This is a genomic window from Actinomycetospora chiangmaiensis DSM 45062 (assembly GCF_000379625.1).
GTDB lineage: Bacteria > Actinomycetota > Actinomycetes > Mycobacteriales > Pseudonocardiaceae > Actinomycetospora > Actinomycetospora chiangmaiensis.
The window spans coordinates 447497-496619 of the sequence record NZ_KB903229.1 but is presented as its reverse complement, the minus strand read 5'-3'; the positions used below and the strand labels follow the sequence as shown (position 1 = coordinate 496619).

Here is a 49123-nt window from a genome sequence, read left to right as displayed (position 1 = left end):
TCCCCGACCAACGACGCGGCGCCCGCGCCCCCGATCGTCCCCGCCTGCTCGTAGATCCTCTCCAGCGACAGCCGCGAGTCCCCGACCAACGACGCCGTCCACGCCCGCTGCGACTCCACGATGTCGTTGAGAGTGCGCTGAAGCGGCGAGGTCATCGGGAGATGTTGCCTGGCCGTCGGCTCCTCGGGTGGTCTCGACGAGGTCACGCTGGAAACGGTACGCCGACAGTGCGACGGGTCCGCCCGCCGGACGTCGGTGGTTGCCGCGCCAACCACATGACCGGGCACGCTGCTACACCCGGTGCTACATCTCGATCATGGTCTGCCCGGGAGACCCCGTCTGACCTTGAGCCGGCGCGGGGAATCGAACCCCGGACCTTTCGCTTACAAGGCGAGTGCTCTGCCGATTGAGCTACGCCGGCACTGAGGCACCATCGTAGGCGAGGGCCGGCTCACACCGCCGGTCGCCCGGTCGGACGGCAACGCCGTCCGCCCCGCCCGCGTCCCACGAGGTGCCGAAGATGAAGTTTCCCGGCCTCGGCCCCAGGGATCACCCTGCGGCCGAACCGGACCCCGAGGAAGTGGAGAGTCAGCCCGTGGGGGTGACCCAGCGAGCGCGCGGCTCGCTCCGTCGTCACGTACCGATCCCGACCGCGGAGGACCTCCGCCGGCGGGCGGCGCTCGACGCGCCGACCGTGCGCGAGAACCTCCTGCCCGCCGTCACCGGACCACAGGTCGCCGACGACGCCCTGGTGCTGCGCGTGCTCGACCTCGCGCTGCGCATCGGGGAGGTCCAGCTCGCGACCGGTGCCGGGGCGGCGGCCGCCCACGACACGATGCTCGCCATCGCGTCCGCCTACGGCCTGCCGACCTGCGACGTGGACATCGCGTTCTCGACGATCACGATGTGCTGCCACCGCGGCGTCGAGGCCGGGCCGGTCACGACGATGCGCAACGTCCGCTACCGCACCCAGGACTACACGCGCCTGGCCACGGTCGACGCGCTGATCAAGGACATCGTCGACACCGACAACCCGGTGTCGTCGTCAGAGGCGCTCACCCGGCTCTCGGCGGCCGTCGCGGCCAACCACCCGTACCCGCGCTGGATCGCCGGGCTCTCCCGGTCGGTGTTCGCCAGCGCGGTCGCCGTGCTCATCGGCGGCGGCTTCGGCGTGGCGCTGGCCGCGTTCGTCCTCACCGGCGTCGTCTGGGGGCTCGCCCGGTGGCTCGGCCGCCACGGCGTCCCCATGTTCTTCCAGCAGGTCCTCGGCGGGGCGCTGGTCACGACGACGGCCCTCCTCCTCGCCTCCTCCGGCGTCCTGCTCGACTCCCCCAGCCTCGTCGTCGCGACCGGCCTGATCGTGCTGCTCTCCGGGTTGTCACTGGTCGGGCTCGTGCAGGACGCCATCACGGGCTTCCCGTTGACCGCGGCGGGCCGAGCCGTGGAGGTGGTGCTGGCGTCGGCCGGGCTGCTGGTCGGCGTCGTGGTGTCCATCAAGGTGATCGGCCAGATCGGCGGCGACGCCGTCTTCTCCCTCGCCCAGGACTTCTCGAACCTCACCCCCCAGCCCGACGCGACGTCCCTGATCGCGGCCGCGGCCGCCGGCGTGTTCTTCGCGCTGTCCGCCTACGCGCCGCTCGCCTCGCTACCCGTCGCAGGCCTCGCCGGGGCCGTCGCGTGGGGGCTCTACGCGTACGGGTTCGGCACCGTCGGGATGGGCCAGGTCGTCGCCAGCGCCGCCGCGGCGGGCGCCCTCGGCCTCATCGCGATGCTCATGCCGTCGCGGGCGCAGATGCCGCCGCTGGTCCTCGTCATCGCCGGCATCACGCCGCTGCTGCCCGGTCTGCTGCTCTACCGCGGCTTCTCGCAGCTCGCGATCGTCGGCCAGAGCTCCAACGTCCAGCTCAGCAACGGCAGCCTCGCCACCGGCTCCGTGACGATCCTGCTGGCTCTCACCGTCAGCATGGGCATCGCCGCGGGCGTCTCGTTCGGCGAGCAGATCGGCTGGCCGATCTCGCGCATCTGGCGTCGGCGGAACCCCTCCGCCCCGCGCCGCGCCCGCCCGCGGATCTTCTGACCCGTTCCCGACGACGGGTGCCGCGGCACCCGTCGTCGGGAAGGCTCTGGCGTGTCAGCGGTGGCACACGGTGGACGCTCGACGTCAGCAGGCCGCCACGCTCGCGACGGTGTGGTTTTCCTGCCACTGGACGACAGCAACGACGCTTCGCTGTCACCCGGGAACGGCTACCGCGCCGGCGGACCCGACGTCCCGCGCACCATCAGCTCCGTGGGCAGGAGCAGGGTGCGCGAGCGCTGCCGGTCGCCCCGGTCGAGCAGGAGCTCCCCGGCGGCGCGGCCCTTGTCGAGGGAGGGCTGGCGGACGGTCGTGAGCCCGGCGCGCTCGGCGGCGGGGACACCGTCGAAGCCGGTGATCGTGAGGTCGCCGGGAACGTCCCGGCCTGACGCGCGGGCGGCGCGCAGCGCACCGAGGGCAAGGATGTCCGAGGTGCACACGACGGCGGTGACGTCGGGGTGCCGCTCGGTCAGCTGCTCGAAGGCGTTCGCCCCGGCGGCCTCGGTGTGGTCGAAGCGCTCGACCACGGGGACTCCTCCCCAGTCGACGCCGGCAGCGGTGAACCCGTCGCGCAGGCCCGCGAGGCGACGGCGCTGCACCTCGTAGCGGGCGTGGTCCTGGCGGGAGACCGCGGCGAACCCGTCGTTGCGGTCGGTCGAGAGTCGCATGCAGAGCACGCCGACCCGACGGTGCCCGAGGCCCGCGAGGTGCTCGGCGAGCTCGACCATGGCGGCCTGGTCGTCGATGCCGACGCGGTCGACGTCGGGGACGTCGGTCGGCTGGTCGCACACCACGACGGGAACGGGGCGCTCGAGGACGGCGGCGAAGTGCTCGTCGTCGTCGGGCATGGAGTAGACGACGAAGCCGTCCACGCCGGCCCGGGCCACGGCGCCGACGTCCTCGGCCTCCGGGCTCACCGGCACGAGCAGCAGGCCCGAGCCGTTGTCCTCGCAGGCCAGCGCGAGGCCCTCGAGGAACTGGATGGCCACGGGGTCGCGGAACGCGTAGGACAGCGCCTCGGTGAGCAGCAGCCCCACCGCGCCGGCCTTGCGGGTGCGCAGGGAGCGTGCAACCGGGTCCGGTCCCGGGTAGCCGAGCCGCCGTGCCGTGTCGAGAACCCGGCGTCGCAACGCCGGGGAGAGCTGGTCCGGCCGGTTGTAGGCGTTGGAGACCGTCGTCCGGGACACCCCGAGCTCAGCGGCCAGTGAGGCCAGCGTCGCCGTGCGCCGCGTGGACCTCCGCCCCTCGAGTGCCTCTGCCACCTGCGCAACGTAGCGACTGTTTCGATCTAGGGCCACCGGTCGCGACCGAATGCGAAGTCCGTTCGTGTCACGGATGCCACCAGCGGGCACCCTCGCCAGCGATAACGGCAACGGTTATCGTTTGCCCTCTCGCCCTCCTGGGCGACAGCAACCGCTTGCGCCCCCCGAGGAGCCGCCCCCATGCCCGTCGTCCGCCGTGCCGTGCTCGCCGCAGGGGGCGCCGTGACCGCCCTCGCGCTGGTCGCGGGCTGTTCCGGTTCCGGGAACTCCGCCGCGCCCTCGTCGTCGTCCGCCGCTCCCGGCGGCACCCTCACCGTCGTCGCGACCACCAACGTCTGGGGTGCCGTCGCGCAGGCCGTGGCGGGCCCCGACGCGAAGGTCAAGGCGATCATCAGCGACCCGGCGGGCGACCCGCACTCCTACGAGAGCACCCCCGCCGACGCCGCCGCGATCACCTCGAGCGACATCACCATCGCCAACGGCGGGGGCTACGACACGTTCGCCCAGAAGATCGCGGCCGCCGACCCGGCCGCCAAGGCCAAGATGATCACGGCGTTCGACCTGCGGCCCGACAGGTCCGACGACAACGAGCACGTCTGGTTCGACCCGACCACCGTGAAGGCCGTGGCCGGCCAGATCGCGCAGCGGCTCTCGCAGGCCGAGCCGGGCCAGGCCGCGGGTCTCGCGCAGCGCGCCCAGGCGTTCGACGCCCGCGTCGACCAGATCGCGCAGCAGACCGCGGCCATCGGCACGTCGCGCCCCGGCACGAAGGTCATCTCCACCGAGCCGATCGCCCACTACCTGCTGAAGACCGCCGGGGTGGCCGACGTGACGCCGGAGTCCTTCGTCGCGGCCATCGAGAACGAGACCGACCCCTCCGCGGCGTCCCTCGTCGAGGTGCGCAACGCCCTCACCGCGAAGCAGGTCACCGCCCTCGTGTTCAATCCGCAGACGCAGACCCCGGTCGTCTCGGGCCTGCGCGACACCGCGAACGGGGCCGGGGTGCCGGTCGTCGAGGTCACCGAGACGCTGCCCGCCGGCGTCACCGACTATCTGCAGTGGGTGGACGGCACCCGTGCGGCCCTGGCCCGGGCCGTCGGCGCGCCGGCCTGATCGGCCGACGCGGCGGAGCGGAGCTCGACCATGGAGGAGAGAACGAGATGAACCCGGCCGTCGAGCTGTCCGGTGCCGAACTGCGCCGCGGTCCCCGCACCCTGTGGTCCGGCCTGGACCTGCAGGTCCGGCCCGGGGAGTTCATCGCCGTGCTCGGGCCCAACGGCTCGGGCAAGACGACGCTCCTCCAGGTCCTGCTCGGGCTGCTGGACCTCTCGGCGGGATCGGTGGCGATCCACGGGTCTCCGCCGCGGCGGGGCAACCCCACGGTCGGGTACATCCCCCAGCAGCGGGCCCTCGACCCGCTGACGCCCCTGCGCGGGCGCGACCTCGTCGGCCTGGGCCTCGACGGCCACCGGTGGGGCCCCGGGTTCCGCGGCAGGACCCGTCGTCGGGAACGGGTGGCGGAGGCCCTCGCGCAGGTGGACGCGCTGGAGTACTCCGACGCGCCCGTCGGTTCGCTCTCCGGCGGCGAGCAGCAGCGGCTGCGGGTGGCGCAGGCGCTGGTCGGCGACCCGACGCTGCTGCTGGCCGACGAGCCGCTGCTCTCGCTCGACCTGGCCCGCCAGCGCACGGTGGTCGACCTCGTCGACCGGCGGCGCCGGGAGCACGACACCGCGGTGGTGTTCGTGACCCACGAGCTCAACCCGGTCCTGCCCGTCGTCGACCGGATCCTCTACCTGGTCGAGGGGAAGTTCCGGATCGGCACGCCCGCCGAGGTCATGACCTCCGAGAACCTCTCGGAGCTCTACCGCACCGAGGTGGAGGTCGTGCGCGTGCGCGACCGCATCCTGGTCGTCGGCGCGGAGGACTCCCCGGTGCACCACCACGACGAGCCGGTCGAGGTGGGCGCCCGATGAGCACCACCCTGGAGCTCCTCCAGCTCGACTTCGTCCGCGACGCCCTCATCGCCGGCGGCGTCCTGGCGCTGCTCGCGGGGCTGCTCGGGCCGCTGATCGTCGGGCGCGGGATGGCGTTCGCGGTGCACGGCACCTCGGAGCTGTCCTTCGCCGGCGGCGCCGGGGCGCTGCTGCTCTTCGGCGCCGGGGCCGTCGGCTGGGGCGCGCTGGTCGGGGCGGTCCTCGTCGCGCTGGTCTTCGGCGCCCTCGGGCTCGCCGCGCACGAGCGCGACTCCGTGATCGGCGTCCTGCTCTCCTTCGGTCTCGGCCTGGGCGTGCTGTTCCAGTCGCTCTACACCGGACGGTCGGCGAACAAGTTCGGGCTGCTCGTCGGGCAGATCGTCGGGATCGACACCGGCGACCTGATCTCGCTGGCGATCACGGGCCTCGTCGTCGTCGGGGTGCTCGCGCTGACCTACCGGCCGCTGCTGTTCGCCTCGCTCGACCCGACGATGGCCGCCGCCCGCGGTGTCCCGGTCCGGGCGCTCTCGGTCGCGTTCGCGGTGCTGCTGGGCGCGACGACGGCGCTCGGCGTGCAGATCGTCGGCGCGCTGCTGGTGCTCTCCCTGCTCATCACGCCCGCCGCGGCCGCCGCGCGGGTGACGGCGTCGCCGCTGCTCGCGACGGTGCTGGCGGTGCTGTTCGCCGAGGTCGCCGTGCTCGGCGGGATCGTCCTGTCGCTGGCACCCGGGCTGCCGATCAGCCCGTTCGTCGCGGGGATCGCGTTCGTGACCTACCTGATCTGCCGCGCGGTCGGCTCGGTGCGCACCAGGCGCCGCGCCAGCCGCACCGTGGTGCCCCCCGGGCCCGACGCCACGTCGACGTCGTCGCAGAGCGCCCTGGCCAACCAGAGCCCGCGCCCGCGGTCCTGATCCACGGGCGGGGGCACCACGCCGGGGAACGGGTCGGTGATGCGGCCGCCGTCGGCGACCTGACAGACCACCTCGTCGTCGTCGACCCACGCCCACGCCGTGCCGGTGCCGTCGCCGTGCTCCACGGCGTTGGTGGCGACCTCGCTGCAGGAGTAGACGAGGTCCTCCCCGCCGTCCTCGTCGAGCCCGGAGGAGCCGACGACGGCGGCGAGCTCACGCCGCAGCGTCCCGAGGTCCTCCGGCCGGAAGGTCCAGCGCCGCGCGTGCGCCGGGGGCGGCGGGATCGCGGGGGCGGGGGTCTCCTTCACGACGTCGGCCGGGGCCCGGTAGCGGGGATTGGGGTGCGGCTCGGCCATCGGGCCCACCTCGGCGTGGCACTGCGCGTAGGCCGGCGCGCCGGTGCGGTAGGCGCACCACAGCGTGGCGGGCAGGCCCCGCAGCGCGACGTCGACGGCCGCCTCCAGCCGGAGCCAGTAGGCGTCCGAGCGGCCCAACGAGGGCTGGTGCTGCGTGACCAGCAGGCTCGCCGTGCCTGCCCGCGCCGACCGGGCGGCGAACGTGGCGATCCGGGCCGCGATCTGGAAGGCGTCGGTCCGCGCCGGTCGCGTCACGTCGAGGAACCGGATGGCGTCCGCGTCGGAGCCGAGGGCGTCGCACAGGGAGCCGACGGTGTCGTCCTCGAGGGCGACCGTGACGGTGCGGCCCTCCGCGAGCGCCTCGCCCACGGGCGGCGCGAGGGCCGCGCCGAGCGCCGCGGAGTCGGTGTAGGCGATCCCGCGGTGCACGAGGGCGGGCACCGGCATGCCCGCATGGTAGCGATCACCCGTCCGGAGCTGCGCTCGGCCGAACGGAGTCGGGGGTGGTCGCTAGGGTCCGCGCATGACGCAGGGTCGGACTCCCCGGGGCCTGAGCCCGTTCACGCGGCTCGCGCTCGTGCTGAACGTCGTCGTGCCCAACATCATCGGGGCCGGCGTGGTGCTCGTGCTGGCCGCGTGGGTGCTGCCCACGGAGACCCTGTCCTCGGACCCGGACGCCCTGGTCCGCAACCTCGTCGTCTTCGGCCCCTACCTGCTCGTCGCCGTGCTCGTCGGCGCGTGGTGGGGGCACTACCGGATGCGGGTGCCGGCGCTGCCCGAGGACGCCGACGACGAGGCCCGCGAGCAGCACTTCCGGCGGCTCCGCCGGGTGGTGCTGCGCGGGCCGCTGCGCCTCGCGACCGTGCAGGCCGTGCTGTGGGCCGTCGCGGCCGCGCTGTTCGTGCTGCTCAACGTGTTCTCCTCCGGGCGCCTCGGGTTCCAGGTGGGCGCGACGGTGGTGCTGGGCGGCATCGCGACGGTGTCGATCACCTACCGGCTCGTGGAGGTCGTGCTCCGCGGGGCGGCGCGGGAGGTGCTGACCATCCGACCGCCGTCGGGCTCCGTGCTGCCGGGCGTGCTGATGCGGACGCTCGGTGGGTGGGTGTTCGGCACGGCCACGCCGCTGCTGGGCGTGCTGCTCGCCGGCGTCGCCGCGCTGGCGTTCGGCGGCTACACCCTCGAGCGGCTGGCGGTCGTGGTGGTGGTGCTCGGCGGGGTCGCACTGCTCCTGGGCGGCGCGGTGATCACCCTGACCGCGCTGTCGACCGCCGCCCCCGTCCTCGCGGTGCGGCGCGCGTTGAAGAAGGTCGAACGCGGCGACTACGACGTCGACGTCCCCGTCTTCGACACCACCGAACTCGGCCTGCTGCAGGCCGGGTTCAACACCATGGTCTCCGGGCTGCGGGAGCGGGAACGGGTCCGCGACCTGTTCGGCCGCCAGGTCGGCGAGGACGTCGCCCGCCACGCCCTGGAGAACGACGTCGAACTCGGGGGCGAGGTCCGCGAGGTCGCCGTGCTCTTCGTCGACCTCGTCGGCTCCACCACCCTGGCCGCGACCCGGCCGCCGAACGAGGTCGTCGAGCTGCTCAACGAGTTCTTCGCGGTGGTCATCGACGTCGTGGAACACCACGGCGGGTGGATCAACAAGTTCGAGGGCGACGCCGCACTGGCGGTGTTCGGCGCACCCACCGACATGGCCGACGCCGCAGGATGTGCGCTGGCGGCGGGGCGGGTGATGGCGGTGCGGCTGGCCGAGGAGGTGTTCCCCGGCTCCGACGGGCTCGGCGCCGGCATCGGGGTCTCCGCCGGGGAAGCGGTCGCCGGGAACATCGGCGACCGGCGCCGCTACGAGTACACCGTGATCGGGGACCCGGTGAACGAGGCCGCCCGGCTCTGCGACCTGGCCAAGGACGTCGAGGACCTGGGCGAGCGCAGCGACGGGAGAACCGTGGGCGTCGTCGGCTCCGGCGCCGCCGTGTCGCGGGCCGGGGACGAGGCGTCCCGGTGGACCTCCATCGGCTCCCGCACCCTGCGCGGACGTACCGAGGAGACGGAGATCCTGGTGCCGACCCGTCTGGGCGGACGGACGGCCCACCGGTCCGAGTCCGAGTCCGACGACGACGCCGCTCAAGAGTCACACCAGGCAGCCTCCGAGGCCCACGAACCTGCGTAGCTGACACTCGCGGCCAGCCGACCCCGCCGTGGCGCGCTCGGCGCCGTTCCGAGCGAAGGGCCCCCTCGCTCAATAGATTCGCCCGTGGGCGCCCATCGCCAGGGCGACCCGCCACCGTCGTCGGGAAGGAATCCCATGCCTGTGCTGCCGGAGCCGTTCACCTACCGGCGGGTGGACGCGGACGGGGTGTCGATCAACGTCGCGGTCGGCGGGACGGGCGACCCGGTGCTGCTGCTGCACGGCTACCCGCAAACGCACCTGATGTGGCGGGACGTCGCGCCGGAGCTCGCCCGCGACCACACCGTGGTGGTCCCCGACCTCCGCGGCTACGGCGCCTCCGACAAGCCCACGCCCGACGACGACGCCCGCAACTACGGCAAGCGCGCCATGGCGGCCGACCAGGTCGCGGTGATGCGGTCGTTGGGCTTCGACCGGTTCGACCTCGTGGGCCACGACCGCGGCGCCCGGGTCTCGCACCGGCTCGTCCTCGACCACCCCGACGCCGTCGCCCGCCTCGCCGTGCTCGACATCGTGCCCACCCGGCACGTGTTCGCGAACGTCGACCGCGCCCTGGCGTTCGGCTACTTCCACTGGTTCTTCCTGGCCACCGGCGGGGACGTGCCCGAGACGCTCCTGCGGGGCGCCCCGGAGTTCTGGATCCGCACGATGGTGGAGCGGCTGCTGGCGCCCGGCGTCACGATCGAGCCAGAGGTCATGGACCACTACATCGCCGCGTTCTCCGACCCGGCCACCATCGCGGCCACCACCGCCGACTACAAGGCGGGCGCCGGGATCGACCTCACCGACGACGAGGAGACCTGGAACGCCGGGCAGCGCATCGAGTGCCCCACGCTCGTGCTGTGGGGCGAGCTCGGCTTCGTCGGGAAGAGCTACGACCCGCTCGCGGTCTGGGGCGAGTACGCCCGCGACGTCACGGGCCGCGCGATGCCCAGCGGCCACTTCATCCCCGAGGAGGCGCCCGCCGAGACGCTGGCAGAGCTGCAGAGGTGGCTATCGCCTCGTGAGTACTGACCCGTGTCAGGGCACGGGTGAGTACTCACGAGGCAGAGCCACCTCGGCGGCGCCGGGCCACCTCGGCCAGCGCCACCGCGGCCGCGACCGAGGCGTTGAGCGACTCCACGTCGCCCGCCATCGGGATCGCGACCGTGCCGGTACACGTCTCGCGCACGAGCCGCGACAGGCCCTTGCCCTCCGACCCGACGACGAGGACGAGCGGTCCGCGCGCCGCGTCCGGGCCGACGACGGCGTCGAGGTCGTCGATCGTCGCCGACACCTCCCCGTCGAGCCCGACCGTCACGAACCCGTCGTCGTTCCAGGCCCCCAGCGTCCGCGAGAGGTTGGTGGCGCGGCCGATCGGCATCCGGGCCGCCGCACCCGCCGAGGTCCGCCAGGCGACGGGGGTGACCCCGACCGAGCGCCGCAGCGGCAGCAGCACCCCGTGCGCCCCAAAGGCGGCCGCGGAGCGGATGACGGCGCCGAGGTTGCGGGGGTCGGTGACCCCGTCCAGCGCGACGAGCAGCGGCGCGACCTTCGCGAGGTGCGCCGCCTGCCGGGCCTCCTCGAGCAGGTCGTCGGGGTGCAGGTACTCGAACGCCGGCACCGAGAGCGCGAGGCCCTGGTGCACCGAGCCGTCCGCCAGGCGCTCGACGTCCGCGCGCGGCACCTCGAGCACGCTGATCCCGCGGTCGCCCGCGGTGCGCAGCGCCTCGCGGACGCGGTCGTCGATGTCGATGCCCTGCGCCACGTGCAGCGCCGTCGCCGGGATGTGCGCGCGCAGGCTCTCGATCACGGGGTTGCGCCCCACCACCACCTGCGGGCCGTCCGGCGCGTCCCGTTCCCGACGACGGGTCGCGCCGCCCGACGACGCCGGGCCACGGGACGTCCCCGGGCGCGGCTGCGACCCGGCCGGCCGACGAGCGGCCGCACCCTGACCGGACTTGCCGGTCTTGCCGCCGCCCTCGTACGACTTGTGGTTGGGACGGTTCTCCGCCTTCGGGGTCGGGCCCTTGCCCTCGAGCCCCTTGTGCTTCTGCCCGCCGGAGCCCTTCGTGGGGCCCTTCTTCGAGCCGGGGTTGCGCCGCGCACCGGGGCGGCGCGAATTTCCTGCCATCGTTACTGCTCGTCGTCCTTCAGGGTCCAGACCGGTCCGTCGGGGGTGTCCTCGATCCCGACGCCGGCGGCGGTCAGTTGGTCACGGATCGCGTCGGCGCGCGCGAAGTCGCGGTCCTTGCGGGCCGCGGTGCGCTGCGCGAGGAGGTCCTCCACGAGCGCGCCGAGCGCGGAGCGGGTGGTGGTGCCGGCCGCGCCGGTCCCGTCCCGCCCGGCCCACTGCGGGTCGAGCGGGTCGAGGCCGAGCACGCCGGTCATCTCGCGGACGGCCGTCGCGGCCGCGCGGGCGCCCGCGTGGTCGCCGTCGGCGAGGGCGGTGTTGCCCGCCCGCACCTGCTCGTGCGCGGCCGCGAGCGCGGACGGAGTGCCGAGGTCGTCGTCCATGGCGGCTGCGAACGAGCTGATGTCCGCCCCCGAGGCCGGCACCGGTCCGACGCGCTCGGCGACCCGCTGCACGAACGTCTCGATGCGCCGGTACGCCGACGCCGCCTCGGCCAGCGCCGCCTCGGAGTACTCGACCGTCGAGCGGTAGTGCGGCGCCACGAGGTAGTAGCGCAGCTCCACCGCCCGCACCCGCTCGAGCACCGCGGGGATCGTCAGGGTGTTGCCCAGCGACTTCGACATCTTCGCCCCGGCCATCGTCACCCAGGCGTTGTGCAGCCAGAAGTTCGCGAAGCCGTCGCCGGCGGCGTTGGACTGGGCGCGCTCGTTCTCGTGGTGCGGGAACACCAGGTCGAGCCCGCCGCCGTGGATGTCGAACGACGGCCCGAGGTAGCGGGTCGCCATCGCCGAGCACTCCAGGTGCCAGCCCGGGCGGCCGCGTCCCCACGGCGTCGGCCACGACGGTTCGCCCGGCTTCGCGGCCTTCCACAGCGTGAAGTCCCGCGGGTCGTGCTTGCCGCGCGAGGCCGCCTCGCCCTGCTCCATCTCGTCGGGCTTCTGCCCCGAGAGCGACCCGTAGGTCGGCCAGCTCCCGACGTCGAAGTACACGTCGCCGGAGCCGTTGTCGCACGGGTAGGCGTGCCCCGCGTCAATTAGCCGCGAGATCAGCTCGATCATCTCGGTGACGTGACCGGTCGCCCGCGGCTCGACGGACGGCGGCAGGCAGCCCAGGGCGTCGAACGCCGCGGCGAACGCGCGCTCGTGCGTGGCCGCCCACTCCCACCAGGGACGACCCGCCTCGGCCGCCTTCGCGAGGATCTTGTCGTCGATGTCGGTGACGTTGCGGACCAGGCTGACGTCGAGCCCCTGGTACATCAACCACCGGCGCAACACGTCGAAGTTCACACTGGACCGGACGTGCCCGACGTGCGGTACTCCCTGCACGGTCGCCCCACACACGTACATCGACGCCCGGCCCTCGTGCTGCGGGTGGAACTCCCGCAGCGCGCGTGCAGCGGTGTCGTACAGGTGCAGGCTCACCACGCGGATCCTACGGACCGCAGGTCACGAGCCGTGCGGGCCCCTGCGCCGGATTGGCCCGCCGGGCCAGTTCGCGGACGATCGCGACCCGGTCCGCCGGTCGGACGCGGACGGTGTCGCCGTCGAGCTCGACGAGCGCCCGCCCCTCGGCCCCGTCGACGACGGTCAGGGGCCCGACCCGCCGTCGCCCCGCCCGCGCCCCGAGCTGCAGCCGCCGGCGCGGGGGCTCGGCCCGCAGGGCCTCGATCCGCTTCCCGACGGCGGGTGGGAGCCGGTGGGTGGGTGCGCCCGCGAACAGCACGTCCGTGGGGACCTCCATCGCGGTGCCGGTCGGCCGCTCGTCGGGGAGTCGGGTGAGGACGAGGCGGGCGAGCGCCGCCACCAGGTCGGGTGCGCCGGTGCCGGGTGGTCGGGCGACGAGGTCCAGGCACCACGCGTGCCCCGGTCGCGTCTCGACCACGACCGTCAGCTCCCCGGACACCGCCGCCAGGAACCCGCGCGGTTCCGGGTCCCAGCAGCGGAGGTCGACGTCGACCTCCGGGCGTTCCAGGACGCGCAGCGCGTCGGCGAGGTCGGCGACCGGGACCGGGGCGCCCACCTCTGCGCCGTCCGCCAGCCCGCGGTCACGGAGCCCGTGCAGGGCGGCGTGGTCGGCGGCGTCGCGGTCCGGCAGCGTCGCCCCGTGATCGGGCACGTCGATCAGCACCGGCCGGTCACCCAGGCCCAGCCGACGCCACGCGGCCACGACCTCGTCCCGGCTCAGCACGAGCCGCCGCGTCGGCATCACCCCCCGATCACCGGCGGGGCGACACGTGGCAGCTCCCCGGCCAGGGCGTCGGGATCGTCCTCGACCAGGTAGGACGCCCGCGACAGCCGCTGCTCGACCGGACCGGTGGCACCCATCCCGCCCATGGGCGCGAACGGCACCCCGGCGTTCGTGGTGGTGCCGCGCGAGGCGAGCGCCGGTTCCAGCACGGACGCCCCGCCGAGCCGGGTGGGCTCAGCGGCGGCCCGGGTGAGAGCGGTCCCGGCCGTGCTGCTCCCGGCCGACCCGGTACCGCCGACCCCGGCGCCGAGGGAGCCGGAGCCCGGAGTTCCGCCCGCGCCGGCACCACCGGCACCGGTGCCGCCGACACCGGTGCTGCCGACACCGGTGCTGCCGACACCGGTGCTGCTGCCGAGGGAACCGGTGCCCGAGGCACCGCTCCCGACAGCGCCGACGCCGTTGCCGACCCCGCTCGGGCCGGTGCCGGCGAGCCCGCCCCCGACGACGCTGCTGCCGCTCGCGACGGTGCCGGAGAGCCCGCTGCCGACGGTGCCGGCGAGCCCGCCCCCGACGGACCCGGTGCCGCCACTCGGCCCGAAGACCGGCGCTGTGCCCACCCCTCCCGGTCGTGGCGCGGCGCCGGTCCCGGTCGACGCGGCGCCGGGCAGTCCGGGCCGTGAACCGGCCGCCGTCCCGCCCGGCCCTCCGGCGCCGGGACCCGGATTGGCCCCCGGCAGGCCGGGTCGCGGTGACCCGGTCGGTCCACCGCCACCGGCTGCCGAACCGGGCCCGAGAGACGGAACCGCTCCCGTGGAACCGGGTCGCGGCGACGCGGTCGAAGCATCGCCGATCGGACCGGCACCCGGCCGCGCCGACCCCGGCGTGGCCGCCGCTGCACCCGCGGCCCCACCGCCAGGCGTCGGGACACCCCCGCCCGGAGCCGTGCCGCCCACGCCACCGGGTCCCCCACCGACGCCCGGGGGTGCCGCGGAGCCACCACCCGCCGTCGGGACGGCTCCCGACACCAGCTCGATCCGGGGCGCGCCCTGCCCGGGCGACGAGAACTGCGGCAGCCCGGAGGCCCGCAGCGAGCTGAACTCCTGGTAGCGCCCCATCGCGGCCCGGGCCCGACGCTCGGCGTCGGCCGAGGCGTGCTCGGCGGAGTCGACGTCGAGGGCCGCCAGGGCACCGACCCCCTCCCACGTCTGCAACGTCACCGGCGGGCGCGGCACGGGCGGGCCCACCGCACCGCGCGTCGCCGCCAGCGCCCGGTTCTGCTCGTGGGACGCCGACCCGACCGCGTCGCTGAACCCCCGGATCTCGTCCGCCCACGGCCCCATGGGCCCGACCGCACCGCCCGCCGCCTGGGCCGCGGGCCCGGTCCGGGTGGCGGCGATGCCGGAGGTGGCGCGCTCGACGGAGCCCGCGACGTCGCGCAGTCGGGTCGCCAAGGAGTTCCACGCCCCGCCCGCGTCGGTGAACCCGGCGCCCCGCCCCTGCAGCTGCGCGTGGATGTCCGCGTGCGACCGCGTGTCCCAGTTCACGTCGAACACGCCCGCCTCCCCTCGCCAGGATCAGGCAAGCACGCGGTCCGCAGCCGTGGGTGCCGTTCCGGAGAAGTCCGCGGCGACGTGCACACCGGACATGCCGGGAAGCGTCGGAACCTGCGCCACGTGACACTCGCTACAGCGAGCCGCCGACCGCACCCGCCCGAGGTTCACCGCAGGCATCCCGGCCGGCCGGAGAACCTGTCGCCCTCGCGCCGGGCGACAGCTCTCAGCGAGGCAGCAGCAACGCCGTCGCGACCGCCGCGAGGCCCTCGCCGCGCCCGGTCAGCCCGAGCCCGTCCGACGTCGTCCCGGACACCGACACGGGACCGCCGACCGCCTCGGAGAGCACCTGTTCGGCCTCCCGACGCCGGGTGCCGATCTTCGGTCGGTTCCCGATGACCTGGACCGCGGCGTTGCCGAGGGACCACCCGTCGTCGTGAACGAGCCGACGCACCTCGCCGAGCAGACGCACGCCCGAGGCGCCGGCCCACTCCGGGCGCCCGGTGCCGAACACCGCGCCGACGTCGCCGAGACCGGCGGCGGAGAGCATCGCGTCACACAGTGCGTGGGCCGCGACGTCGCCGTCGGAGTGGCCGGCGCACCCGGACTCGCCCTCCCACAGCAGCCCGGCGACCCAGCAGGGCGCGTCGGCGGTGAGGGGATGCACATCCGTGCCGATGCCGATCCTCATGGGTCGAGCCCCGCTGCGCTCCGTCGCCCGGCCCTCACAGCGCTCTCACCAGGGCCTCCGCCATCGCGAGGTCGAGCGGCGTCGTGATCTTGAACGCGCGAGGGTCGCCCGGAACGGTGACGACCTCGCCGCCCAACGCCTCCACGAGCCCGGCGTCATCGGTGGCCCGGTTGTCACCCGCGGCCGCGTGCGCACGCCGCAGCAGCCCGACGTCGAACCCCTGCGGGGTCTGGACGGCGAGCAGACCGGTGCGGTCCACGAGCTCCACCCGACCGGTCGCATCGGCCCGGCGCACGGTGTCGGCCACGGGGATCGCCGGCACGACGGCGGGGTGGCCGGCGCGCACCGCCTCGACCACGGCAGCGACGACCGCCGGCGGGCACAGGCACCGTGCGGCGTCATGCACCAGCACCACGTCCGCGTCAGGGACCTCGGCGAGCCCGAGCGCCACCGACGCGACCCGATCGTGCCCACCCGGGACGACCCGACCTGCCGTCGGGACCGCCTTCGCCATCTCGTCGAGATGCTCGGGCGGGGCGACGACGATCACGTCGTCGACCACCCCGGACGCGAACAGACCGTCGACGGCACGGGTGACCATCGCGACTCCGGCGACCCGCACGAGGGCCTTCGGCAGCCCGGCTCCGAGACGTTCCCCGGAGCCGGCCGCCGGGACGACGGCCGCGACCCTCACGTCAGGAGGCGAGTACCTGGTCCAGCAGGGACTCGGCGGCCACCTCGTCGGTGCCCTCCGCGAGCGCGAGCTCGCTCACGAGGATCTGCCGCGCCTTGGCGAGCATGCGCTTCTCGCCGGCGGACAGTCCGCGGTCCTTCTCCCGGCGCCACAGGTCGCGGACGACCTCGGCCACCTTGTTGACGTCACCCGACGCGAGCTTCTCGAGGTTCGCCTTGTACCGGCGCGACCAGTTGGTCGGCTCCTCGGTGTGCGGGGCCCGCAACACCTCGAACACCTTGTCCAGACCCTCTTGCCCGACGACGTCGCGGACGCCGACGATCTCGGCGTTGTCCGCGGGGACCCGGACCGTGAGGTCGCCCTGGGCAACCTTGAGGACGAGGTACTTCTTCTCCTCGCCCTTGATCGTCCGGGTCTCGATCGCCTCGATGAGAGCGGCACCGTGGTGCGGGTAGACGACGGTCTCGCCGACCTTGAAAACCATGTGTCCTCTAGCCCCTTTCGCTGCTTCCAGGTTAACACGTCCGCGACATGTCGTCGGAGGGGGATTGCGCCGTAATCGCAGGTCAGGGGGTTGACAAGTGGTGTCGGACCGTGCTGGCCCAGGTCGGGAGGGTCGGGCGGGAGCCCGACGGGGCACGTCGGACGCGCCCCCGGACCCGTCCTGACGCTAGGGTGACGCCGATCCGACCGGCGCCCGGCGCGGGGCGGAGCCGAGCAGCTGATCGAGGAGGACCACGCGCCATGACCCGCCGATCGACGGGACGTCCGCGGACCGCGTTGCTCGCCGCCACGCTCCTGGGCGCGGCCGCGCTCGTCCTCTCGGGCTGCAGCGCCGGCGCCGTGACCCAGACCGACACCACCGTCTCGTCGGTGGTCGGCACCGAGGGCCAGGTCGGGCAGGTCCTGCTCCGCAACGTCACGCTCGACCCGGGCGCCAGCCCCGTGGTCCAGGCGGGCTCGACGGTGGCGCTGCGCGGCACGATCATCAACCAGGCGCTGCAGGACGACCAGCTGGTGTCGGTGTCGACGCCCTACGCGGGCCCGGCGCGCGCCGAGGGCTTCACGACGATCGTCGGGAACTCCTCGACCGCCATGGTCGGCGCGGACCCCGTCCCGGTCGGCCCGCCGTCGCCGACCAACCCGACCGCCTCGATGCGGATCACGCTCCCGCAGGTGTCGCAGGTGCTGCACGAGGGGCCGACCTACCCGGTCACGTTCACGTTCGCGCGGGCCGGCTCGGTCACGCTGCCGGTGTTCCTCAACACCACCACCGCGGTCCCCGCGAGCTGACCCTTCCCGACGCCGGGTCGTGCCCCGACCCGGCGCCGCGCGTGACTGTCGGGGGGTCGTCCTAGTCTCCGGCCCGTGAGCACGAAGACCCGTCCCCGCCCGTTCGAGTGCACGGCCTGCGGCTACACCGCGGCCAAGTGGCTCGGCCGCTGCCCGGGGTGCGGGGGCTGGGGGACGATCGAGGAGGGCCTGCCGCCCGCGGCCGCCGTCGGCGCGCCCGGTGGGGCCCCGAAGGCCGCCGCCCGGCCGTCGAGCCCGGTGCGGGCGATCGGCGAGGTCGGCCTCGAGACCGTCACGTCGCGGCCCACCGGCGTAGGCGAGCTGGACCGGGTGCTGGGCGGCGGGCTCGTGCCGGGCGCCGTCATCCTGCTGGCGGGCGAGCCCGGCGTCGGCAAGTCGACGCTGCTGCTCGAGGTCGCGGCACGGCGCGCCCGGTCGGGCGGCACCGTCCTCTACGTCACCGGCGAGGAGTCGGCGGGCCAGGTCCGGCTCCGGGCGGAACGCACGAACGCCGTCGTGCCGCACCTGTTCCTGTCCGCCACCGCGGATCTCGAGGAGGTCGCCGCGCACGTCGAGGCGGTCGACCCGGGGCTGCTCGTGGTCGACTCGGTGCAGACCGTCGGGTCGGCCACCGTGGAGGGCACGGCGGGCGGGGTGTCGCAGGTCCGGGCGGTGACGTCGGCGCTGGTCGCGCTCGCCAAGCAGCGGGACCTCCCGGTGGTGCTCATCGGGCACGTCACGAAGGACGGTGCGGTCGCCGGCCCGCGCACCCTGGAGCACCTGGTCGACGTGGTGCTGAGCTTCGAGGGCGAGCGGCACTCGACGCTGCGCATGGTCCGCGGGCTGAAGAACCGGTTCGGGCCGTCGGACGAGGTCGGCTGCTTCGAGATGTTCGACGGCGGGATCAGCGAGGTCACCGACCCGACGGGCCTGTTCGTCGGGACGATGACCGGTGGGGTCGCCGGGCAGGCCGTCACCGTGACGATGGAGGGCAAGCGGCCCCTCATGGCCGAGGTGCAGGGACTGGTGACGCCGGTCGGGAAGGACGCCCCGGCGCGCCGCACCGTGTCCGACCTGGAGTCCTCGCGCGTCCTCAAGATCCTCGCCGTGCTGCAGCAGCACGGTCGGCTCTCGCTCTCGCAGTCCGACGTCTTCGCCGCGACCGTCGGCGGCATGAAGCTGCGCGAGCCCGCGGCCGACCTCGCGATCGCCCTGGCCGTCGCATCGGCCGCCCGGAACTCGCCCCTGCCCTACGGCGTCGTCGTCCTCGGCGAGGTGGGGCTCACCGGCGAGATCCGGCGGGTCACGGCCACCGACCGCCGGCTGGCGGAGGCGGCCCGGCTGGGCATCCGGCAGGCGATCGTGCCGTTCGGGCCGGGCACCGTCGCCCCCGCCGGGATGACGCTGACCGAGGTCGACGACGTCAAGGGCGCCCTCGCCGCCGTGGGGCTCGCGGGAGGTGCTAGGGAACGAGGGTGAACGTCGCCGGGTCGCTGATGGTCCCGTCGAGGCGCGTCAGCAGCTGGTAGGTGCCCGCCGGCACCGCCTCGCGGCCCGACGGGCAGCCCGGCGCCGACGTGCGGCCGGCCCAGCGCAGCGAGAGGACCTGCTCCTGTCCGGGCACCAGGGTCCGGACGTCGGGGGCGCCGCCGGGAGCGCAGTCGTCGCTGCCCCACAGGCCGTCGCCCGGCTTGATCACCACGGCCATGGCGGTGCGGGCCGGTCCGAGGTCGCGGGTGCAGGGCGTCTTGCCGGTGTTGGTGACGACGAGGCTGAACAGCGGGCGCTCCGCGAGCGTGTAGCGCGGCCTGTCCGTGCGCGCCGCCACCTTGAGCGCCGCGTCCTGGCAGGGCGGCACCACCGCGGGGGCGGGCGGCGGGGCCGGGGCCGCGGTGGTCGGAGTCGGGGTCACGGAGAGCTGCTGCGGGTCCGTCGAGCCGGCACCGAGCAGCGGCGGGGTCGCTCCGCCCGGGAACACGGCCGCGGTGGGGGCGCCGAAGGCACCCAACGACCCCGCACCGCCCGGCGGCACCGCCAGCGCACCGCTGGAGGCGACCGGGGACGGCGGGGCGCTCGGGGTGGGGGCGGGCGCGGCGACCTGCTCGGTCCCGTCGGCCGACGCCGCGGCGCTGACCGCCCACACCACGAAGGCCAGGACGAGGACGACGACGATCGCAGCGACGGCCCGCCGTCGCCAGTACACCGACGGCGGGAGCGGTCCCACCGGCTCCAGCATGTGACGGACGGTAGAAGTGAGGTTGCGCCGTGCGATCACCCCGCGCCGGTCCGTTCCCGGAACTCACCCCGTCGAGGCACCCCGCGGACCGCGCGGCAGGATCGGGCGCGATGCCCGACCGTCCCCCCGTCGCTCCGCTCGCCCCGACCCTCGCCGACCGCCTGCTCCCCTGGTTCGCCGCGAACGCCCGCGACCTGCCCTGGCGCGCACCCGGGACCACCGGCTGGGGCGTCCTCGTCAGCGAGATCATGCTCCAGCAGACCCCGGTCGTCCGCGTCGACCCGATCTGGCGGGAGTGGATGGCCCGCTGGCCCCGACCGTCGGACCTGGCCGCGGCGCCGACCGCCGAGGTGCTGCGCGCCTGGGGCAAGCTCGGCTACCCCCGTCGGGCGCTGCGTCTGCAGGCCGCGGCGGCCGCGATCGCGGCGGAGCACGACGACGTCGTGCCGCACGACGTCGACGTCCTGCTCGCCCTGCCCGGGATCGGTACCTACACCGCCCGCGCCGTGGCAGCGTTCGCCTACGGCCGCCGCTGCCCCGTCGTCGACACCAACGTCCGCCGCGTCGTGGCCCGGGCCGTCCACGGTCGGGCCGAGGCCGGCGACGCCGCCGCGCGCGACCTCCCCGACACCGAGGCGCTCCTGCCCGCCGACGAGGCCGACGCCGCACGCACGTCGGCCGCGCTGATGGAACTCGGCGCGTGCATCTGCGTCGCCCGCGGGCCGCGCTGTGCCGACTGCCCCGTCGTCGACCTCTGCGCCTGGCAGCAGGCCGGCCGCCCCGCCTGGGACGGCCCGGTGAAGAAGGGCCAGCGCTGGGCGGGTACGGACCGCCAGGTGCGCGGCCGCCTGCTCGACGTCCTGCGCGGCGCCACCGGGCCGGTCGACGCGACCGCGCTCGAGGCGGCGTGGCTCACCGACCCGGCACAGCGCGCCCGCTGCCTCGACTCACTGCTCGTCGACGGCCTCGTCGAACAGCTCGCCGACGGCCGCTTCGCCCTGCCCGGGGAGACGTAGGCTCGGGACATGGCCGTCGTGAAGATCAATGCCATCAAGGTCCCCGAGGGCAACGGCCCGGAGCTCGAGCGCCGGTTCGCCGCCCGTGGCGAGGCGATCAAGGACACCCCGGGCTTCCTGGGCTACGAACTGCTGCGCCCCAGCGCGGGGGACGACCGGTACTTCGTCTACACCCGCTGGGAGTCCGAGGAGGCGTTCGCCGCCTGGCGTGACGGTGGCGCGGCCGCCGCGGCGCACGCCGGCGAGCGCAAGCAGCCGGTGTCCTCCGGGGCGGACCTCATGGAGTTCGAGGTCGTGCTGTCCGTCGGCAAGCCCGGCGGGGAGTCCTGAGCGAACCCGACGTCGAGCGCGCCGCGGAGCTCCTCCGCGGCGCCTCGGCCCTGGTCGTCGCGGCCGGCGCCGGGATGGGCGTCGACTCGGGGCTGCCGGACTTCCGCGGCCCGGAGGGGTTCTGGCGCGCCTATCCGCCCTACCGGCGGCTCGGCCTGCGCTTCGAGGAACTGGCCGACCCCGAGCACTTCGACGACGACCCCGAACTCGCCTGGGGCTTCTACGGCCACCGTCTCGCGCTCTACCGCGCGACGGTGCCGCACGCCGGCTTCGGGGTCCTCCTCGGGTGGTCCCGCCGCCTCCCCACGCGGGTCTTCACCTCCAACGTCGACGGGGCGTTCCAGGCCGCGGGCTTTCCCGACGACGCCGTGGTCGAGTGCCACGGCGCGATCGGCTCCCTGCAGTGCAGCCGCCCCTGCTCGGACGCGACCTGGCCGGCCGACGACGTGGAGGTCGCCGTCGACGAGGACACGATGCGGGCCCGCGAGCCGCTGCCCGCCTGTCCGCGGTGCGGGGCGGTCGCGCGGCCGAACATCCTCATGTTCGGCGACGGGTCGTGGGTGCCGGGCGTGCACGCCGAGCGCCTGGCCGCCCACCGGGACTGGCTCCGCCGACACGACGACGTCGCCGTGATCGAGCTCGGCGCCGGCACCGCGGTGCCCACCGTCCGCCGGCACGCCGAACTGGCGTCCGCCGCGTCCGGGCGCCTCGTGCGGGTCAACGTCCGCGAGCCGGAGGTCCGGCACGGTCGTGGCGTCGGACTCGCGGCGGGCGCCCGGGACACCCTGCTCGCCCTCGACGGGCTGCTCGTCGACGCCTGGGCCTGACCGGCGGCCCGCAGCGGAGCCTCCCACCGGGACCCTGGTGCTGCTGCTCTGCGCGTTCATCACCGGCGTCGCACTGCTCGCCGGGATCGCGGTGTCGGCCCAGCTCGAGGCGGTGCGGGCCGGGGTCTCCGACCCGCTCCTCCTCGACGCCGACGACGACGGTGTCCCCGCCGCCCGCGCGGCGGCGGGTAGCTGACATGGCCTGTCAGCTCATGGGGTAGGACTGACGCGTGCGCGCCAGTCGGTTGCTCTCCGTGCTGCTCCTCCTGCAGACACGTGGGCGTATGACGGCGCGCGAGCTCGCCGACGAGCTCGGGGTCTCGATCCGGACGATCTACCGCGACATGGACGGGCTGGCGGAGTCGGGGGTCCCGGTCTACGCCGACCGTGGTCCCGACGGCGGGTACTCGTTGCTGGAGGGCTGGAGCACCCGCCTGACGGGGATGTCGGCCGAGGAGGCGGACTCGCTCGCCCTGGCCGGCATGCCCACCGCGGCCGCCGAGCTCGGTCTCGGGCGGGTCCTCGCGGCCGCCCAGCTCAAGGTGCACGCGGCCCTCCCCGACGAGCTCGCCGAGCGCTCCCGGCGCATCGCCGAACGCTTCCACCTCGACGCGCCCGGCTGGTTCCGCGAGGCCGACCAGGTGCCGACCCTCACCGGGATCGCCGACGCCGTCTGGAACCAGCGGGTCGTACGGATCCGCTACCGCCGCTGGGGGGACGAGGAGGTCGACCGGGACCTCGAGCCGCTCGGCGTCGTCCTGAAGGCGGGCGTCTGGTTCCTCGTCGCCCAGCCGTCCGGCGACGGGACGGCGCACACCTACCGGGTGTCGCGGGTCGTGGCGTTCGAGACCCTCGACGCGCACTTCGAACGACCCGACGACTTCGACCTCTTCCGCTACTGGACATCAGCCGCGGAGTCGCTGACCGCCGCCTTCTACCAGGCCGAGGCCGCCGTGCGGTTGTCCCCGGGCGCGATGGAGTTGGCACCGGTGGTGCTGCGGCCGCACACGGCGCGGGCCCTCGCGGAGCGTTCCTGGCCCACCGACGACGCGGGCTGGACCTGCGCGGTCATCCCGATGGAGTCGATCGCCGCGACCCGGTCGGAGCTGCTGGCGCTCGGCCCCGAGGTGGAGGTCGTCTCGCCCGCGGCGCTGCGCGAGCAGATGTCGGAGGCGGCGAAGGGACTGGCGGCGCTGTACCAGGCCTGAGCGGTGAGGCCTCCGAAATGCGACGCGCGCGCGGCGCTCCGGCCACCCCGCCACCCGGCGCTGGCGACCCCTGCGCGTCCCGCACACACTCCGACTCCCGAGCCACCCGCCTCGCGCGACTCCTACGCGCGGCGCACACACGTCCGCTGGCGACGCGACTGCCTGGGCCGGACTATGTGCGCGACGCGCAGGAGTCGCGACAGCCCTGGCTGCCTCCGGCCGAACTGTGTGCGCAACGCGTAGGAGTCACCTGCGCACTCGTCCCTGCCGGCGGACGTGTACGGCGCTCAGCTGAGCATGATCACAGTCGAGTGGACGCCCATGGCTGTTGTCGATCTTCGGAACAGCCATGACGGTCCCCCCGAGGTGATCACGGTCTTGGTCGGGGTCGCTCGACGTCACGCACACCGGACGATCACGACACACCGGCGTCAACCTCCCTCCGCTACCGTCGAGCGGGACGGTGGACGGGCCGCCGGGGGATCGGGGTCGACGTGGCCGAACGGGACGAGGCGTCGGCCGCACCGGAGCCCGCGACCGAGGACGCACCCCGACGCTCGGGGTGGCGGCGTCAGTACTCCCCCGAGGAGATCGAGGCCGCGAAGCAGCAGTGGCGCGACATGCGGCCGTGGGACAGCCCGATGGCCCGGGCCGACAAGGTCCTGATCGGCTGCATGGTCGGGGCGTTCGTGCTCGCCATGGCCACGCTCCCGCTGCGCCCGTTCCTCCTCGCGTCCCACCCGACGGTGCTGGCCGCGGTGACGGGGAGTTCCTCGGCGATCGGCGCGGGGGCCGCGTTCGCGCGCATCGGTCAGGCGGACCTGTGGCTCGTGATCGTCGCGGGCATCGTCGGGAAGGCGAAGTTCGACTGGCTGTACTGGTGGGCCGGTCGCCGCTGGGGCGCCAAGGGCGTGAAGTTCTTCGTTCCCACGGATCGGGCGCAGCGCTTCGTCGAGCGGGTGCGGTCGTGGCCGATGTGGGCGATGTTCCTGCTCGTGATCGCCGCGGCCCTCCCCGGCGTCCCCGCGCTGCTGGTGTACCTGCTCGCCGGACTCGCCGGCTCGTCCTTCGTCGCGTTCCTCGCGGCGAGCATCATCGGCGCGGGTGTGATGACGGGGCTGGTGGCCGGGCTCGGGTACGCGCTCGGGCAGTCGGCCGTCGACGTGGTTCTCGTGGTCGACCGCTACGCCCTCTGGATCAGCCTGGCCGTCGCCGTCGTCATCGCGGTGCAGGCCGGCCGCTCGCAGGGCAGACGGCAGCGGCGGGCGGCCGCGACCCGGAGCTGACCGTCAGCGACGGCGCAGCGTGGCCCACACGCCCCGCGCCACGCCGGTGACCGCGGCCCGGGTGACGTCGGCCCAGTCGAAGTAGTCCCGCCACAGGACGATGCGCCCGTTGCGAACCTCGAAGGTGCCACAGACCCAGAACGCGATCCGGACGCGGCCCGCGATCGCCACGTCGGTGCGCTCGGTCAGCACCGTCGAGCCGTTCGCCGCCAACCGGTGCGTGTGGATCTCGAACCCGGTGAGCGGCCGGGCCATCGAGCCGAGGACGCGCATCGTCGCCTCGCGCCCGCGGGCCGGCGGCAGCGAGACGTTCTGGTAGACGACGTCGGGGTCGAGCAGCTCCCCCACCGCGTCGACGTCGAGACGGGCGAGGGCGGCGAGGAAGGTCTCGACGACCTGCGCCTCCGTGCTCGTGGGTGCGCTCATGTCAGACCTGTGCCCACCACGCCGGACACACGAACGCCCCGGTCACCACGAGGGTGACCGGGGCGTCGTCGCCTGCGAGGACTACTCCGAGGCCGTCGCGACCTCGGGGGTGTCCGGCACCGGGGTGGGCTTGGCCTCGCCCCGGAACGTGAACTTGGCCGACTCCGGAGCGGGCTTGGTGACGCCCTTGTCGTCGAGCTCGGGGGTCCAGCCCTCGACGTCGACGAGCACGATCTGGCCGGGCTCGATCTCCCCGAACAGGATCTTCTCCGAGAGCTGGTCCTCGATCTCCCGCTGGATGGTGCGGCGCAGCGGACGGGCACCGAGCACGGGGTCGAAGCCGCGCTGCGCGAGCAGCTTCTTCGCGGCGTCGGTGAGCTCGATGGACATGTCCTTGTTCTGCAGCTGCTTCTCGGTGCGACCGATCATCAGGTCGACCATCTGCACGATCTCGTTCTCGCGCAGCTGGTGGAACACGACGATGTCGTCGATGCGGTTGAGGAACTCGGGCCGGAAGTGCTTCTTCAGCTCGTCCGTGACCTTGTTCTTCATGCGCTCGTAGTTCGACGACGTGTCGGCGCCGGACTGGAAGCCCAGGCCCACGGCCTTCGAGATGTCCTGGGTACCGAGGTTCGACGTGAACACGATGACCGTGTTCTTGAAGTCGACGACTCGACCCTGACCGTCGGTCAGGCGGCCGTCCTCGAGCACCTGCAGGAGGGTGTTGTAGACCTCCGAGTGGGCCTTCTCGATCTCGTCGAAGAGGACCACCGAGAACGGCTTGCGGCGCACCTTCTCGGTGAGCTGGCCGCCCTCCTCGTAGCCGACGTACCCGGGAGGGGCACCGAAGAGCCGCGAGGCGGTGTAGCGGTCGTGGAACTCGCCCATGTCGATCTGGACGAGCGCGTCGTCGTCACCGAACAGGAACTCGGCGAGCGCCTTGGTCAGCTCGGTCTTCCCGACGCCCGAGGGCCCCGCGAAGATGAACGACCCCGACGGACGCTTCGGGTCCTTGAGGCCGGCCCGCGTGCGGCGCATCGACTGGGAGACCGAACGGACGGCCTCCTCCTGTCCGATGATCCGCTTGTGGAGCTCGTCCTCCATGCGGAGCAGACGGGTCGTCTCCTCCTCGGTGAGCTTGAAGACGGGGATGCCGGTCCAGTTGGCCAGCACCTCGGCGATCAGCTCGTCGTCCACCTCGGCGACGACGTCGAGGTCACCGGACTTCCACTGCTTCTCGCGCTCGGACTTCTGGCCGAGGAGCTGCTTCTCCTCGTCGCGCAGGCGCGCGGCCTTCTCGAAGTCCTGCGCGTCGATCGCCGATTCCTTCTCGCGACGCACGTCGGAGATCTTCTCGTCGAACTCGCGCAGGTCCGGCGGCGCGGTCATGCGGCGGATGCGCATGCGGGCGCCGGCCTCGTCGATCAGGTCGATGGCCTTGTCCGGCAGGAACCGGTCGTTGATGTAGCGGTCGGCCAGGGTGGCCGCCGCGACCAGCGCCGGGTCGGTGATCGAGACGCGGTGGTGCGCCTCGTACCGGTCGCGCAGGCCCTTGAGGATCTCGATGGAGTGGGCCACCGAGGGCTCCCCCACCTGGATCGGCTGGAAGCGGCGCTCGAGCGCGGCGTCCTTCTCGACGTGCTTGCGGTACTCGTCGAGCGTCGTCGCACCGATGGTCTGCAGCTCACCGCGGGCCAGCATCGGCTTGAGGATCGAGGCGGCGTCGATCGCGCCCTCGGCGGCACCGGCACCCACGAGGGTGTGGAGCTCGTCGATGAACAGGATGATGTCGCCGCGGGTGCGGATCTCCTTGAGGACCTTCTTCAGGCGCTCCTCGAAGTCACCGCGGTAGCGCGAGCCCGCCACGAGCGACCCGAGGTCGAGCGTGTAGAGCTGCTTGTCCTTCAGCGTCTCGGGGACCTCGCCCTTGACGATGGCCTGGCCGAGGCCCTCGACGACGGCGGTCTTGCCGACGCCGGGCTCGCCGATGAGGACCGGGTTGTTCTTGGTCCTCCGGGAGAGGACCTGCATGACCCGCTCGATCTCCTTCTCCCGGCCGATGACCGGGTCCAGCTTGCCCTCGCGGGCGGACTGGGTGAGGTTGCGACCGAACTGGTCGAGCACGAGGGACGACGACGGGGTGCCCTCGCCGCGCTGGCCGCCGGACTCCGCGGGCTCCTTGCCCTGGTAGCCCGAGAGCAGCTGCAGCACCTGCTGGCGCACCCGGTTGAGGTCGGCCCCGAGCTTGACGAGGACCTGGGCGGCGACGCCCTCGCCCTCACGGATCAGCCCGAGCAGGATGTGCTCGGTGCCGATGTAGTTGTGGCCGAGCTGCAGCGCCTCGCGCAGCGACAGCTCCAGCACCTTCTTGGCGCGCGGGGTGAACGGGATGTGCCCCGAGGGGGCCTGCTGACCCTGGCCGATGATCTCCTCGACCTGCTGACGCACGCCCTCCAGGGCGATGCCCAGCGACTCGAGGGCCTTGGCGGCGACGCCTTCGCCCTCGTGGATCAGTCCGAGCAGGATGTGCTCGGTCCCGATGTAGTTGTGGTTGAGCATCCTGGCCTCTTCTTGGGCCAGGACGACCACCCGCCTCGCGCGGTCGGTGAACCTCTCGAACATTCGTCACTCCTGACTGCTGCGCCGGCGGACTCCCGCGCACTCCCCCGCCGTCACCGACGACGGGAACCCCGCGGACCCTGGCTGGTGCTCACACCGTGACCGAGCACCGTACGACCATCCTAGTCGCCGGGACCGACACCACCCGGTGTCGGCGGTTGCCGCACCGTGACGCCAGCCACGTCGGTCTCGGATGACCGATTCTGCTCGCACGACCACCATGCGTGGTCGTACTCGCTCCAACGATGCCCGTTCCACCGCTGTTCCGGGAAGGCGTTCGCTACCGGAGAAACCCCGGATCGGGCGATCCCGACGGGTTTCGGCGGCCCGGGGGCAGATGTTGCACGGCCGGGAGGTCCGTGAGACCGACGAGCACCGGTCACCGCTGGTGTCCGACGATCACGACGCGAACGCCGCCTCGTGCGCCCGCGCCCAGTCGGCGAAGCTCCGGGGCTCCCGACCGAGCACCGTCCGGACCGCCGGCAGCGGCGCAGCGCCCTCGTCCTGGCGCAGCGTGCGCGCGACGATCGCGTCGACCACCTCCGGCGCCGTCCCGCCCGCGCGCATGCCCCGGGCGGCGTCCTCGACGGACAGCTCCCGGGCGCGCAGCGGGCGACCCAGCACCTCGCCCAGGACGCGGAGCTCGTCGAGCGGGGTGAGCGACGCCGGACCGGTGAGCCGCGGCGCCGCCCCGACGAGGTCGCCCGCGAGCGCCCGCACCGCCACGGCGGCGACGTCGGCCGGGTCGATCCCCGCGGCGGCACGACGGGCGAACCCGACGGGCACCGTGCCGACGTCCACGAAGCGGCGCCAGGCGAGCGCGTTGGAGAAGAACCGCCCGGGGCGCAGGAGCGTCCACGGGACGCCGCTGTCGACGACGAGGGACTCGCATGCGGCGTTCCACCGGCCGATCGCGTCGTCGCCGTCGGAGCCGCTGTACACGCTCAGGAGCACGAGCTGCTGCACGCCCGCGGTGACGGCCGCCCGGACGAGCGCCGCCAGGACCGCCGGCCAACCGCCGGGGACGATCGGCTCCGCCGTCATGAGGAAGGCCGCCCGGGCACCGGTGAACGCCCCGGGGCCACCGACGTCCGCCACGTCGACCGGCGGCCCGTCCCACCGCCCGGGACGACGGGTCAACGCCCGGACCGGCTCCCCGGCCGCAGCGAGCTGCGCGACCACCTCACCGCCCACGTGACCGGTGGCCCCGACGACGGCGACCGTCACGCCGCGACCGCCGGCTCGGCCGTCCGGCGTCGACTCACCGGCAGGATGGCCGAGAACCACAGCAGCCAGATCAGCCCACCGAACCGCACGACCGGCAGCAGGTACTGCAGCGGCGGGACCACGAGCCCGAGGACGGCGACGACGCCGACGGCCGCGAGCACGAGCCCGGCCCAGGCGAGGCCCCGCGGCACGAGGCCTCCCAGCAGCGTGGGCACCGAGCAACCCGCCAGGAGCAGGCCGAACAGCACGGCGAACGCCGGCCCGCCCAGGGCGAAGGCGAGTGCTTCCATCCCCACGACCGCCGCGTCACCGCCCGGGACGGCCGTCGCGACCGCCGCCCACTGCGCGGCACCGGAGACGACGAGCACCGCCGCGACGAGGAGCCCGCCCGCGAGGCCGAGCGTCGGGCCGGCGACCCGCAGGCCCAGCCGCTGCAGCCGGTGGTGCACCGCGCCGACCCACACCGCGAACGGAGCTGCCGACGCGATCAGCACCAGCGCGGAGAGCTGACCGGCGACCGGGTGGTCCCGCAGCAGCGCGAGGGTGGTCGAGGGATCCGCTCCGGGCCGCGTGCCGGGGTGCAGCACCCCCGCGGCGACCGTGAGGACGGCCCAGGCGAGGGCGGGAGCGAGCAGGGGCGGACCGCCGCGGCGGGCGTGGGGCAAGGACATGGCGGGCCTTCCGGACGAGTAATCGTTACAAGTTGTCATCGTCTCCGTCCAGTACGGTTTGTCAAGGCTATCGTTCCCGACGTGGACCGACCCTCCGGCGCCGCCTTCCTCCTCACCCAGCTCGGCACGCACGCGGCCCGGCGCTTCGGCGAGCGGGTGGCCGCCGTCGACCTGACCCCGCCCCAGGCCGGACTCCTCCGCGCGGTCGCCCGCGAGCCGGGGCGCAGCCAGCAGGCGCTCGCCGCGCAGCTCGGCACCCCGGCGACACGCCTGGTCGCCCTGGTCGACGCCCTGGAGGGGCGCGGGGTGCTCGAACGGCGCCGCAACCCCGACGACCGCCGGCTGTACGCGGTCCACCTCACGGCCGCCGGCGAGGACCTGGTGCGCGACCTCGGTCGCCTCGCCGCCGAGCACGAGGACGCCCTCCTCGCGAGCCTCGACGCCGACGAGCGCCGCACCCTCGCCGACCTGCTCGGCCGCGTCGCGGCCGCGGAGGGCCTCACCGCCGGGGTGCACCCGGGCTACCGCGACCTGCCGTCGTGACCCGCACCCTCGTCGTCGGGCACGACGCCGTCGCCGGGCTCGGCTGCCTCGACCTCGGCGAGGTCGAGTGGTTCACCGCCCTCCCGGACGTCGACGTCGTCTTCCCCGACCCGACGCCCTACGACCGCGTCGTCGTGCTCGGCGCGCCGTGGCCCCGGTCCGCCATGGGCTGGCTCGACCGCGAGCGCCGCTTCCTGACGACGGCCCACGACGCCGGTGCCCACGTGCTCGGCGTCTGCTTCGGTGCCCAGCTGGTCGCCGAGGCGCTCGGAGGGACCGTGCGCCGACTGCAGCAACCGCGCGTCGGCTGGTTCCCGGTCGTCCCGCACGACGACCGCATTGCCCCTGGCCCCTGGTTCTCGTGGCACGCCGACCAGCTCCACCCGCCGTCGGGAAGCGAGATCCTCGCGACCGACGACGCGGGCGTCGCCGCCTTCCGCCACGGCCGCTGGGGCGGCGTGCAGTTCCACCCCGAGATGACCCCGGCCCTGCTCGAGCGCTGGTTCGCCGTCCCGGCGACCCGCGCGGACGACGGGCTGCGGACCGCCACCGCGCGGCACGCCCCCGCGGCCGTGGCAGCCGCGCCGCGCCTGCTCGACGCGCTCCTGGACTGAGGATCAGGGGCGTGCCGCGTCGGCGGGGTCACAGACGTGCACCTGGAAGGTCGGGTCCACCGACCGCTGCGCCCGGCAGTGCTGCGCGACCCACACCAGCCGTGGATCGCTGCTCGGGAAGGACAGCACGACGTGGAAGCGGCCCGCGGCCACGTCCTCGCGCACCTGGGCGAGGGTGGGGGTCGGGCCGGTGCCGGTGAAGCCGCCGATCGGGAGCACCTCGTCGCCGGTGGGGTAGGCGAACACCGAGGCCACCGCGGACGACTGCACGGCCATGAGGTCCGGCGCCCCCGCCCGGGACCGCTCCAGCCCGGGCAGCGTGCCCGCGGCCAGCCGGGGCGCCGCCACCAGGAGGACCCGCACGGCGCGGACCTCGCGGACGGGCTCGTAGGGCGTGTCGAAGGCGCCGCCGCCGAGGGCCAGCAACCACCCGGTGGCCGCCACGGGGAGGACCAGGACGGCGACCAGCGCGGTGACGAGGGCGCCCCGGCGCGCGGTCATCACGAGGCCGACCGCCACCGCACCGAGGACGGCTGCGACGACCACCGGCGTCACCAGCGGGTGTTCGGAGCGCAGGACCAGGCTCGCCCCGTAGGCGATGGTCACGACGACAGCCGCCGCAGCACCGACGCGCGCGCCCCGCCGCTCCCGCTCCGCGACCAGGTGCGCGAACGCCGTGCCGAGCAGGCCGGCGATCGCGGGGGCCAGGGTGGCGACGTAGTAGACGTTGACCACCGCGCCCGCGCTGAAGGCGACGCCGTAGACCAGCAGCCAGAGCCCGAACAGCAGGTAGGCGGCCCGCCGGGGGTCGGTGCGGGGTGCGCGTCGCGTCGCCCACAGGCCGACCGCCAGCGCCAGCAGCGCCGCGGGCGCCAGCCACCCGGTCGCCCGCCCGAGGTCGCCGACGAACAGCCGCAGCGCCGAGGGGCCCTCGCCGCCGGTGCCCGGGGCCGTGAGCGCGAGGCCCTGCCCCACGAGCTCCTGGAGCGGGTTCTGCGCGCCCAGCCGGCCCAGCCCGTTGTAGACGAACACCTGGGCGAGCTCCGAGTCGTCGGTGCTGCCGTCCACCCACGGTCGCCCGGTGGCCGGCACGAGCGACACGGCGCCGATCCAGGCGAGGGAGACGACCGCGGTCACGGCCCCACCGACCGCGGTCGCCGTCACCCGGCGGCCCACGGGCACCGGGGCCGCCACCAAGAAGGCGACCGCCAGGGCGGGCAGCACGAGCCAGGCCGCGAGCATCTTCGCCTGGAACGCGAGCCCGACGGCGAGGCCGGCCGCCGCGAGCCAGCCCACGGAGCGCTCGGTGCGCAGCGCCCGCGCCACCGCCCACGCGGCGGTCACCAGGAGCAGGATCATCAGGGGGTCGGCCACGTTGCCGCGCGCGACCCCGACCGCGGCCGGGCTCACCGCGAGCACGAGCGCCGCGACCACCCCGGCGGCGGGCGACCGAGTCAGTGACCGCACGGCCACGGCGAGGACGACGACCGCGAGGACCATCTCGACGACCTGCGGGAGCACCATCGCCGACGGTGAGGGCCCGGCCACGGCGACGACGAGGGCCTGCACCCAGAAGGCACCCGGCAGCTTGTCCATCGTGAGCGTGGCGGCCGGGTCGAAGGCGCCGAACCAGAACGCGTGGGCGTCGCCGGCCATCGACCGCACGGCCGCCTCGTAGTACGGCTCGAGCGGGTCACGCGCGATCCCCCACGCCCCCGTTAGCCCGGTGAGCACCGCCGCCACGACGATGGCGCCCCACCAGGTCCGCGTCCCGCGCTCGTCCATCGTTCACTCCCCTCCGGGCCGCCGCGCCAGGTCGTCGAGCAGGCGGGCGGCGATGCCGAGCAGGTCCCGCTCGGCGTCGGTCAGGTCCGCGAGGCCCGCCGCGAGCCAGGCGTCCCGGGGCGCGGCGTCCTCGCGGAGCAGCGTCCACCCGCTCGCCGAGATGATCAACACATATTTACGACCGTCGTGCGGATTCGGAGTCCGCTCCAGGACGCCGGCCTCGACGAGGGCCGAGAGTGGCCGGGTCAGCGCCTGCGGCGTGGTGTGCGCGCGCCGGGCCAGTGCGGCGGCGTTCTGCGGGCCGTGATCCATGATCTGCGCGAGAAGCCCTCGCTGGACGTCCGTGATCGGCCCGCGCGGGCGCTCGTCCCGGAGCCGCCGCGCGAGACGTTGCACCGCTCGACGCAGGTCGGCCGCCTCATCGGTCATAAGCGATAGCGTACGACCTGCGATCGACGTCGACTCCTTAGACGACGAACGGGCCGCCCGTCACCGGGAGAGGTGACGAACGGCCCGTCCGTGGTGGAGCGTCGGGATCAGCCGTGCGCCTTGTGGTAGGCCTCGCTGACCTCGGAGGGGATGCGACCGCGTTCCGACACGTTGTAGTTGGTGTTCTTGCGCGCCCACTCCCGGATGGCCTGGTTCTGCTCACGGTCCACCGAGGCCCGGCCACCACCCTTGCGCGCCGGGGCGGCAGGGGCCGCAGCGGCCTTGGCACCGCCGGAACGACGCCGGCCCGACGTCTTGCGGGCGTGTGCCACGTAGTCGGCGAGCTCGTCACGGAGCTTCGACGCATTCGCGTCGGACAGGTCGATCTCGTAGGTCGTCCCGTCGATACCGAACTCGACGGTCTCGTCGGCCTCGGTCTCGTCGAGATCGTCGACGAGGGTCACGACCACTTTCTGCGCCACGCGTTGAATTCCTTCCACGACCCCCTGAGCGGCCGGTCGCGCGTCGCCGCGCGCCGTGAACCGGAATGGTTCGCGGCGCAGCGTAATTGCGCGCCCGTCGTCGTGTCGAGGCGGGTTCCCGTGATCGGTGACGCACCACGGAATGGTGTGACGCGCGTGAACACCTCAGTCGGGAACGGCCGAGGAGTCGGGAACGACGACCGCGAACATGTCGGAGAGCGCGGCGAGGCTCGCGGACTGCAGCGCGGACGCCTCCACCACCCCGTTGGGGCCGGGCAGCGCACGGGTGGCCGTGGCCCCGGCGACGACGGTCGGGGCGAACCCGAGGTTGAACGCGCTCCGTGCGGTCGAGTTCACGCACATGTGCGTCATGAAGCCCGCGAGAACGAGATTCGTGACGCCGGCGCCGCGCAGGTACTCCTCGAGGTCGGTGTTCACGAACGAACTCGGGAAGTTCTTCACCACGCGGTGCTCGCCGGGCCGCGGGGCGACCGCGTCGACGATCGCGCCGATCTCGGCATTCGTGTCGTACGGCGTCCCGGCTCCGGCCTCGTGCTGGACGTGCACGACGGTCGACCCGGCGGCCCGGGCGCGCTCGAGCAGGCGGGCCGCCTCCTCGATGGCGGGCTCCACGTTCTCGAGCGCCATCACGCCCCGGGTGTAGGTGTTCTGCAGGTCGATCATCACGAGCGCGGAGCCGGTCAGGGGTGCCGGGTCGCCTGGCATCCCGGTCAGCTCGCGCAGTGTGGTGCTCGGTTCGGTCACGCTGTCCTCCGTCGGTGCAGGGGTCGGGACACACGAAGGGCACCCCGGCCGACGGACCAGGGTGCCCTGCGTGCGATGCGGTGCGGAAGGCTCACGCCCCCTCGAGCGCCCGCCATTCGTCGTCGGTGAACAGCCGCGAGCGGATGATGAACCGGACGCCCTCGGGCGCCTCGACGCTGAACCCGCTGCCGCGGCCCTTGACGACGTCGACGGTGAGGTGGGTGTGCTTCCAGTACTCGAACTGCGACGCCGACATGTGGAACCCGATCGGCTTCTCCAGACCCTCCACCTCGAGGTCCCCGAGGTGGACGTCCTGCCCGCCGAGCTTGAAATCACCGTCCGGATAACACATCGGGGCGCTGCCGTCGCAGCACCCGCCGGACTGGTGGAACATCAGCGGGCCGTGCAGCTCGGTGAGTGTGACGAGGAGTTCGGAGGCCTGTGGGGACAGCGCGACGCGCGCGGTCGTCCCGGAACCGGGCACCTCCGGCACCTCCTCGGTGACGTCGGTGCTGGTACTGATCTCGGTCATCGCAGGCCTCCCTCCGGCGTCGTCGGCGCGGGCCCGATCAGAAGAAACCCATCGCGTTCTGCGAGTAGCTGACCAGCAGGTTCTTGGTCTGCTGGTAGTGGTCGAGCATCATCTTGTGGTTCTCGCGGCCGATGCCCGACTGCTTGTAGCCACCGAACGCGGCGTGCGCCGGGTACTGGTGGTAGTTGTTCACCCAGACCCGGCCGGCCTGGATCTCGCGCCCGGCCCGGTAGGCGGTGTTGGTGTCGCGGGACCACACGCCGGCGCCGAGCCCGTAGAGCGTGTCGTTCGCGATCTTCATGGCGTCGGCGTAGTCGGTGAACTTCGCGACCGACAGCACCGGCCCGAAGATCTCCTCCTGGAAGATCCGCATCGAGTTGTCGCCCTCGAAGATGGTCGGCTGGATGTAGTAGCCCCCCGAGAGGTCGCCGCCGAGGTCGCTCTTCTCGCCACCGGTGAGGACCTTCGCCCCCTCCTGACGACCGATGTCGATGTAGGACAGGATCTTCTCGAACTGGTCGTTCGAGGCCTGCGCGCCGATCATCGTGTCGGTGTCGAGCGGGTTGCCCTGCTTGACCTGCTCGGTGCGCTTGACGGCCTGGGCCAGGAACTCGTCGTAGTGGCCGCCCTGGATCAGCGCCCGCGACGGGCAGGTGCAGACCTCGCCCTGGTTGAGCGCGAACATCGCGAAGCCCTCGAGGCACTTGTCGTAGAAGGCGTCGTGCTGCGCCGACACGTCGTCGAAGAAGACGTTCGGGCTCTTGCCGCCGAGCTCGAGCGTGACCGGGATCAGGTTCTCCGAGGCGTACTGGGAGATGAGCCGACCGGTGGTGGTCTCCCCGGTGAAGGCGATCTTGCGGATGCGCGGGGAGGACGCGAGCGGCTTGCCCGCCTCGACGCCGAAACCGTTGACGATGTTGAGCACGCCGGCGGGGATGAGGTCGCCGATGACGTCCATCAGGACGTGGATCGACGCCGGGGTCTGCTCGGCCGGCTTCAGGACGACGGCGTTGCCGGCGGCGAGGGCCGGGGCCAGCTTCCAGATCGCCATGAGGATCGGGAAGTTCCACGGGATGATCTGGCCGACCACGCCCAGCGGCTCGTGGAAGTGGTACGCGACGGTGTCCTCGTCGATCTGCGAGAGCGAACCCTCCTGCGCCCGGATCGCCCCGGCGAAGTAGCGCAGGTGGTCGACCGCCAGCGGGATGTCGGCCGCGAGGGTCTCGCGGCAGGCCTTCCCGTTCTCCCAGCTCTCCGCGATCGCGATCTGCTCGAGGTTGGCCTCGATGCGGTCGGCCATCTTGTTGAGGAGGTTCGCGCGCTCGCCGACCGAGGTCCTCCCCCAGGCCGGGGCGGCGGCGTGGGCGGCGTCGAGCGCCTTCTCCACGTCCTCGGCGGTGCCGCGGGCGACCTCGCAGAAGTTCTCCCCGGTCACCGGGGTCGGGTTCTCGAAGTACTGCCCCTTGACCGGGGCGACGTACTCGCCGCCGATCCAGTGGTCGTAGCGGGGCTTGAAGCTGACGACCGAGCCCTCGGTCCCGGGGGCTGCGTAGACGGCCATCGTTGGTCCTCCCAGAGGTGGTCGGCTCGCCGTGCTGGCACGGTGGAGCGGTGACGCACGACGCGTCCGCTCCTGTGACCGAGAACGCTATGGCGCCGAGGGTTGCACCGACGTTGCACGCAGATGCAAGCAGGCCGGACGATCCGATCCGCAGATGAGGAACCGCGGGGGGGTTGCCTCGACGATCGACCGCCCGCACGATGGACGTTCGGCCCGACGAGGTCCACGGGGTGGTGGATGACGACGAACCCGGACGCCTGGGGGGATCCGGTCGAGCGCGCGGCCCTCCTCGCCCGCGTGCGCGACGCCGTTCTGGGCGGAGGCCGGGCGGAGGTCGACCCCCGGACGGTCGTCTCCGACTCCTGGCGGCGGTCCCTGGCGGCCCACGTCGACCCCGACCACGGCGCCCCGGCCCGCGTGTTCGACGACGGCGAGCTCGCCCGGATCCGCGAGCACCACCCGCTCTCCCCCGTGCTCCCGCTGCTGCGGACCACGCTGCTCGAGATCGCCGACGAGGCGATGCACGTCATGATCGTCACCGACGCGCAGGGCCACATCCTGTGGCGTGAAGGTGCCGCCGGAGTGCTGCACCTGGCCGACGACCTCGAGCTCGCCGAGGGATTCCGCTGGAGCGAGGACTCGGCCGGCACCAACGCGATGGGCACCTCGCTCGCCTCCGACGCCGCGGTGCAGATCCACTCGTCGGAGCACCTCGTCGCGCAGTACCACCGGTTCACGTGCGCGGCCGCCCCGATCCACGACCCCGACACCGGCGAGGCGGTCGGCGCGGTCGACCTCACCGGCCCGGTCCGGACGTTCCATCCGAGCACGCTGGCGCTGGTCACGGCGGCCGCCCGGCTCGCCGAGAACCACCTCGCCACCCGCCAGGCCATCCGCGACGAACGCCTGCGCACGCGCAACCTGCCGCACCTGTCCGGCCTCGACGCCCCGGGAGCGCTGCTCAGCCCGGCCGGGCGGGTCCTGGCCGCCACCCCTCACGGCTGGATCGACGACCGGGTCACGCTGCCCGGCGCGGGCGACCGGGTGTCGCTCGGCGAGCACGGCGAGGGCGTCGTCGAGCCGCTCGCCGAGGGCTGGCTGCTCCGGCTGGAGCGACCGGCCGGGGTCCGGGTCCGCCCGACGCTCGCGCTGCCCTTCCTGGGCGTCCCCCGCCCGGTCGCCCGGCTCGACGGCCGCCCGCTGCGGCTCGGGGCCCGCCACGCCGAGCTCCTGGCCCTCCTCGCGATGCATCCGGAGGGGCTCTCGGCCGACGCGCTGGCCGTCGAGCTCTACGGCGAGCGCGGCAACCCGGTGACCGTCCGCGCGGAGATGCACCGGCTGCGCCACCTGCTCGAATCGCTCCCGAACGGCGCCGGCGTGGTCAAACCGCAGCCCTACCGGATCGAGGCCCGGGTCGACGCCGACTTCCTGACGCTGCGCGACGCGCTCCGATCCGGCGCCGTGCCCGACACCGCCCTGGTCGGGCGCGGGGAGCTGCTGCCGACCTCCGACGCGCCCGGCGTCCGCGCCCTGCGCGACGAGCTCGACGTCGGGGTCCGGCGCGCCGTGCTCCGCGGCGGGGACACCGCCGCGCTCTGGGCGCTCTCCCGCACGTCCGCCGGGCGCGACGACCTCGAGCTCGTCGAGCGGCTGCGCCACCTGCTCCCGGTGAGCGATCCCCGGCACGCGGGCCTTCCGGACGACGGGTCGGGGTCGGTCAGCTCCGCACGGCCGGCGACACCGCCCGGCTGATCGCGAGCGACAGACCGGCCGCCACGACGCACAGGGCACCCGCACCCCACCAGGCGCCGTCGTAGCTGCCGGTGGTGTCGCGGATGATGCCCGCCCCGACCGCCGCGATCGCCGAGCCGACCTGGTGCGACGCGAACACCCACCCGAACACGATCGGCCCGCGGTCCCCGAACCGTTCCCGGCACAGCGCGACGGTCGGCGGCACGGTCGCCACCCAGTCCAGCCCGTAGAAGACGACGAACGCCCACATCGGCGGCACCGTGGTCGGCGCCAGGAGCAGCGGCAGCACGAGCAGCGAGGCGCCCCGCAGCACGTAGTAGACGGCGAGCAGCCGACGCGGGTCCCACCGGTCGGTGAGCCAGCCGGACAGGATCGTGCCCAGGACGTCGAACACACCGACCAGCGCGAGCAGCCCCGCCGCCGTCGTCGCGGGCATCCCGTGGTCGTGCGCGGCGGGGACGAAGTGGGTCCCCAGGAGCCCCACCGTCGTCGCGCCGCAGATCGCGAACCCGCCCGCGAGCAGCCAGAACGTCCGGGTGCGGGCCGCCTCGCCGAGCACCGAGACCGCACGCCGGGCGGCCCCACCCGCGCCACCCGTCGTCGGGAAGGCCGCGGCGACGGAGCCGGGGTCGGCGCCGTGGGCGACGGTGCCGACGTCGACCGGGGAGTCGCGCAGGAAGAGCACCACCACCGGCACGACGATGAGCGCTCCCGCGGCCACGAGCAGCGACGCCGCCCGCCAGCCGACGCTCTCCGACAGCGACGCCATGAGCGGCAGGAAGACGAGGCCGCCCGCGGCCTGGGCCGCCGTCAGGACCCCGCTGACCAGGCCGCGGCGCCGGACGAACCAACGGCCGGTCACGGTCGCGACGAAGGCGAGCGCCATCGAGCCGGTGCCGACCCCGACGAGCACGCCCCAGAGCAGCATCAGCTGCCACACCTGGGTCATGAGGACGGTGAGCCCGCTGCCCGCCGCCACCAGCAGCAGCGCGCCGCCGACCACGCGGCGCATCCCGAACCGCTCCATGAGCGCGGCCGCGAACGGCGAGATGACGCCGTAGAGCACGAGGTTGATCGAGACCGCGGTGGAGATCGTGGCCGTCGACCAGCCGAACTCCTCGTGCAGCGGCGCGATCAGCACGCCCGGGGCGGACCGGAAGCCGGCGGCCCCCATGAGCGCGACGAACGCCGTCACCGCGACGGCCCAGGGCCACCAGGAGGAGCGGGTGCGGGGGGTCGTGGCGGGGGCCTCGGCGGTCACGAGCGGGAACGATGCCGGGCCCGTGCGTCGAACACCAGTGGCAGGAACGCCATCAGATGCCAAAATCCGGCCATGCCCCACGTCGTCGTCGTGCTCGCCCTCCCGCCGGTGGTCGGCTTCGACCTCGCAATCCCCCCGCAGGTGTTCGGCACTGCCGAGCGGGACGGGGAGCCGCTCTACGACGTGCGGGTCTGCGGCCTGGAGGCGGGTCCGGTGCCGACGACCGCGGGCTACGCCCTGCACGTGGAGCACGGCCCGGAGGCGCTCGCGGCCGCCGACACCGTCCTCGTGCCCGGCACCCACTTCCCGCCCGCCCGGCGCGACGGGGTCCTGCCCGCCGCGGTCCGCGAGGTGCTCGCACTGGTGCCCTCCGGGGCCCGCTGGATGTCGATCTGCACCGGCGCGTTCGTCCTCGGCGCGGCCGGTCGGCTCGCCGGCCGCCGGGCCACCACCCACTGGGCCCGTGCCGCGGAGTTCCGGCGCCTGTACCCGGACGTCGACCTCGACGAGGACGTGCTGTTCGTCGACGAGGGCGACCTCGCCACCTCCGCCGGGCTGGCCGCGGGTCTCGACCTGTGCCTGCACGTGGTCCGCCGCGACCACGGGGCGGCCGTGGCGACCGAGGTCGCCCGGCACCTCGTGGTGTCGCCCTGGCGCGACGGCGGGCAGGCCCAGTTCATCGAGCGACCCCTCCCCGTCGACGACGGCGGGTCCACCGCGGCGACCCGGCTCTGGGCCCGCGAGCGCCTGGCGGAGCCGCTCGACGTGGCGACGCTCGCGGGGCATGCCCGGATGAGCACGCGGACGTTCGCGCGCCGGTTCCGGGCAGAGACCGGCACCTCCCCGCACGCCTGGGTGCTGGCGCAACGGGTCGCCCACGCCCGGCACCTGCTGGAGTCGACCGACCTGCCCGTCGACCGGGTCGCCACCGAGGCAGGCCTGGGCACCACGTCGTCGCTGCGGGCCCACCTGGCCGCCGACGTCGGGCTCTCCCCCGTCGCGTACCGCCGCACCTACCGGGCGTCGCCGCGCGCGAGGGCCTGAGGTCGCCCCGCTCCCGGTCCTCGTCGCGGCCTCCCGACGCTGGGCGCCCCCTTGTCGTGCGGAACCACAACGACAAGGCAGCCGGGTCGGCGCCGCACCCCGCGACAAAAGCGGCCGGACGGTGGCCTCACCGACGGGCGCGCCGCTCCTCGCGGGCCCGCGCCGCCTCCTGCACCCGCCCGTACACGAGGCGCAGACCCTGGAGGGTGAGGTCGGGGACGTGGTGCGTGACGGTCGAGCACTCCGGTGCCACGACGGGCGCGAGCCCACCGCAGGCGACGACCGCGACCGGCCCGCGGCCCGCCGCGTCCTTCGCGGCGACCTCCTCGCCGATCCGGCGGACGAGCCCGTCGACCATCGCGGCGGCCCCGAGCACGAGACCGGCCTGCATGCCCTCGACGGTCGAGCGCCCGAGCACGGTGCGTGGCGCTACGAGCTCCACCGGGCGCAGCCCGGCGGCCCGCACCGCGAGGGCGTCGGCCGACACGGCGACCCCTGCCGCGAGCGCACCGCCCAGGAACTCGCCGTCGGCGGAGACCGCGTCGATGACGGTCGAGGTCCCGAACGTGACCACCACGCAGGGCCCGCCGACGCGCTGGTGCGCGGCCAGCGCCTGCACCACCCGGTCGGCGCCGACCTCCTTCGGGTTGTCGACGAGCAGCGGCACCCCCGTGCGGACCCCGGGCTCGACAAGGACCCGGGCGACGCCCGCGAAGTGCCGGTCGAGCATCCCGCGCAGTTCCCGGAGCAGCGCCGGCACCGTCGACAGCGCCGCGACGCCGTCGACCTCCGCGACCAGCGGGCCGAGCATGCCGCGGACGGTCAGGGCGAGCTCGTCGGCGGTGGCCCGCCGCTCGGTACGGATCCGGGCGTCCCAGCGGGAGGTGACCTCGGGCCCGTCGTCGGGAAGCGTCGACGACGGGTAGAGCGCGAGGGCCGTCTGCGTGTTGCCGACATCGATGCAGAGCAGCACGCGCCCCTCCCCCGTCGCTCCGCTCGCCCCTGCCGTCCTCAGTTCAGGGCGGCGGCCCGCGTGCCCGGCACCAGCAGCGACGCCTCCGGGGCGTCCGCCGGCACGTAGGCGGGGTCCGAGCCCCGGTCGAGGACGCGGTTGCGGTCGTCCACGAAGACCACGCGCGGCCGGTGGGCGCGGGCCTCGGAGTCGTCCATCTGCCCGTAGGCGATGAGGATGACGAGGTCGCCGGGGTGCACGAGGTGCGCGGCGGCGCCGTTGATCCCGATGACGCCGGAGCCGGCCTCGCCCGGGATCACGTAGGTCTCCAGGCGGGCACCGTTGGTGACGTCGACGATCGCGACCTGCTCCCCCTCGAGCAGGTCGGCCGCGGCCATCAGGTCGGTGTCGACGGTGACCGACCCGACGTAGTGCAGGTCCGCGTCCGTGACCGTCGCCCGGTGGATCTTGGACTTGAGCATCGTGCGCAGCATCAGACTCTCTCCGTCACCGAGACGTGGGCGTTGTCGATCAGGCGGGTTGCGCCCAGACGGGCGGCGATGAGCAGGCGGGCGTCGCCGATCGTCGGGGCGGGGCCGAGCTCCGGGTCGCGCAGCTCGACGTAGTCGACCTCGAGGGCCGGCTCGGCGGCGAGCACCTCGCGGGCGGCCGCGACGACCGCCTCCGGGCCCTGCTCACCGGCGTACTGGCCGGCCGAGAGCGCAGCGGAGATCGCCACGGCCTGCCGGCGCTGGGTCTCGTCGAGGTAGGCGTTGCGGCTCGACCGCGCCAGCCCGTCGGTCTCGCGGACGGTGGGGACGCCGACCACGTGGACGTCGATGTCGAGGTCGCGCACCATCCGCCGGATCAGCGCCAGCTGCTGCCAGTCCTTCTCCCCGAAGAACGCGACGTCCGGCACGCAGATCGCGAACAGCTTGTTGACCACCGTCAGCATCCCCGCGAAGTGCCCGGGACGGGCGGCGCCCTCGAGCTCGGCGCCGAGCGGCCCCGGGTCGATGCTCGTGGTGAAGCCCGCCGGGTACATCGTGTCGACGTCGGGTGCGAACACGAGCTCGACGCCCTCCTCGCGGCACATCTCGAGGTCGGCCTCGAACGCGCGGGGGTAGCGGTCGAAGTCCTCGGTCGGCCCGAACTGGCGGGGGTTCACGAAGATCGACACCACGGTGCTGGAGCCGGGGATCGAGCGGGCGCGGCGCATCAGCTCGCGGTGGCCGTCGTGCAGGGCACCCATCGTCGGGACGAGCGTGACCCGGCGGCCGCCGCCGCGCATCGCCTTCGTCACGCGGCGCAGCGTGTTCGGGTCGGTGTGGACGGTGAGGCCGTCCTTGACGTACTTCGGCCGGGAGCGCCCGAGCAGGTCGTGCGTGCGCAGGCTGGAGGGGCGGGTCACGGCGTGTGCCTCTCGAAGGTGTCGATGACGGCGGTGAACTCGTCGTCGCCGATGAGCCCGCCGGCGTGGGCGCGCTCGGCGGTGCGGCGGGCGAGGGCGCGGTAGAGCTCGGCCGACTCGGGGGCCCGCGCGTCGAGGTGGCGCAGGTGGGTCGCGACGGTCCCCGCGTCGCCGCGGACGACCGGCCCGGTCAGGGCGCGGTCGCCGAGGCGCAGGGCGTTGTCGAGCGCTGCCGACAGGAGCGGGGCGAGCACGCGTTCGGCCGGCTCGATCCCGGCGTCGCGCAGCAGGTCGGCGGCCTCGCGGACCAGCGTGATCAGGTGGTTCGCGCCGTGCGCGAGCGCCGCGTGGTAGAGCGGGCGCATCTCCTCGGGGATGCGCACCGGCTCCGCCCCGATCTCGACGACGAGCGCCTCGCCGACGAGCCAGGCCGCCTCCGCGTCCTCGGTCGGCGAGCTGTTCGCGGTCACCCCGACGCAGGCCCCGGTGAGCCGGGTGACGTCCTCCGGCCGGCCGGTGATCGTCATGGCCGGGTGCAGGGCGATGGGGAGCACGTCGTGCTCCGCGGCCGGGCCGAGCACGCCCACCCCGTGGGACCCGCAGGTGTGGACCAGGATCTGCCCGGGCCGCAGGCACCCCGATGCCGCGAGCCCGCGCACCAGCCCGGGCAGGACGTCGTCGGGCACGGCGAGCAGGGCCAGGTCGGCGTTCCGCACGACCTCGTCGGGCGGCAGGATCGCCGCCCCGGGCAACAGGGCCTCGGCGCGGGCGCGCGAGGCGCGTGACACGGCGGAGGCCGCGACGACCGTGTGGCCGGCGGCCGCCAGCGCGGCGCCCATCACGGCGCCGACCCTCCCGGCGGAGACCACGCCGACGTCGAGACGCGCAGGCCTGGGCCCGGCGTCGCTGCCGGAGGCGCTCACGAGCACACCCCTTCACCACTCGTCGTTCCCGTCCCGCTCAGTGGAGCGGGTACCGGACGATGCGCTGGCGAGGGTAGACGCGCGACGACGTCCCGGTGGCCGTGGGTGATCGGGATGACAGTCGGGCACCGTGACGTCAGCGGTGGCACACGGCTGACACCGGACGTCAGCGGTGGGCCACGGCTGACACCCCCAGCACCCTGACGTCAGCGGTGGCCCATTGCTGTCACCTGACGCGCGAACGGGGCCACCGACGCACGCGCCCGGCTACCCCCGCGGCCGCTGCCAGGGCTGCGACGGCGGGTACGGCGGCTGCGGGCCGCCCCACCCCGGTCCGGAAGGACCCGGCGTCGGGAAGGGGCCGGACGGCGGGCGGGGACCCGGTGGCGGGCCGGGCGGCGGCTGCTGCCCCTGGGGGACGCCGGGCGCGGTGACCGCGGCCATGCGGGTGCGGACGAGGTTGTCGAGCAGCTCGGCGTGCCAGCGCGGGTCGGGCGGGATGGCGCCGCGCTCGGCACGGGCCCGCAGGAACGCCAGCTCGGACACCGCGTGCTGGTAGTGGACGACGGCATGGGCGGCCGGCCTGCCGGCGGTCCGGCGGACGGCCGCGAGCCAGCGTCGTCGTCCGGACATGCTGCCGAGGAGCGGGACCTCGCTCTCGGCGATCCAGCCCGCGGCGGCGAAGCCCGGCATCTGGCGGGCCAGCACGTCGCGTTCCCGGCGGCGCTGCCAGATCACGAGGCCGAGGAGCGCGAGGAACAGCGGCACCATGATGAGGATGTACACGCCGAAGAACCCGGGGCCGAGCTGCGTCGCGGAGTTCCACAGCGCGTGCAGGATCACCGCGAGGACGTAGCCGAGCAGGATCGCCAGCGCGCCGCCGACCCGCGAACGGATGCTCGCCGCGATCCCGACCCCGATGCCCGTCATGGAGGTGAACAGCGGGTGGGCGAACGGCGAGAGGACCCCGCGCAGGATGAAGGTGACGATGACGCCGGCGACCGGGGCCGTGCCGGCGTCGGTGAACGCGCGGCCGAAGTAGATGATGTTCTCGGTGAAGGCGAAGCCCGCGCCGACGAAGCCGGCGTAGACCACGCCGTCGACGATCCCGTCGAACTCGCGGCGCCGGAACAGCAGCAGCCCCACCACGAACGCGCCCTTGACGAACTCCTCGACCAGCGGCGCGGAGATCACCGCGCCGACGAAGTCGCCCTGCCCCCGTCCGAGCAGCAGCTCCGCGGCGAGCACGGCGCTGGAGTTGATGATCAGCGCGACCAGGGCCGCGAACCCGGCGCCCCACAGGAACGCGGTGAGCAGCAGGCGCGGCGGCTCCGGCTCCCAGCGGTCGACCCAGGCGAACGCCAACAGCACCGGCCCCACCGGCAGCAGCGCGCAGATCGCGCCGACGACGACGCCGCCGGTGCCGATCTCGGTGCTCGCGAAGCCCACGGCGGCCAGCGCGCAGATGCCGAGCACGATGAGCCCGAGGACGGGCCAGACGAGCGTGCGGCGCTGCTGCGGGGCGAGCCGGACCGGGGTGGCGATCACCCTGCCGCAGGGTAGTGGCTCCCGGCCGCCCCGGCGGGACGGACGATCAGCGCGACGGGCGGCGGCGGTCCTGCGCGTGCGCGGCGAGCAGCTCGGCCACGGTCCGGCCGCCCGTCCCCCGACCGGGCGCCGAAGGGTGGGACACCTCGTTCACGTGCTGGCGGGGCAGCCGCGGTCCGTTCCCGACGCCGGGTGCGGCCGGCCGGGCGGGCCCCTCACCCGCGACGGCCTGCAGCTGCGCCGGCAGCGGCGCCGCGCGGGTCTCGGCGTTCTCCAGGTGAGAGCGCAGCCGCTCGACCTCGGCGCGCAGGGCCGTCAGCTCCTGGCCGGCCTCGGCAACGATCTCCCGGCGCACCGTCTGCTCGACCGTGAGCTCGTGCTCGCGGCGGGCGTCGATCTCGGCGGCCAGCTCGAGCTCGTAGGTGCGACGCATCGACTCGAGCTCCCGCTCCGGGTCGTTCCCCCCGCCGCCGCTGCGCCGGGCGAGCGCCGCGACCGCGAGCAGCGCGGCCCACAGCCCGGCGATCACCCCGAGGCGCAGCAGGCGCTCGTCGTCGGCGAGCACCACGGTGGTCGCGGCGAGCGCCGCGCACAGCGCCGTCACGACGAGCAGCACGCGGACCAGGGGGTCTCCGGGGCGTCCGCCACCCGTGGTGACGGACGCGCGCGACCCGCGACGCCGGTCGGCCCCGGGGTTGGCCATGTCCGGACTGTATCGACCGTGCCCGCATGTCCACGGTGAGGCCCGCGGCGCGGACGGGTCAGCGGCGGTCCTCCGGGAGGCGCGACTCCGGATCGTCCGGGGTACGACAACACCACTCGAGGGCGAGCGCCGCCGCGACGAGGACGACCGATCCGACGATCCCGATCACCGCCGCCGTCGTGTCCGAGGCCGCGGCGGCCACCTGCGCGCGCCGGGGCAGGACGAAGGCGAGCACCCCGCACCAGGCCCCGCCCACGAGCGACCCGGCCAACGCCGAGGCCTTCGCGAGGGCGACGGCCCGGGCCGCGGCGAGCGCGTCGACCGGCCGCGCCCCGGGTCGCTGCTGGATCCGGCGGTACAGCACGACGGCGATGCCGCCCTCGACCAGCCCGAGCACGAGGAAGGTCAGGCCGGCCGGGGCGGGCAGCGGTGGGATCGAACCGTAGAGCAGCCCGAGCGCGAGGTTCGTGGCGAGCCCGGCGGCCACCGCGATGACGAGCAGGACCGACGGGCTGGTGCGCGTCGTCATCAGCGCGCCCCCGGCTCCGTCTCCCGCTCCCCGGGTCGAGCTCCGCTGCGCTCCGTCTCCCGCTCCCCGGTGTCGAGATGCACCCCGGCCCGCTCGTCGGCGGGCAGCGCCGCCAGCAGGTCGGCGATCCGACCGCGGCCCGGGACCTCGTCGTCCGGGGCGATCTCCGCCCACGGCACGAGCACGAACGCGCGCTCGTGCAGGCGCGGGTGGGGCAGGAGGAGTTCGGGGTCCTCGCTGTGCACCGGTCCGTCGGTGTCGGTCACGACGAGGACGTCCACGTCGAGCGTCCGCGGCCCCCACCGCACGGCGTCCTCGCCGCGGTCGCGGTCGCGGGCCTGCTCGGCGGACCGGGCGCGGGCGAGCCAGACCCACGGCCCGGCCTCGGGGTCCTCGACGGTGACGACGAGGTTGAGGAAGTCCTCCTGGTCGACGCCGCCCCACGGAGCGGTGCGGTAGACCGAGGACACCTCGCGGGTCCAGGGCGCGAGCCCCGCGAGCGCCGCCGCGAGGTGGGCCCGCCGGTCGCCGAGGTTCGACCCCAGCGAGAGCACGGCCCGGGTCACGATGTCCCCGGCCGGCTGCGTCGGATCCGCACCGCGACGTCGGCGAACGGCCGCGCGATCGGGGCCTGCGGCTTGTGCAGGGTGACCTCGACCTCCGCCACCCGCGGATCGTCGAGGACCACGTCGGCCACGTCGGCCGCGACCGCCTCGATCAGCGAGCGCGGGGCGCCCTCGACCACCACGGCCGCGGCCTCGGCGAGGGCGCCGTAGTCCACGGTGTCGTCGAGGTCGTCGCTGCGGCCGGCGGCGATGAGGTCGACGTGCAGGACGAGGTCGAGCACGAAGTCCTGCCCGTCGCGACGTTCGTGCTCGAACACGCCGTGGTGGCCGCGGACCCGGAGTCCGCGGAGCTCGATGGTGTCGCGTGTGCTCACGAGTCGGCCCTCGCGGCGCGGGAGGTGCCCCAGTGCCAGGCGGCGGCCACGGCGACGGCGTCGAGCGAGGCGCCGACCTCGTGCACCCGCACGCCCCACGCGCCGGCGTTCGCGGCGAGGGCGGAGACCGCCGCGGTCGCGTGCTCACGCCCGTCGGGAGGCCGGGGCGTCCCGTCGTCGTCGGCGAGCAGGGCGCCGAGGAACCGCTTGCGGGAGGCCCCGACGAGCACCGGGAAGTCGAGCGAGGTGAACACATCGAGCTTGCGCAGCAGCTGCCAGTTGTGGGCGGCCGTCTTCGCGAAGCCGAGCCCCGGGTCGAGGACGAGCCGGGCCGGGTCGACGCCCGCGAGGACCGCGCGGTCGATCTGCTCGATCATCTCGGCGAGGACCTCGCCCACCACGTCCTCGTAGCTCGCAAGGTTCGTCATCCGGTCCGACGGCCCGCGCCAGTGCATGAGCACCCAGCCGCAACCCGCGTCGGCGACGACCCGGGCCATCGTCGGGTCGGCCAGCCCGCCGGAGACGTCGTTGACGAGCTCGGCGCCGGCCTCGAGCGCCTTCACCGCGACCTCGGCACGGGTGGTGTCGACGCTGACCCGGACGCCGTGGGCGACGAGTTCGGCGACGACGGGGACCACCCGCTCGATCTCGGTCGCGGCGTCGACCCGCTCCGCGCCGGGCCGGGTCGACTCGCCGCCGACGTCGACGTAGGTGGCCCCGCGCTCCGCCATGGCCACGCCGTGCGCGACGGCGTCGTCACGGTTCAGCCACCGGCCCCCGTCGGAGAACGAGTCGGGCGTGACGTTGAGGACGCCCATCACGAGGCAGTGGTTGGGGCGGAGCAGCGCGACGGGCGGCACGGGTCGCCGTCAGTGCCGGATCAGGCCGAGCGCCTCGGCCCGGGTGCTCGCCGACGACTTGAGCACGCCACGCACCGCGGAGGTGGTGGTGCGCGAGCCCGGCTTGCGGACACCGCGCGCCGACATGCACTGGTGCTCGGCGTCGATCACCACGAGGACACCGCGGGCGCCGAGCGTGTGGTCCAGCGCGTCGGCGACCTGGGTGGTGAGCCGCTCCTGCACCTGCGGCCGCCGGGCGTAGAGGTCGACGAGGCGGGCGAGCTTCGACAGCCCGGTGACCCGGCCGTCCGTGCCCGGCAGGTAGGCGACGTGGGCGACGCCGTGGAACGGCAGCAGGTGGTGCTCGCACATCGAGAACAGCGGGATGTCACGGACGAGGACCAGCTCGTCGTGGTCCTCGGAGAACGTCCGCTCGAGGACCCCGGCGGGGTCGGTCCACAGGCCCGCGAACAGCTCCCGGTAGGAGCGCGCCACCCGGGCCGGAGTGTCGCGCAGTCCCTCACGGTCGGGGTCCTCCCCGATACCGATGAGCAGTTCCCGGACCGCGGCCTCGATGCGCGCCGCGTCGAAGGCCTCGAGCCGCTCGGACTCGACGGCTCGACCCCCGTTCCGCTCGTTCTCGTGATCGACGGGTCGCGCCGTCTCCTGGCTGGTGGTCACGTCTCCCTCGCCCGTTTCTCGGGTGCGCGGGCCGGCCCGTGCCTCCGCGTCGGGGAGGGTGGCCGCCGCTGGTCAGCTCTCCGTGCGACCGTCGGTACGACGGCCTTCCGGATCACCGTACGGGTTCACGCCGCCCTCGCCCGGCGATGTGAACGAGGTCCCGCTCGACTGGTCGTGGTCCGGAGCACTCCGGCGTCCGCCGGCCGACGATCCGTCCTCCGGCGCAGCGTGCTGGCCCCCGGGGCTGCCCCAGCCCTGCGAGGACGACCCCGACCCGTGCTGGCCGTACGGCCGCGTGTTCGGGTCCCACGACGTCCCGCGGGGCGTGGTGCCCGGCGTCCAGCCGGGAGGCGCCCCGTAGTTCGGTGGCACCGCCGACGGCGGCTGCGACGAGCCCCCGGTGCGGTACACGTCGGGGATGCCCCACCCGGAGGTCCCGGGCCCGGTGGCCCGCTCGCCCGGCCCGACGGCGGGCGTGCCCACCGCCGGCGTGTCCGGCGCGCCCCACCCGTGGCCGTTCTGACCCGGGGAGGACTGGCCGTTGCGGTCGGCCGCGGGCTGCTGCCCGTTCTGGCCGTTCTGCGTGTGGGCGCTCTGTCCGTTCGGGCCGTGGCCGTTGCTCCCGGCCCCGACGCGCGCGGGCTCGCGGCGCTCGTCCTCCGGCGGCCACGGCTCGCCGCGCTCGGTG

General features: G+C 74.4%; 50 protein-coding genes, 1 tRNA gene and 1 pseudogene (1 of these 52 only partly in view). 18 read left to right on the top strand and 34 right to left on the bottom strand.

Features of this window, described 5'->3' with window-relative positions; all coding sequences use genetic code 11:
• Positions 1-348: 348 nt before the first annotated feature.
• Positions 349-421 (bottom strand) — tRNA-Thr (locus tag A3CO_RS0115850).
• A gap of 180 nt (positions 422-601) precedes the next feature.
• Between A3CO_RS0115850 and A3CO_RS0115845 the strand changes: the two genes are divergently transcribed.
• Positions 602-2077 carry a threonine/serine exporter family protein gene (locus A3CO_RS0115845; protein ID WP_169510949.1) on the top strand — a complete coding sequence of 492 codons (1476 nt, stop codon included), beginning with the start codon at positions 602-604 and terminating at the stop codon, positions 2075-2077.
• A gap of 167 nt (positions 2078-2244) precedes the next feature.
• Here the strand turns inward: A3CO_RS0115845 and A3CO_RS0115840 are convergent, their stop codons facing one another.
• Positions 2245-3336, bottom strand: coding sequence for a LacI family DNA-binding transcriptional regulator (locus A3CO_RS0115840; protein ID WP_026204662.1), 1092 nt, complete (start codon positions 3334-3336; stop codon positions 2245-2247).
• Positions 3337-3516: 180 nt separating this feature from the next.
• On the opposite strand from A3CO_RS0115840, the gene A3CO_RS0115835 reads away from it, so the two are divergent.
• From A3CO_RS0115835 to A3CO_RS39535, 3 genes are read left to right on the top strand one after another with little or no spacing between them, the layout of a single operon-like run.
• Positions 3517-4449: a metal ABC transporter solute-binding protein, Zn/Mn family gene (locus A3CO_RS0115835; RefSeq protein ID WP_018333230.1), complete on the top strand. Its 933-nt coding sequence runs from the start codon at positions 3517-3519 to the stop codon at positions 4447-4449.
• A 47-nt stretch (positions 4450-4496) separates the two neighbouring features.
• The gene (locus A3CO_RS0115830; RefSeq protein WP_018333229.1) at positions 4497-5309 is read left to right on the top strand and encodes a metal ABC transporter ATP-binding protein; all 813 of its coding nucleotides are present in this window, start codon (positions 4497-4499) and stop codon (positions 5307-5309) included.
• Entirely contained in the window at positions 5306-6220 is a 915-nt protein-coding gene (locus A3CO_RS39535; protein ID WP_018333228.1) for a metal ABC transporter permease, read from the top strand. Before A3CO_RS0115830 ends, A3CO_RS39535 begins: the two co-directional genes overlap by 4 nt.
• On the opposite strand, the pseudogene A3CO_RS36915 reads toward A3CO_RS39535, so the two are convergent.
• Positions 6190-7023 (bottom strand): annotated as a pseudogene (locus tag A3CO_RS36915) (ATP-binding protein); the annotation flags it as partial. The gene A3CO_RS39535 and the pseudogene A3CO_RS36915 overlap by 31 nt on opposite strands.
• A 76-nt stretch (positions 7024-7099) precedes the next feature.
• On the opposite strand from A3CO_RS36915, the gene A3CO_RS0115815 reads away from it, so the two are divergent.
• Together A3CO_RS0115815 and A3CO_RS0115810 are read left to right on the top strand one after the other, a co-directional pair.
• Complete coding sequence (locus tag A3CO_RS0115815) at positions 7100-8749, top strand: adenylate/guanylate cyclase domain-containing protein (protein ID WP_018333226.1); 1650 nt, start codon at positions 7100-7102, stop codon at positions 8747-8749.
• Between the two features lie 135 nt (positions 8750-8884).
• Positions 8885-9781 (top strand): alpha/beta fold hydrolase, encoded by an 897-nt coding sequence (locus A3CO_RS0115810; protein WP_026204660.1) that lies wholly within the window; start codon positions 8885-8887, stop codon positions 9779-9781.
• A gap of 25 nt (positions 9782-9806) precedes the next feature.
• Here the strand turns inward: A3CO_RS0115810 and rlmB are convergent, their stop codons facing one another.
• The 7 genes from rlmB to A3CO_RS0115775 all read right to left on the bottom strand — a co-directional run bounded on the left by rlmB (position 9807) and on the right by A3CO_RS0115775 (position 16486).
• Entirely contained in the window at positions 9807-10880 is a 1074-nt protein-coding gene (gene rlmB / locus A3CO_RS0115805; protein WP_018333224.1) for a 23S rRNA (guanosine(2251)-2'-O)-methyltransferase RlmB, read from the bottom strand.
• 2 nt (positions 10881-10882) lie between these two features.
• Positions 10883-12301: a cysteine--tRNA ligase gene (cysS, locus tag A3CO_RS0115800; protein ID WP_026204659.1), complete on the bottom strand. Its 1419-nt coding sequence runs from the start codon at positions 12299-12301 to the stop codon at positions 10883-10885.
• Positions 12302-12311: 10 nt separating this feature from the next.
• Positions 12312-13085 carry an ESX secretion-associated protein EspG gene (locus tag A3CO_RS0115795; RefSeq protein WP_157647599.1) on the bottom strand — a complete coding sequence of 258 codons (774 nt, stop codon included), beginning with the start codon at positions 13083-13085 and terminating at the stop codon, positions 12312-12314.
• Positions 13085-14620, bottom strand: a complete 1536-nt coding sequence (locus tag A3CO_RS35940) for a hypothetical protein (protein ID WP_051085962.1) — start codon at positions 14618-14620, stop codon at positions 13085-13087. The genes A3CO_RS0115795 and A3CO_RS35940 overlap by 1 nt, the downstream gene beginning before the upstream one ends.
• A gap of 223 nt (positions 14621-14843) precedes the next feature.
• Positions 14844-15308 carry a 2-C-methyl-D-erythritol 2,4-cyclodiphosphate synthase gene (ispF, locus tag A3CO_RS0115785; protein WP_018333221.1) on the bottom strand — a complete coding sequence of 155 codons (465 nt, stop codon included), beginning with the start codon at positions 15306-15308 and terminating at the stop codon, positions 14844-14846.
• Positions 15309-15342: 34 nt separating this feature from the next.
• Positions 15343-16002 (bottom strand): 2-C-methyl-D-erythritol 4-phosphate cytidylyltransferase, encoded by a 660-nt coding sequence (gene ispD, locus A3CO_RS0115780; protein ID WP_018333220.1) that lies wholly within the window; start codon positions 16000-16002, stop codon positions 15343-15345.
• 1 nt (position 16003) lies between these two features.
• Positions 16004-16486, bottom strand: a complete 483-nt coding sequence (locus A3CO_RS0115775; protein ID WP_018333219.1) for a CarD family transcriptional regulator — start codon at positions 16484-16486, stop codon at positions 16004-16006.
• Positions 16487-16746: 260 nt separating this feature from the next.
• Here A3CO_RS0115775 and A3CO_RS35935 point away from each other — a divergent pair, with 260 nt between their 5' ends.
• Positions 16747-17295 carry a copper chaperone PCu(A)C domain-containing protein gene (locus tag A3CO_RS35935; protein ID WP_018333218.1) on the top strand — a complete coding sequence of 183 codons (549 nt, stop codon included), beginning with the start codon at positions 16747-16749 and terminating at the stop codon, positions 17293-17295.
• Positions 17296-17370: 75 nt separating this feature from the next.
• Complete coding sequence (gene radA / locus A3CO_RS0115765) at positions 17371-18774, top strand: DNA repair protein RadA (RefSeq protein ID WP_018333217.1); 1404 nt, start codon at positions 17371-17373, stop codon at positions 18772-18774.
• Here radA and A3CO_RS0115760 read toward each other — a convergent pair.
• Complete coding sequence (locus tag A3CO_RS0115760; RefSeq protein ID WP_018333216.1) at positions 18758-19531, bottom strand: hypothetical protein; 774 nt, start codon at positions 19529-19531, stop codon at positions 18758-18760. The genes radA and A3CO_RS0115760 overlap by 17 nt on opposite strands.
• 110 nt (positions 19532-19641) lie before the next feature.
• On the opposite strand from A3CO_RS0115760, the gene A3CO_RS0115755 reads away from it, so the two are divergent.
• The 6 genes from A3CO_RS0115755 (at position 19642) to A3CO_RS0115730 (ending at position 24198) form a co-directional block, all read left to right on the top strand.
• Positions 19642-20547: an HhH-GPD family protein gene (locus A3CO_RS0115755; RefSeq protein WP_018333215.1), complete on the top strand. Its 906-nt coding sequence runs from the start codon at positions 19642-19644 to the stop codon at positions 20545-20547.
• A gap of 9 nt (positions 20548-20556) precedes the next feature.
• Positions 20557-20877 (top strand): antibiotic biosynthesis monooxygenase family protein, encoded by a 321-nt coding sequence (locus tag A3CO_RS0115750; protein ID WP_018333214.1) that lies wholly within the window; start codon positions 20557-20559, stop codon positions 20875-20877.
• Between the two features lie 74 nt (positions 20878-20951).
• Positions 20952-21704, top strand: a complete 753-nt coding sequence (locus A3CO_RS0115745) for a Sir2 family NAD-dependent protein deacetylase (protein ID WP_018333213.1) — start codon at positions 20952-20954, stop codon at positions 21702-21704.
• Positions 21705-21741: 37 nt separating this feature from the next.
• A complete protein-coding gene (locus A3CO_RS38110; protein ID WP_018333212.1) occupies positions 21742-21900 on the top strand; it encodes a hypothetical protein in 159 nt (52 codons plus the stop codon).
• 34 nt (positions 21901-21934) lie between these two features.
• Positions 21935-22912: a helix-turn-helix transcriptional regulator gene (locus tag A3CO_RS0115735; RefSeq protein WP_026204657.1), complete on the top strand. Its 978-nt coding sequence runs from the start codon at positions 21935-21937 to the stop codon at positions 22910-22912.
• Between the two features lie 494 nt (positions 22913-23406).
• The gene (locus tag A3CO_RS0115730; protein ID WP_018333210.1) at positions 23407-24198 is read left to right on the top strand and encodes a DedA family protein; all 792 of its coding nucleotides are present in this window, start codon (positions 23407-23409) and stop codon (positions 24196-24198) included.
• Positions 24199-24201: 3 nt separating this feature from the next.
• On the opposite strand, the gene A3CO_RS0115725 is transcribed toward A3CO_RS0115730, so the two are convergent.
• The 4 genes from A3CO_RS0115725 to A3CO_RS0115710 all read right to left on the bottom strand — a co-directional run bounded on the left by A3CO_RS0115725 (position 24202) and on the right by A3CO_RS0115710 (position 29141).
• Positions 24202-24624: a limonene-1,2-epoxide hydrolase family protein gene (locus A3CO_RS0115725; RefSeq protein WP_018333209.1), complete on the bottom strand. Its 423-nt coding sequence runs from the start codon at positions 24622-24624 to the stop codon at positions 24202-24204.
• An 81-nt stretch (positions 24625-24705) separates the two neighbouring features.
• Positions 24706-27246 carry an ATP-dependent Clp protease ATP-binding subunit gene (locus tag A3CO_RS0115720; RefSeq protein WP_026204656.1) on the bottom strand — a complete coding sequence of 847 codons (2541 nt, stop codon included), beginning with the start codon at positions 27244-27246 and terminating at the stop codon, positions 24706-24708.
• 396 nt (positions 27247-27642) lie between these two features.
• Entirely contained in the window at positions 27643-28470 is an 828-nt protein-coding gene (locus tag A3CO_RS0115715; protein ID WP_018333207.1) for an NAD(P)H-binding protein, read from the bottom strand.
• Positions 28467-29141, bottom strand: a complete 675-nt coding sequence (locus A3CO_RS0115710; protein WP_018333206.1) for a hypothetical protein — start codon at positions 29139-29141, stop codon at positions 28467-28469. The genes A3CO_RS0115715 and A3CO_RS0115710 overlap by 4 nt, the downstream gene beginning before the upstream one ends.
• Before the next feature lie 81 nt (positions 29142-29222).
• Between A3CO_RS0115710 and A3CO_RS0115705 the strand changes: the two genes are divergently transcribed.
• Together A3CO_RS0115705 and A3CO_RS35930 are read left to right on the top strand one after the other, a co-directional pair.
• Positions 29223-29684, top strand: a complete 462-nt coding sequence (locus A3CO_RS0115705) for a MarR family winged helix-turn-helix transcriptional regulator (protein WP_018333205.1) — start codon at positions 29223-29225, stop codon at positions 29682-29684.
• Positions 29681-30298: a type 1 glutamine amidotransferase gene (locus tag A3CO_RS35930; RefSeq protein WP_018333204.1), complete on the top strand. Its 618-nt coding sequence runs from the start codon at positions 29681-29683 to the stop codon at positions 30296-30298. Before A3CO_RS0115705 ends, A3CO_RS35930 begins: the two co-directional genes overlap by 4 nt.
• A 3-nt stretch (positions 30299-30301) precedes the next feature.
• On the opposite strand, the gene A3CO_RS0115695 is transcribed toward A3CO_RS35930, so the two are convergent.
• The 6 genes from A3CO_RS0115695 to exaC all read right to left on the bottom strand — a co-directional run bounded on the left by A3CO_RS0115695 (position 30302) and on the right by exaC (position 35852).
• Positions 30302-32083 (bottom strand): ArnT family glycosyltransferase, encoded by a 1782-nt coding sequence (locus A3CO_RS0115695; RefSeq protein ID WP_018333203.1) that lies wholly within the window; start codon positions 32081-32083, stop codon positions 30302-30304.
• A gap of 3 nt (positions 32084-32086) precedes the next feature.
• Positions 32087-32512, bottom strand: coding sequence for a MarR family winged helix-turn-helix transcriptional regulator (locus A3CO_RS0115690; protein ID WP_018333202.1), 426 nt, complete (start codon positions 32510-32512; stop codon positions 32087-32089).
• Positions 32513-32619: 107 nt separating this feature from the next.
• On the bottom strand, positions 32620-32994 hold the full coding sequence (locus A3CO_RS0115685) for a histone-like nucleoid-structuring protein Lsr2 (RefSeq protein WP_026204655.1): 375 nt from the start codon (positions 32992-32994) through the stop codon (positions 32620-32622).
• A gap of 165 nt (positions 32995-33159) precedes the next feature.
• Positions 33160-33759, bottom strand: coding sequence for a cysteine hydrolase family protein (locus A3CO_RS0115680; RefSeq protein ID WP_018333201.1), 600 nt, complete (start codon positions 33757-33759; stop codon positions 33160-33162).
• 91 nt (positions 33760-33850) lie between these two features.
• On the bottom strand, positions 33851-34291 hold the full coding sequence (locus tag A3CO_RS0115675; RefSeq protein ID WP_018333200.1) for a DUF779 domain-containing protein: 441 nt from the start codon (positions 34289-34291) through the stop codon (positions 33851-33853).
• 37 nt (positions 34292-34328) lie between these two features.
• On the bottom strand, positions 34329-35852 hold the full coding sequence (gene exaC / locus A3CO_RS0115670) for an acetaldehyde dehydrogenase ExaC (protein ID WP_018333199.1): 1524 nt from the start codon (positions 35850-35852) through the stop codon (positions 34329-34331).
• A 237-nt stretch (positions 35853-36089) separates the two neighbouring features.
• Here exaC and A3CO_RS0115665 point away from each other — a divergent pair, with 237 nt between their 5' ends.
• Positions 36090-37604, top strand: a complete 1515-nt coding sequence (locus tag A3CO_RS0115665; protein WP_018333198.1) for a helix-turn-helix domain-containing protein — start codon at positions 36090-36092, stop codon at positions 37602-37604.
• Here A3CO_RS0115665 and A3CO_RS37575 read toward each other — a convergent pair.
• A complete protein-coding gene (locus A3CO_RS37575; RefSeq protein ID WP_018333197.1) occupies positions 37570-38865 on the bottom strand; it encodes an MFS transporter in 1296 nt (431 codons plus the stop codon). The two genes, A3CO_RS0115665 and A3CO_RS37575, sit on opposite strands and share 35 nt — an antisense overlap.
• Before the next feature lie 72 nt (positions 38866-38937).
• Here A3CO_RS37575 and A3CO_RS37570 point away from each other — a divergent pair, with 72 nt between their 5' ends.
• Positions 38938-39909 (top strand): GlxA family transcriptional regulator, encoded by a 972-nt coding sequence (locus tag A3CO_RS37570; protein ID WP_018333196.1) that lies wholly within the window; start codon positions 38938-38940, stop codon positions 39907-39909.
• A gap of 127 nt (positions 39910-40036) precedes the next feature.
• Here the strand turns inward: A3CO_RS37570 and A3CO_RS0115650 are convergent, their stop codons facing one another.
• The 12 genes from A3CO_RS0115650 to ftsH all read right to left on the bottom strand — a co-directional run.
• Entirely contained in the window at positions 40037-40882 is an 846-nt protein-coding gene (locus tag A3CO_RS0115650; protein WP_018333195.1) for a type III pantothenate kinase, read from the bottom strand.
• 38 nt (positions 40883-40920) lie between these two features.
• Complete coding sequence (gene panD / locus A3CO_RS0115645; protein ID WP_018333194.1) at positions 40921-41355, bottom strand: aspartate 1-decarboxylase; 435 nt, start codon at positions 41353-41355, stop codon at positions 40921-40923.
• Positions 41355-42272 (bottom strand): pantoate--beta-alanine ligase, encoded by a 918-nt coding sequence (panC, locus tag A3CO_RS0115640; protein ID WP_018333193.1) that lies wholly within the window; start codon positions 42270-42272, stop codon positions 41355-41357. Before panC ends, panD begins: the two co-directional genes overlap by 1 nt.
• Entirely contained in the window at positions 42269-43201 is a 933-nt protein-coding gene (locus tag A3CO_RS0115635; protein ID WP_018333192.1) for a Rossmann-like and DUF2520 domain-containing protein, read from the bottom strand. Before A3CO_RS0115635 ends, panC begins: the two co-directional genes overlap by 4 nt.
• 261 nt (positions 43202-43462) lie before the next feature.
• Positions 43463-44743: a PrsW family intramembrane metalloprotease gene (locus A3CO_RS32525; protein WP_018333191.1), complete on the bottom strand. Its 1281-nt coding sequence runs from the start codon at positions 44741-44743 to the stop codon at positions 43463-43465.
• A 46-nt stretch (positions 44744-44789) separates the two neighbouring features.
• Positions 44790-45446: a DUF6779 domain-containing protein gene (locus A3CO_RS32520; RefSeq protein ID WP_018333190.1), complete on the bottom strand. Its 657-nt coding sequence runs from the start codon at positions 45444-45446 to the stop codon at positions 44790-44792.
• Between the two features lie 58 nt (positions 45447-45504).
• Positions 45505-45975, bottom strand: a complete 471-nt coding sequence (locus tag A3CO_RS0115620) for a DUF3180 domain-containing protein (protein ID WP_018333189.1) — start codon at positions 45973-45975, stop codon at positions 45505-45507.
• Positions 45975-46541 (bottom strand): 2-amino-4-hydroxy-6-hydroxymethyldihydropteridine diphosphokinase, encoded by a 567-nt coding sequence (folK, locus tag A3CO_RS0115615; protein WP_018333188.1) that lies wholly within the window; start codon positions 46539-46541, stop codon positions 45975-45977. The genes A3CO_RS0115620 and folK overlap by 1 nt, the downstream gene beginning before the upstream one ends.
• Positions 46538-46915, bottom strand: coding sequence for a dihydroneopterin aldolase (gene folB, locus A3CO_RS0115610; protein ID WP_018333187.1), 378 nt, complete (start codon positions 46913-46915; stop codon positions 46538-46540). The genes folK and folB overlap by 4 nt, the downstream gene beginning before the upstream one ends.
• The gene (gene folP / locus A3CO_RS0115605) at positions 46912-47733 is read right to left on the bottom strand and encodes a dihydropteroate synthase (RefSeq protein ID WP_033414528.1); all 822 of its coding nucleotides are present in this window, start codon (positions 47731-47733) and stop codon (positions 46912-46914) included. The genes folB and folP overlap by 4 nt, the downstream gene beginning before the upstream one ends.
• 51 nt (positions 47734-47784) lie before the next feature.
• A complete protein-coding gene (folE, locus tag A3CO_RS0115600) occupies positions 47785-48435 on the bottom strand; it encodes a GTP cyclohydrolase I FolE (protein WP_018333185.1) in 651 nt (216 codons plus the stop codon).
• Between the two features lie 72 nt (positions 48436-48507).
• Positions 48508-49123, bottom strand: partial view of an ATP-dependent zinc metalloprotease FtsH gene (ftsH, locus tag A3CO_RS0115595; RefSeq protein ID WP_018333184.1) — the 3' portion only. 1940 nt of this gene lie beyond the right edge of the window; 616 of the gene's 2556 nt are visible here — the last part of the coding sequence; its start codon lies beyond the right edge, outside the window; its stop codon occupies positions 48508-48510.

What these genes read in the sequence shown, in the direction of transcription:
- A3CO_RS0115695 (WP_018333203.1), bottom strand. Translation starts at nt 32,083, where the DNA reads ATGGACGAGCGCGGGACGCGGACCTGGTGGGGCGCCATCGTCGTGGCG.
- rlmB (WP_018333224.1), bottom strand. Translation starts at nt 10,880, where the DNA reads ATGGCAGGAAATTCGCGCCGCCCCGGTGCGCGGCGCAACCCCGGCTCG.
- A3CO_RS0115690 (WP_018333202.1), bottom strand. Translation starts at nt 32,512, where the DNA reads ATGACCGATGAGGCGGCCGACCTGCGTCGAGCGGTGCAACGTCTCGCG.
- A3CO_RS0115795 (WP_157647599.1), bottom strand. Translation starts at nt 13,085, where the DNA reads ATGCCGACGCGGCGGCTCGTGCTGAGCCGGGACGAGGTCGTGGCCGCG.
- A3CO_RS0115725 (WP_018333209.1), bottom strand. Translation starts at nt 24,624, where the DNA reads ATGAGCGCACCCACGAGCACGGAGGCGCAGGTCGTCGAGACCTTCCTC.
- A3CO_RS0115775 (WP_018333219.1), bottom strand. Translation starts at nt 16,486, where the DNA reads ATGGTTTTCAAGGTCGGCGAGACCGTCGTCTACCCGCACCACGGTGCC.
- A3CO_RS0115665 (WP_018333198.1), top strand. Translation starts at nt 36,090, where the DNA reads ATGACGACGAACCCGGACGCCTGGGGGGATCCGGTCGAGCGCGCGGCC.
- A3CO_RS0115750 (WP_018333214.1), top strand. Translation starts at nt 20,557, where the DNA reads ATGGCCGTCGTGAAGATCAATGCCATCAAGGTCCCCGAGGGCAACGGC.
- ispF (WP_018333221.1), bottom strand. Translation starts at nt 15,308, where the DNA reads ATGAGGATCGGCATCGGCACGGATGTGCATCCCCTCACCGCCGACGCG.
- A3CO_RS0115720 (WP_026204656.1), bottom strand. Translation starts at nt 27,246, where the DNA reads ATGTTCGAGAGGTTCACCGACCGCGCGAGGCGGGTGGTCGTCCTGGCC.
- A3CO_RS0115810 (WP_026204660.1), top strand. Translation starts at nt 8,885, where the DNA reads ATGCCTGTGCTGCCGGAGCCGTTCACCTACCGGCGGGTGGACGCGGAC.
- A3CO_RS35935 (WP_018333218.1), top strand. Translation starts at nt 16,747, where the DNA reads ATGACCCGCCGATCGACGGGACGTCCGCGGACCGCGTTGCTCGCCGCC.
- A3CO_RS0115815 (WP_018333226.1), top strand. Translation starts at nt 7,100, where the DNA reads ATGACGCAGGGTCGGACTCCCCGGGGCCTGAGCCCGTTCACGCGGCTC.
- A3CO_RS0115830 (WP_018333229.1), top strand. Translation starts at nt 4,497, where the DNA reads ATGAACCCGGCCGTCGAGCTGTCCGGTGCCGAACTGCGCCGCGGTCCC.
- exaC (WP_018333199.1), bottom strand. Translation starts at nt 35,852, where the DNA reads ATGGCCGTCTACGCAGCCCCCGGGACCGAGGGCTCGGTCGTCAGCTTC.
- A3CO_RS0115760 (WP_018333216.1), bottom strand. Translation starts at nt 19,531, where the DNA reads ATGCTGGAGCCGGTGGGACCGCTCCCGCCGTCGGTGTACTGGCGACGG.
- A3CO_RS39535 (WP_018333228.1), top strand. Translation starts at nt 5,306, where the DNA reads ATGAGCACCACCCTGGAGCTCCTCCAGCTCGACTTCGTCCGCGACGCC.
- A3CO_RS0115710 (WP_018333206.1), bottom strand. Translation starts at nt 29,141, where the DNA reads ATGTCCTTGCCCCACGCCCGCCGCGGCGGTCCGCCCCTGCTCGCTCCC.
- panD (WP_018333194.1), bottom strand. Translation starts at nt 41,355, where the DNA reads ATGCTGCGCACGATGCTCAAGTCCAAGATCCACCGGGCGACGGTCACG.
- A3CO_RS0115835 (WP_018333230.1), top strand. Translation starts at nt 3,517, where the DNA reads ATGCCCGTCGTCCGCCGTGCCGTGCTCGCCGCAGGGGGCGCCGTGACC.
- A3CO_RS32520 (WP_018333190.1), bottom strand. Translation starts at nt 45,446, where the DNA reads ATGGCCAACCCCGGGGCCGACCGGCGTCGCGGGTCGCGCGCGTCCGTC.
- A3CO_RS0115745 (WP_018333213.1), top strand. Translation starts at nt 20,952, where the DNA reads ATGGGCGTCGACTCGGGGCTGCCGGACTTCCGCGGCCCGGAGGGGTTC.
- folP (WP_033414528.1), bottom strand. Translation starts at nt 47,733, where the DNA reads ATGGGCGTCCTCAACGTCACGCCCGACTCGTTCTCCGACGGGGGCCGG.
- A3CO_RS37570 (WP_018333196.1), top strand. Translation starts at nt 38,938, where the DNA reads ATGCCCCACGTCGTCGTCGTGCTCGCCCTCCCGCCGGTGGTCGGCTTC.
- A3CO_RS0115620 (WP_018333189.1), bottom strand. Translation starts at nt 45,975, where the DNA reads ATGACGACGCGCACCAGCCCGTCGGTCCTGCTCGTCATCGCGGTGGCC.
- A3CO_RS0115755 (WP_018333215.1), top strand. Translation starts at nt 19,642, where the DNA reads ATGCCCGACCGTCCCCCCGTCGCTCCGCTCGCCCCGACCCTCGCCGAC.
- A3CO_RS0115675 (WP_018333200.1), bottom strand. Translation starts at nt 34,291, where the DNA reads ATGACCGAGATCAGTACCAGCACCGACGTCACCGAGGAGGTGCCGGAG.